Consider the following 57671-nt stretch of genomic DNA (forward strand, 5'->3'; position numbering starts at 1 on the left):
CAGTACATGGAACAGGATCGCATGACCAGACTCGTGGTATGCGGTAATCTTCTTCTCTTTCTCGGAAATGACACGGCTCTTCTTCTCCGCGCCGATGCCAACCTTGACAAATGCGCGGTCGATATCGCTCTGGCGGATAAAGCTGCGGTTTTCCTTTGCTGCAAGAATGGCTGCCTCGTTCATAAGGTTTTCCAGATCAGCTCCGGTAAAGCCGGAGGTTGTCTTTGCTACACGGGCCAGGTCTACGTCTTCTCCAAGCGGTTTTTCCTTGGAATGCACCTGAAGGATCTCCACGCGGCCCTTCACATCCGGACGGCCTACTGCAACCTTACGGTCAAAACGACCCGGACGTAAGATAGCCGGATCCAGGATATCTACACGGTTGGTCGCTGCCATGACGATGATGCCCTCATTGACACCGAAACCGTCCATCTCAACCAGAAGCTGGTTTAAGGTCTGCTCGCGCTCGTCGTGGCCTCCGCCCATGCCGGTACCACGTCTGCGGGCTACGGCATCGATCTCATCGATAAATACAATACACGGAGCCGCCTTCTTGGCATCCTCAAATAAGTCGCGGACACGGGAAGCACCGACGCCGACAAACATCTCTACGAAATCGGAACCGGAGATGGAGAAGAACGGTACCCCCGCCTCACCGGCTACAGCCTTGGCAAGCAGGGTCTTACCGGTTCCAGGAGGGCCCACCAGGATCACACCTTTCGGGATTCTCGCGCCTACACTGGTATACTTCTGGGGATTTCTCAGAAAATCCACCATCTCTTCCAGATCTTCTTTCTCTTCCTGGAGACCTGCCACATTTTTAAATGTCACATTGCTGGTGTTGGTCATGCGTGCACGGCTCTTGCCAAAGTTCATCATCTTGGCATTGGTACCGCCGCCTGCACCGGCTCTCATGTTCATGATGATCAGCATCAGGATCACTGCGCCTACAGAAATCACAACCGGAAGAATGATGCTCATCCAGTAACTGGTCTGCGGAACATCGTTCATGCTGTAATCAATGTCCGCATTCTGAAGCATCTGCTGGACCTGGTTTACATCAGAAACATAGGTCACATAAACCTCGCCTGCGCGGTTGGAAAGACGTACCTCACCGGTCGGTGTCTGCTCATTCTGGTAAATGATCAGGGAACTTACATTCCCACTTTCCAAAACCTGTTTGAACTGCTGGTAACTCAGTTCATTTTGTTTGCGCCCCGGCATAAAAGCCAGCGCCAGTACGATCAGAAGCAGCGGAAAAAGAAGCCAACTGCCCCGAAAACTACTTTGCTGTTTCACTCACCGGCCTCCTTACTGATCTACCTCAACCACACCGATAAACGGCAGGTTGCGGTATTTCTGGGCGTAATCAAGTCCGTAGCCTACTACGAACTCATCCGGAATGGTAAAGCAGGTATAATCAACCTTGACCTGCTTTTTCACACGGCGCTCCGGCTTGTCAAGCAGGGTGCACAGGTGAATGCTCTTCGGTCCGCGCTGCTTTAATACCTCGATCAGGTAAGACAGGGTGCGGCCAGAGTCGATGATATCCTCCACGATCAGGACTTCTTTTCCTGCCAGGGACTCATCCAGGTCTTTTACAATGCGGACAACGCCGCTGGATTTGGTATCATCTCCATAGCTGGAAACGGACATGAAATCCATGGTAACCGGAACGGTAAGGCGTTTTGCCAGCTCACAGGTGAAAAATACGCCACCCTTTAAAATACAAATCAGGTGGATTTCTTTTCCCTCATAATCTTTGCTGATCTGTTCTGCTACTTCGCTGATTCGCTTGTTTACATCTTCTTCCGGCAACAATACTCTGATCTTATCTGCCATAATCTTTTCCTCCGTCGCAGGTTACCTGCAATATGTTTTGTGTTTTGTTATCTATCTTATAGTATTCGCTGATCCGGTAACCAACCACCCACAATACATGATCGTCCTCTGCAAGAAGCAGAATATGATCCCGCTCTTCTTTCGGGATTTTTTCATCGATCATAAAACGGGCAATGGTTTTCTTTCCTCCGGACGGCAGGATCAGATAATCTCCTGTCCGCCTGGTCCGCACCGACAGCGTACCTTTGATTTTATCATAGTCAAACCATTTCGTATACTGGTTTTTGGGAATTTCCTGGTCTTTTTGGCGAGAAAATACCGTCATGTGGAGCGCTTGGTCCATTTCCAGACTGTATTCTTCACCGTATCCGGGACCAGCTGCTTCTGTTTTCCGGAAAGCCATGTCCGGTCCGGTATTTCGGGTCAGCACAAGCGTCTCATATCCAAGCATTGCGATCAGACCTCCCGGGAGATCGATCCGGCTTCCCACCTGCTTTTCTGCCAGCTCCGTGATCTGATAAAAATGTCGGCTGGTTATATTTTTCCAGCCCGGATGAATCAGGTTTAACATATGCCGGATCAGGTAGGTTTTCAGAATGTCTGGCTGCGTTCGGATTGTGGCAAGGGGGATTTCCGCCCGGATACAGTCTTTTGCAGCCTGTTTTTCCGAATCCCAGCACGTTGCCAAATCCCTGTTTCCAGAATCGCAGGACGCATCCCTTTTCTCCTTGCCGTACAGCTTCCCGGATGTCCTCCAGATTTCTGCTGCCTGATCTGCCAGATACGTATCTGCCTGCCCGATGATCTGCCCCGCCTGTAAAATGTGTTCCTCTGCCTGCGCATTCACCGCATCTTTCAGCAGCGGCAGCACCTCATTCCGGATCCGGTTTCTGGTATAATCCCCAGACTGATTCGTGCTGTCCTCACACCAGCCAATCCCTTCTGCATTCAGATACTCACGGATTTCCCCGCGTCCCACGCCAAGAAGCGGCCGGATGCGCCGTTCCTGCACTGGTCGTATCCCGGCAAGTCCGGTAAGCCCGCTGCCCCGGAGCAGATGATGCAGGATTGTCTCCGCATTGTCATTCCGATGATGGGCCAGCGCAATCTTCACCCGGTGTTCCGCCAAAAATTCCCGCTCCCACGCCTCAGCCTGCGCTTCCAGGATCTGATACCGCAGGATCCGTCCCGCTTCTTCCTCCGAAAGCCCATGCTCCGCTGCATACTCCGGAACCTGACAATGCAGCGCGATAAACGGAACCTGAAGCGTTCTGCAAAGCTCCCGCGCAAAAGCCTCATCCCGGTCTGCTTCCGCGCCGCGGATCCCATGGTTCACGTGGACTGCGCGCAGGGCAAAACAGGGATGTTCCTTTTCTGTCTCCGGCTCAGTCACCTGTCTCTCCACTCCGGCACTTTGACACTGCAGTCCCAATTGTGCAAGTTTCTTTAATACCACCAAAAGGCATACGGAGTCTGCACCGCCGGAAAGTGCCACGATCACACCGTCTCCCGGCAGGATCATATGCTGGTCCTGTATATAGTTTCTTACTTTTTGTAACATCTTATCCTTCCTGTATTCCCATTTTGTCTTGACACGTCTGTTACGGTCACGCAGGCGTGTCCGGCAACGGAATTTTATGATACTGCGTCTCTTACACTATACCTGTATTTTCTTCCTGCCGCAAGCGGTGTTTCCTGTTTCTGCGTCATTGTTCTCTTTTCCCAGTTCCAAGGTTCCTGATTTCTCCTGGGTTTCCTGGACTCTGGAGTTTTCATTTCCAGTTTTTTTCAGACTCCAGCCCTTTTCCTACCGTTTCCAGATCCCTCCCACCAAAACCGTCATATCATCATTCATACCACCATTCTGGCAGGCGAACCGGAGAATCCGCTCCGCCATATCCTGGGGTGTTTTTACCGGCATGGCTTCCAGGTACGCTTTCAGGGCCGCTTCCTTTTCCAGTCCCGGACAGGCTTCCAGCACCCCGTCGCTCATCATGATCACGCGGTCATCGTCCCAGAGTTTCCGGGAAAGAAGCACCGGCTCTGCCTGGGACAAAACCCCTGCAGGAAGATTCCCCGCCTCCAGTACATCCGCTGTACCATCGCTGAGAATAAACGTAGCTACCGCCCCCATTTTCATGGCTTCCAACACACCGCTGCAAAGATCGATACAGCAGAGATCCAGCGTAGCCGGGTGCTGTTCTATGCCCGTCAGCATAAGAATGGTGTTCACCATTTTCAACGCAGACCGGGCAGAAAATCCGGTTTCCAGCAGCTGCTGCACAAGCTCGATCACCTTCCGGCTCTCCCTTGCAGCAGTCTCCCCGCTTCCCATTCCATCCGAAATACTCATGATCACCTGCCCAGGCAGACTCCCGGAATACGTATAATTGTCTCCGGAAACGCCGGTTCCATTCTTCGACATGCGCGCCACTCCATACATCATCCGATATTCGCCCGGTTCCAGGAAACGCACAATACCCGGCTGTTTCGTAATGAGTGCACGGGTATCCGGCGGCGCATACCAGCCTTTCCCTCCCACAGCCTGTCCAAAGAGACCTGCTGCATCCTTTGCTGTCATGCAACGGTTCCCAAGCGCATGAAGGGTCACATAGGCCTCCCGGTAACGGTTTTCATGCTGCAGAAGGAGCATATTATCTACGGAAATCTGGTGCAGATGAAATAGGCGGCGCACTGCATCCTGCTTCTGATCGGTAATATCAACAGCCTGTCCCATCTGACTGGCAAATTCTTCCAGCATCATGGCCAGCTCCCGAAACTGTACCATGACCGTATCCCGGCTCTCCAGAAAACGGTTCTTCCATTCCAGGTTCATAGTTGCCCGCCCCAGATTGCGGTTTAGCTGCGCCAGATATTCCTCTTTATTCCGGCAGGTTTCCAGAAACAGCCTGGGCATATCTTCATATTCCACCCTCCCCTTCTGCTCGAAAGAACGAAGCAGATAATACAGATAGTAACTATCTTCCTTCTTTGCATCACTGTACAGATTACACCTGCTGCACTGACCGCAAACCACCGCCGCTGCCGTCTGCATGGCCGCCTGGGCATCTTCCCGGGTCAGTCCCTTTTCCTCCTGCATCCGGTCATTGCAGGCCCTGGACAGACCTTCCAGCGACTGGGCCATCTCATGCAGTCTTTCTGCTGTATAGATATGAACATCCGCCATATCGCGGCGCTGTTTTCGCTTCCACACAAAAAATCCCCTCCTGAACCACAATATATGCGGCAGGAAAGGATCCTATGTCTGTTATTTTTCTGTTACTGTTCACGCGTTGCGCAAACAGTAACGGCCGTTTCTTTCGGATGCATGGCTGCTTAATTGTTTTTCGGTGCCGGCTTTAAAAGGATTTCATCTGGTTTCACCAGTCCCAGCTTTTGTTTTGCCACTTCTTCAATGTACTGCTTTGTCTGCACATAAACCCGGCGCTCTTCCAACTCTGCAGACCGCTTCTTTTCACTTTCTACCTGGCGCATCAGAGATTCCTCTTTTGCCTGGTATTCCATGACTTTCTTTTCCATGGAGGTATTCTTGACGTTCACGATCACTGCCATGCTCAGTACCACCACCGTAATGCCAATCATGGTCAGACGGTTTCCCAACCGCTCTTTGCGCTTTCTGCGCCCTGTTCCCCGCGCTTTCATGTTTCTCACCAACTTCTTTGTTTCCTTACTCTGTTTCTTTTTCGTAACAGTTTCATGCATTTGTGTACACGTTCTTTGGAATTGGAATCTGCCTGCTTGTTCGGATCTTCCAATTTATGTTACCTTCGTAATTTCATTCTAATGCATCGAACCGCCCATTTCAAGACCTTTCGCAAATTTCTGCTGATTATCCGGTCATAAAAGAGCATCGAGCAAAAAATACTCCCGATCATGTAAAAACGCAGTGCCCCGTCATTCTCCCGATACAAAAACAGAAACGTAAAAAAACCGGACCAGATCCAGTAGCACAGATCTTCCAGTCCTACCAACAGATTCTTATGTGGAAACAGAAACCGTAACAGACGAAGTCCGTCGTACACCATCATCAGGATGATACCAACACCAAGCCCAAGAAGCAAAAGCCGCGCTTCCCGGTACACCTGCGCCATCAGCCAAACAACCGGGTCAGAATGGACTGTCCCGCCTTCCGGTAAGCTTCATTTGAAGAATAGGTCAGGCTGTCCACCTGCCCATCCACCTCCAGTTCTCCCTTTTCTACCGTAAGGCGGCTGACATGAAGCTCCTTCCCCTTAATCGTCAGAAGTCCCATGTCCGTGTCCACCACCACCTGGTTTTCATCAAACGATACCACTTCCCGCACCCCGGTCAGGCTTGCCGCGCTCCGGTTTTCCAGCCGACAGGCATGGGCACGGATTCCGGATTTTTCTTCCACGAAAAAACCTCCCCACCTGAACTCATGGTTTAGTATATGGGGAGGGGGTGATGTTTATGTTTCCTAGAATATCAATTAGGAAAACACTGGTGCTTTGTATAAAACCTACACATACAAAAAAGCCTGAAAGCTCACTTCTGTGATCAGCTTCCAGGCTTTTTATATAACATACTAAAGATACTCGAACATTTCCTTTGCATCTTCCTTGCGGATTGTCTCCTGCACGCTCGTGATGCGCACCTTGACAGATTTGTTGCCGAATGCAATCTCGATCACATCTCCGACCTTTACGTCCGCACTGGCTCTTGCCACTTTATCGTTCAGCATGACACGCCCGCTGTCGCAGGCCTCATTTGCTACTGTTCTTCTTTTAATGATACGGGATACTTTCAGGTATTTGTCCAGACGCATATCCGGTTCTCCTTCTAATGGGTGAATTCCCTGCAATGTCAATCGCGCTCCAACAAATAAATCCCTGTGCGCCAATTCCTTGCTAATGGGTAAAAATCCCCCTATCACGCGAAACGCATTCTAGGGGGAATCTTTATTTTACATTTTAAACCAATTTTTTTAGTTATTTTTAGCGTTTTCGGAAAAATCAGCAAATTAAGCGTTTACAAGATCCTTTAATGCCTTACCAGCTTTGAACTTCGGAGTCTTGGAAGCCTCGATGGTCATGGTCTCGCCGGTTCTCGGGTTGCGGCCTTCTCTTGCTGCTCTCTCAGATACCTCGAAAGTACCGAAACCTACTAACTGGATTTTATCGCCTGCCTTCAGAGCCTCTGCAACTACATCGGTAAATGCCTTTACTGCAGCCTCTGCATCCTTCTTGGAAAGACCTGCCTGCTCAGCTACTGCTGCTACTAATTCTGTCTTGTTCATTATTAATTCCTCCTAAATGCGATAACAGCCACAAAGGCCGTTTTTTCGTAATTCATTTTGCCCTTTCATTTATATCTGTTTTGCTATGCTTTGTCAAGGTTTTTCGCCTTTTTCTTTCCCTTAAACACCAGAACAGAACGGGGCGACACCATGCAGTTCTTCTGGTTGGAAACTTTGCGTTCCTGACCTTCTGCATAAAAACCTCCGGCCGCGCTGTCACTGGTATCAAATGACAGGGTCCACTCCAGATCTTTCGGAAGGTTTGGCAGGGCAAAGCCGTGCGGTTCCCAATGCATGTTGAAGATCACAAAGAAAAAGTCGTCGTTTTGACCATCTGGCTTTTTCGCATAATTCCCACAATAGAGAATCCCGATCTGACGGCGGAAATTTTCAAATTCCGGCTGCCAGGCATTGACTCCATGGTAAGAGATATCCGGGTGTCCGCAGGCCAGATAATCCATGACCCGCGGTTCCTGTTCCATATGAAAGACCGGGTGTGCCTTCCGAAACGCGATCACGTGTTTGACAAAGTCCAGAAGTGCCTGGTCCCATTTATTCAAATTCCAGTTGAGCCAGGAGGTTTCGTTATCCTGACAGTAAGCGTTATTGTTGCCGTTCTGGGAATTGCCGAATTCGTCGCCTGCAAGAAGCACCGGGGTACCCTGACTCAAAAAGAGCATCAGCATGGCATTGCGCAGCTGTCTCGCCCGCAGCTCCTGAATCTTTTTCTTACGTACAGGTCCTTCCACGCCGCAGTTCCAGGAATAGTTGTAATCACTTCCGTCCCGATTGTTTTCCCCGTTGGCTTCGTTGTGCTTCTGGTCGTAGGAAACCATATCCATCATGGTAAAGCCATTGGTGCCAGCCATAAAGTTTAACACGCCGTACTCCGCAGGGTTTCTGCGGTTCCGGAAGATCAGGCTGCTCATCTGATCCTCATCGCCTTTTAAAGCCCGGCGCATATCGATCAGGAAGCCTTCGTTGTATTCCCCTAAATGCTTTTTTTCTCCGGCTGCCGGCTTTTCTGCATCCCAGGAGATTGCCCAGAGCTTGGTGTCTGCCAAATACGGGTCTTTTGCCAGAAGCGCAGTCGGCGCGTAACCCGTGAGATGGATCCCGTCCACATGGTATTCCCGCACCCAGAAGCGTACCGTCTCCAGTACAAACTCCGGCACTTCTTTCCCGGAAAAATAAAGTTCCAGCACGACTTCCAGACCGGCTTTATGCAGTTCCCGTACCATGTACTGAAACTCGGTTACCGGATTGCTTCCCGGATCCGCATAAGATGCCTTGGGCGCAAACATACAGGCTTTTGTGTAGCCCCAGTAGTTCAGACGTCCGGTCGGCTCACTGCTTCCATAAGGATTTCCTTCCTCATGCTCCGACATCATTACTTCCTGAAACTCCACCGCAGGGAGCAGTTCCAGTGTCGTAATGCCCAATTCTTTCAAGTACGGGATCTTGTCTACCACACCACGGAAGGTTCCACGGTGCTCTGTCCCGGAAGAAGCATGTTTTGTCAGACCACGGACATGGGCACGATACACGATACAGTCTTCATAGGGAATATGCAGCGGCCGGTCATTCTGCCAGTCAAATTTCGCCTGTGCTACCGGCGTCAAAAGAAGGGTTTTTGCCTGATTTAACCTTCCCCAGCGTTCCCGCCCGGCAAAGGAACGTCCATATGGATCTGAAAAGCAGGTTCCAGCTGCCTCAAACGCATAATAGAACGTATCAAACGCCCCATTGACTGTCATAGACCAGACATGTCCGGTCTTTCCTGTTTCCGGAAATGGAATCCGGCATATTTCCTGAAATCCGGCTTCTTTTCCGCCTTTTCCCCGTTTCCCACCGGTTTCCTTTTTCGCAAACAAAAGCAGGCTGCAAGCCTTCGCTGCAGCCACTGTTGAGACATGAATTCCCCTGTCTGTCCTTGTGAGTCCCATTGGATACACTTTGCTGTCATTTAGATCGATCTGATACGGTTCCAATTTTGCCCACCTTTCCCGCCACAAAGCATTTTTGCTGCTCACGCATGCGATGCAGCATCTTTACTCCATAGCGCATTGTTTTTTATTGCATGGCATACCGGGGAGAACCGGCGGTGCATCCGCCGGTTTCCGCACATGTATTGCACCAGCGTTCCCGTTTACTTCAGGCACAACTCTACCGGACAGTGGTCTGAACCAAACACCTCTGTGTGGATCTTTGCCGACTCCAGGCGGTCTCTTAAACGGTCTGAAACGCAGAAATAGTCAATACGCCACCCTGCATTCTTCTCTCTCGCCTTAAAGCGGTAAGACCACCAGGAATAGATTCCTTCCTGATCCGGATAAAAATAGCGCCAGGTATCCGTAAATCCCGCTGCCAGAAGCTCGGTAAATTTTCCCCGCTCCTGATCCGTAAAACCGGCATTGTTCCGGTTGGTCTTCGGATTCTTTAAGTCAATCTCCTGATGTGCCACATTCAGATCGCCGCAGAAAATAACCGGTTTCTTTTCATTCAGTCCCTTTAAATACGCACGCCACGCGTCTTCCCATTCCATGCGGTAGTCCAGTCTCGCTAACTCGTTCTGGGAATTCGGCGTATAGCACGTAATTACATAATATTCCGGAAATTCCGCGGTTATGACTCTTCCTTCGTGATCGTGTTCTTCCACGCCGATTCCGTAGGTTACAGAAAGCGGCTCTTCTTTGGTAAATAACGCAGTTCCGGAATACCCTTTCTTTTCCGCATAATTCCAGTACTGATGATAACCTGGAAGGTCTAAGTCAATCTGACCAGCCTGCAGCTTGGTTTCCTGCAGACAGAATACGTCCGCATCCGCCTCATGGAAAAAATCCAGAAAGTTTTTTCCGACACAGGCGCGCAATCCGTTTACATTCCAAGAAATCAGCTTAGTCATACAGATTCTCCTTATAAACACCATCCGCGATCAGCTTCCGGATAGAAGCTACGACTGCTTCCTTATCTTCCTTATAGGTGACACCAAACCACTTGTCTCTGGTTTCCAGTACCTGAACACGCGCTTTGCCTGCCTTGATCTGCTGATCGATGATGCTCGGAAGCAGATATTCTGCCTTGATATCGCCCTCTTTGATGTGATCTAAAAATTCCGGGAATCCAACCTCAAGTGCATCTAAAAATTTCGGCGGAAGTCCCCACATATTCATGGAAACGTACTGTTTTGCATCGACTAAAACCGGATTTCCCTGTTCGTCATTTGCAAAAATGCCATTGCCTTTGCGCTCAATGTCATAGGTTTCGGTCACTTCTTTTAACGTACCATCCGGATTTACCTGGCAGACACCACGTGTCACGGTACCGTTCTCACTCAGTGTATTTTCCAGAATGAAACCGCCCATGCACATATCGTACACGTCTCCCTCCGTATCCATCTCATTGACCATATAATCATGGATCTTAAAGAATCCTTCCCTGCCGTAATAGTCATCGGCATTGATGACCAGAAACGGCTCATGTACCATATCTTTTACTGTTAAAACGGCCTGTCCGGTTCCCCATGGTTTCTTTCTGCCTTCCGGAACCTGATATCCATCTGGAAGTGCATCCAGTTCCTGGAATGCATATTCCACATGGGCGATCTTCTCAATGCGGTTTCCAATGATTTCGCGGAAATCCGCTTCCAGATCCTTGCGGATGATAAAAATGATCTTGTTAAATCCAGCTTCCAGCGCATCATGGATAGAATAATCCATAATGATCTCGCCGCCCGGTCCTACCGGTGCCAGCTGCTTAATACCGCCGCCAAACCGGCTTCCAATACCAGCTGCCATAATTACTAATGTTGTATCTTTCATGTTTGTTCCCTCTCCAAATACTTCGACGTATTCTTCTGTCAAATGCCGACAGCATGCCATAATGTACCTAAAATCATAACACAAACCACACCAAATAACAATATTGATTCTACGACAAGAGCCGTGCGGGCTGCCTGCCGGCAGCTCACACGGCTCTGTGAAATGCATGATATTGTTTATTTCAGCACTCCCGGTTTTGGGAAGTAGCGGAATAATACTTTCGCGATGATCTTCTCGCGTTTTACATACGTGTTTTCCCAACGGCGTGCATCCATGGAATAGTTCCGGTTGTCACCCATCATAAAGTAACAGCCCTCCGGTACCTCAAAATGCATCGGTGCCTCCGGAATCATGGGTTCACGGATATACGGCTCGTCGAGCGGAGTATCGGAACCATCGATATAGACCTTTCCGTCGATGATGTCGACCGTCTCTCCCGGAAGACCAATGATACGTTTTACGTAGTAAATCGATTCATCATCCGGAAAACGGAAGATCGCGATATCGCCTCGTTTCGGATCTGAAAAATGATACGAAAGTCTGGAACCGATGACACGGTCGCCTGTCATGATCGTGTTCTCCATGGAACCACTCGGTACTTCACTGTTTGCGATAATAAAGGTATTCAGGACAAAGGCAATGAGTGCTGCAGATACAATGATCTTGACCCATTCCAAGAGTTCTTTTTTCCAGCCGCCCGGCTGCTCCTCCTGTTTGCGGGAATTTTTCTTCTGGCTCTTTACCGGCTCCATATGCGGTACTTCTGTTTCTTTCTCTGTGTTACCGGTCTTGATTGCTTCTCTCCGGAGTTCCTGTGCGATTTTCTGCGCTTCCAGCTCAGCAGTCTGTATTTCTTTCTCAGAAAATGCTTCTGTATCTGTTCCTGCTGCACCTGAAGCTGCCGTATTTTCTTTGGCAGAAAAACTTTCTGCATTTTTTTCTGCCGCCTCTGCCGGATCCGCAGCTGTCGTATCATTTTCCGCCAAAGCCTGTCCGTTTTCTGCCTGTTTCAGACGGTCTGGTTCCCCAGCCCAGTGCTGTCCGGCCCGCATGCCGTCGAGTCCGCCCAGAAGCGGATCCTTGTTTGTTCTGTCTTCACTCATGAAATAACCACCTTATTTATTGCGGTACTTGTCCAGGAGCTTGTTGATACGCTTGGTCGGGCTCAACAGCTCGCTTAAGGAATCATCGTGATTTAAGTTATCGATGATCAGGGCAATGTACTTACTCATATCTACATCAATGTAGTACGGTCTGGATAACAGCTCCGGAGTCTGGTAAACCACGTTGGTGGTCAGGATCCGGTCGATCAGACCGTTCTCATAATATTCATCAAATTTTGCCAGTCCGTTTGTGAACAGACCAAACGTTGCGCAGATAAATACTTTTCTTGCTTTTCTGCGCTTTAATTCTTTTGCGACATCCAGCATACTCTCGCCGGAAGAGATCATGTCGTCAACGATGATCACGTCCTTACCTTCTACGCTGGAACCTAAGAACTCGTGTGCCACGATCGGGTTGCGTCCGTCTATGATCTTGGTGTAGTCACGGCGCTTGTAGAACATACCCATGTCCAGGCCAAGCACGTTTGCAAAATACACAGCACGGCCCATACCGCCTTCATCCGGGCTGATGACCATCATGTGGTCACTGTCGATCTGAAGCTCGGTCTCGTTCTTTAACAGATGCTTGATGAACTGGTAGATCGGCTGAACGGTCTCAAAGCCCTTTAACGGGATCGCGTTCTGCACACGCGGGTCATGCGCATCAAAGGTGATGATGTTCTCAACGCCCATGTTCATCAGTTCCTGTAACGCCAGGGCGCAGTCTAAGGACTCACGGCCGGAACGCTTATGCTGACGGCTCTCATAGAGGAACGGCATGATGACATTGATCCGGCGTGCCTTACCTGCTGCTGCCGCAATGACACGCTTTAAATCCTGATAATGGTCATCCGGGGACATATGGTTGGTCATGCCGCACAGGGAGTACGTCAGACTATAGTTGCACACATCTACCATGATGTAAAGATCATCGCCTCGAATAGAAGACTCAATGGTTCCCTTGCCTTCGCCGGAACCAAAACGCGGGGTTTTTGCATCAATAATATAAGAATCTCTCTGATATCCTGCAAACGCGATCGTAGATTTATGCTCACTCTCGCGTTCTTTTCTCCACTCAACCAGCCAGTCGTTTACCTTTGCGCCTAACGTGGAACAGCTCTTCAACGGGATCAATCCTAATGGTCCTACCGGAATGGTCTCAATGGTCTTCTCTTCGTAAATCATCTTATCCTCCATGCTCTGTGTTTATATTTATTTGTTTTTGTGCAGCAATAAAAATTGCCGCAATATCGCTTCTTTTATATCATTATGCCTCAGTTAAGTCAAGACAATCCCCGCAAACTTTCGCTTTAAAAATGGGACTGATTTCTTTTTCACAATCTTAATACTTTTTTTCATTTGCTTCCAGCAGCAAGCGCACGCTTCTTCATGCGGATATCTGCCCCATAGAGCGGAATGATCCGGTAACTGCTCATGATCCGGGAAGTCACACGGTCGGAATAAGTGTCCTTTAACATGCCCATGGACAGATTCGTGGAAATGATCGTCCCCTTCTTTCTGCCAATGCGCTCATTGATGCAGTAAAAAAGCTGGGAAGAAACAAAGGAATTGTTTAACTCCGTTCCCAGGTCATCAATGATCAGCATGTCGCACTCCACAATGTAACGATAGCTTTCCTCGATATCCTCCTCACTGTCGCGCCCGAACTTATATTTGGAAAAAATCTCAAACAACTCGTTGGAGGACAGATAAATGACGGAGATACACCGGTCGATCAGCGCCTTTGCAATGCAGTTGGTAAGAAATGTTTTGCCGACGCCGGTACCGCCGGTAAACAGAATGCTGTTCCCTTTCTGCGGATACTGGTCTGCAAACTCCCGGCACTGCCGTACCACGATCTCCATGTAAGCGCGTTCCGTCATGCCAAGCTGCGGCACCTTTTCCGTATCGTCGTAAAAATCGAAACGGAGACGGTCGAAATTTTCCTCTTTCAGAATGGATTCGATGTTGGACTGCGCATACAGGATATTCAGCCGCTGACGTTCAAAGCAATGACAGCGTTTTCCATTCACATAGCCGGTGTCCTGGCAATCCGGACAGTCATAGCGCAGCTCCATATAATCTGCCGGGAAACCGGCCGCCTTTAACAGTGCCAGTTTCTGCTCTCTTAAGTCTGCCAGCTCCTCCTTTAAGTGCGTGCGGGCACCCGGATCTCCATTCAGGACCTTTCTGGCACAGTCTGCCGCCCGGCTGCTGATCTGCCGGTCCAGCTCCTGAATTGCCGGTACTTTCTTATATACTTCCTCGACCCGCGCTTCCATGGCGCGGCGCTGCAAGCGCTGCCGTTCTTCATACCCGCGCATGACTGCGTTGTACTGGGAATTGCTCAGTGCCATTGTTGATTCTCCTTCTTAACTGCTAATCGCTGTTTCCTGCTGTTCACCGCTGCTTCTTACTGCTGTCTGTCTCTTTCTTTTGCCCACAAACCCTGCTGTCAGCGGCTTTCTTCTTACTGTTCCCCGATCCAGTCCTTCACCTGGTTTAATACCATGGAATCATAATCGGTGTTTCTCTGTTCAAAATTCAGGAACTGGTTGTTTGCCTGCCGGTTGTTTTTCTGGGATTTCTGATTTTTCTGGCCTTTATACTTTTCATCCAGCACGGAAATATCCGTCAGGCTGTGAACCCCGGCTTTTCTCCACTCGGAAAGGATCCGGTCTGCGTAGCGGAAGCTCGGATTGTGTGTTGCCTCGATGGTACGGTTGCACGCTTCCAGCACCACTTCTTTGGTAAACCCGTATTCGCCGAACCACCGCTCGATCATTTCCCGTTCCATTTCCCCCGGATTTCTTCCGGTCAGACCAAATGCCCGCATAACAGAAAACGAATTCTTCGTAAAACCGCTCGCATAGGCCTTTGCCTGGTCAACCGTCGCAAACCCCTTCTCGTGCCAGCTGATGGCAACGGTCTCTATGTAGCGGATACTGGTATGGCCGCCCTGCACACAATACTCCACCACGTACTCCAGAAGTTCTGCCGACATATGAAGTCCGTCATAGAGGTACGCAAACACCTCCAGCTCCCTTGGAGTAAAGATTTTATTTAAATAGCGCTGCGCAATGTAGAGCAGTTCTGCAAATTCGCTGTTTCCCTGCAGGCTGTTCACCTGGTCCTGGCTGTAAAGCGGTCGTGCCGCTTTTGTTTCTTTTTCCTGATCCGCTGCCGCAAGCTCCGACTGGGCCATGGAAGCATTCGCAGCTGCCACTGCACGCTTTTCTCCCACACTTGGGGATGCCGCCTGTTTTGGTGTACCGATCACCCCAAGTTTTTCCCAGTAGGCAATCGCCCGCCGGATATCCGCTTCCGTATGGTTCAGTCCGTCCGCAATCTTTTCGAGGCTGACCGGTTCGTCCTTATGCCGGAGCAGATACAAATATACTTTCACATATTCCCCATTGGCCTCTGCCAGATAGCGGTCAATAAATTCATTGGAAACCAGGGTTGCATCCACCTGGAAACGATATGTAAAACTCATAAAAATCTCACCTTTCCTGTCTGGTAACATCTTACCACATCCAAATTCAAAAAGAAATAGCCGAGTTTATCCACAGAATTCATTGTGGATAATGTGGATAATGTGGATATAACTCTTTTTCCGTAAGGGAAATGTGCTCGAAAAACGTCGAAATGTCAATAAAACCGCGGTTTTTGAAATTTTTAGACAGCTTATTATGTAAATTAAAAAATCCACATAGTCCCTTTACATAAAAAGTGGAAAACTATGTGGATAATGTGGATAACTATTTGTTAAGAAGCTTCTCCCCAACTTTTACAATGTCTCCGGCGCCCATAGTTATCAACAAATCACCGGTGGAACAATTTTTTAAAAGAAATGCTTCAATTTCTTCAAATGCTGGGAAATAATGCACTTCCGTGCCCAGTTTTTCGATGCGGGAAGCAATATCTGCAGAGCTGATCCCCAGTGTATCGGTCTCTCTTGCCGCATAGATATCTGCAAGAACAACTGCATCTGCCGCAGAAAGCGCCTCTGCGAACTCATCCAGAAATGCTTTGGTGCGGGTATAAGTATGCGGCTGGAATACACACCAGAGTTTTTTGTGTGGATAATTCTTTGCCGCCTTTAAGGTTGCCGCGATCTCCTGTGGATGATGTGCGTAATCGTCGATGATGGTAATGCCATTCAGCTCGCCCTTCTTTTCAAAACGGCGGTCCGTTCCGGTAAAATGAAGAAGACCTTCCACAATTGCCTCATCCGGGATAGCCAGTGCCTTTGCTGCAGCGATAGCAGCCAGTGCATTGTATACATTATGCTCGCCAGGAACACCCAGCGTAATTGTTCCGGCTTTCTTTCCCTGCTCCATGACCGTAAAGGTCGGACGTGCGAACGCATCGTATGTAATCTCTGCCGCGCTGTAGTCACTCTCTGCGCTATGGCCGAAGGTCACCACCTTGCAAGGCAGCCCGCCGCAGATCTCCTCATAGTTTTTGATATCACGGTTGATGATCAGAAGTCCCTTCTCATCCAGCTTCTGCGCAAACAGGCGGAAAGAATGGCGGATATCGTCCAGATCCTTAAAGAAATCCAGATGATCTGCTTCTATATTTAAGATGATCTCCATGGTCGGGAAGAACGAGAGGAAGCTATTGGTATACTCACAGGCCTCGGTCACAAACAGCTCCGGTCCGCCTACACGGATATTGCCGCCGATGGAATGCAGGATTCCGCCGACAGAAATGGTCGGGTTCTTCTCGGCTGTCAGTAAAATCTCAGTCAGCATGGAGGTCGTGGTGGTCTTTCCGTGGGTTCCGGATACCGCGATCGCCTCTCCGTAGTTTTTCATGATCTGCCCTAAAAGTTCTGCACGGCTCATCATAGGGATACCACGGCGCACAACCTCGGCATACTCCGGGTTATCCGCATGAACTGCTGCGGTATAAACCACCAGATCAATCTCATCGGTGATGTTCGCTGCTGCCTGACCGTACATGACCTTAGCACCTGCTAAAGCCAGATGGTCCGTCAGCTCACTCTCATGTGCATCGGAACCGCTGATGCGAAAGCCCTCCTGCATTAAAATCTCTGCAAGTCCGCTCATGCTGATGCCGCCGATGCCGATGAAGTGAATGGCAATGGGTTTCTTAAAATCTATCTGATACATAATGGGTTCCATCCTTTTCCTTAATTAATTTTATCATGCATTCCATGATTAAAATTCTTCGTAACTGTTCCGTGCTTTCACAGTCACAATTCTTCTTATATATTATGCTGCTTCATATTCTTTTCTTTTTTACTTCCTTTTGCGGGAAAAGTCAATGTTTTTCTAGTCTTTCCATGGAAATTGTAATATAATCGTATAGAAAATACGGAACGAAAGGAGTCTGTTTACAGAGGTATCTTACTATGAAATCTAACCATACACCGAAATCGCTTGCTGGTGCCGTTCCCGACTTCTTTGTCAGTCTGTTCGGCATCCTTGGATGGCTTTTGCAGTCCATTCTGCATTTGCTTACCTGCGGACTGATCCTTTGCGGAATCATTGGCCTGCTCATCTATGCCAAAGTACGCCCACAGCTTGATCACTGCCGGGAAGTTGCCTACGATAAGCTCGCGCAGATGCAGCGCCAGGACTTCAGTATGCTGTCCGACACAGAAATATACGATAAAAACGACCAGCTCATCGGACTGATCAATGCCGGACATTATGAATATGTCCCGATCAGCCAGATCAGCATGAATCTGCAGAATGCTTATATTGCCCAGGAGGACCGGCGTTTTAAATCACACACCGGTGTCGACTGGATCGCGACCTTCCGCGCAGGTCTTGCCCTCATCAAAAACCGCGGCGAGATCACACAGGGCGGAAGCACGATTACCCAGCAGGTGGTAAAGAACACGTACCTGACCCAGGAACAGAGCTTTACCCGGAAGATCGTAGAAATTCTGCTGGCGCCGGAGATTGAGAAAAAGTTTTCCAAGGCAGATATCATGGAATTTTACTGCAATACCAATTTCTACGGCAACCACTGCTATGGCGTGGAAGCTGCCAGCCGCTATTACTTCGGCAAGGATGCCAGCGACTTAGACCCTTACGAGGCCGCTGTTTTAGTCGGCATCAGCAACAGCCCCACTGCCTACAATCCCGTCCGCAACCCGGAAGCTTCTTTAGAAAAGCGCAACGATGTCCTGCACAGCATGCTGGAGGTGGGCTATCTCACGGAAGATGCCTACAACAGTGCCATCAGCCAGCCTTTAAACATCGTTCAGGAGGAAGGTGAGGGAAGTAACGAGAACTACATGAGCAGCTATGCCATCCATTGCGCAGCTTTGGCGCTCATGAAGCTGGAGGATTTCCCGTTCCAGTATACCTTCAAAGACAAATCCGATTACGATTCCTACATAGAAAATTATCAGGCCACCTATACCGAAAAAGCGGATGATATCCGTGCGGGCGGCTACCGCATTTACACAACCCTCGACCAGAATCTGCAGCAGACCCTGCAGACCCAGCTGGACGATGTTCTTTCCCCGTACACAGAACTTCAGGACAACGGAAAATATGCCCTGCAGGGCGCCGGCGTCATCGTAGACAACCAGACTGACTGCGTGGCTGCCATCGTCGGCGGACGCGGCACCACAGACGCTTATAACCGCGCCTACCTAAGCGCAAGACAGCCGGGAAGTACCATCAAACCACTCATCGACTATGGGCCGGCGTTTGATACCGGAGAATACTATCCGGCCCGCCTGGTTGACGATCACAAATTTGAAGGAGGTCCTTCCAACAGCGGCGGCTCCTACTATGGCAACGTTTCTGTCCGGGAAGCCTTAAACCGGAGCTTAAATACCGTGGCATGGCAGATTCTCACTGATATCGGTGTTGATTACGGTCTGAACTATCTGGGAGAAATGGAATTCCAGAAGCTTACTTACATCGATAACGGCGTTCCATCCTTAAGTATCGGCGGCTTCACCAACGGCGTCCGTGTTGTGGACATGGCGAAGGGCTACAGTACACTGGCAAACGGCGGGATCTATAACGACCAGACCTGCATCCGCAAGATCGACCACGAACATAACGGAGAATTAACCAAAAATTTAAAACCTCATACCCAGGTTGTCTACCAACAGGATTCCGCCTATATGCTGACTGATGTCCTGAAAGGAACCTTAAATGAGCCTTACGGAACCGGCTACGGACTGGCACTGGAAAGCGGCATGCCTGCTGCCGGTAAGACTGGTACCACCAACAGCAGCAAGGATACCTGGTTCTGCGGCTATACCCGCTACTACACCACTGCTGTCTGGGTCGGCTACGATACCCCGCGCGCAATGCCTGGCATCTACGGCAAAACCTATGCCGGAAAGATCTGGAAACAGGTCATGGACCAGATCCACGAAGGCAAAGAACTGTTAGACTGGGAACAGCCTGCTACCGTGGAAATGACCACCGATCCTAAAAGCGGCATCACGGACCTGTTCAGTTCTACCTTAAGCGAGCGGGCTCAGCAGAGTCTCCACGATAAAGAACAACGCAAGCTGGAGACCGATCTGGAAAATGCCGTAACCTCATTTGAAGACAAGACCATCGAGACCGTGGAAGACACTTACTGGGTCAAGGAACAGTATCAGAGCATCATCTCCAAGCTGAACCTGATGGACGGAAGTGAAAAACGGACCGAACTGTTGGAGCGCATGACCAGGCGCAACGAAGAATTCACGCCGATCATCAACGACATGAAGGACACCATTGCCCTTTACGAAGTACAGAAAGCAAAGGAAAAAGCAGAAGCCCAGAAAAAGGCAGAAGAAGAAGCCGTTACGACACGGAAAAACCTGGAGATCCAGACCAGGAAGAACACCTTCTTAAGCGCCCTGCGCGATGTTGAAAATCTGGAATACCAGTCTGAAGATGCCGAAGACATTGTCCAAAATGCCATCGACAAGCTTTCCCTGGTAGAAAGCTATGAGGAAGCTGCCTCCTACAAAGAACGGCTCCAGAAAGCAATCGACCGCATTGCCACCCTGCCTACCGAAAGTGAGTGGGAAGCCGAACAGGCAAAGAAAGAAGAAGCGGAAGCAGCGGTCCAGGCCGCGAATGAGCAGAAGATCGGTCTGGAGCAGCAGTCCCTGCGGAATTATTTAAGCCAGGCAAGCCGCAGCTGGACCACCTGGTCTTCCCAGATGACCGACAATGCAGGACCCGGAATCGATCATAATTCCGGTACGTCCAGCGTTCCGGGATCCGGCACGACCACTGCACCCGGCTCTGGCAGTTCCCAGGCTGCCGTCACTACAGCACCGACGGGAGGAGGAAATTAAACGATGAATCAATATAATCCTGCCAAACAGGCTGAGGCGATCGACAACGTAACATCCACCTCTGGCAAATCGGCTGAAGTAATTGATACCGCCAAAATCCAGGCAGCCCTGGAAAAACGCGTCGACCAGGAGACTGCGTCGCTCCCACGCCTGACCGTTCCAGATATCGACGAAGATCCTTCTTCCCCAGATCCAGAACCTGCCGCCGGTCATACAACCGATCTCTCCGGTGAGATCCAGACTGCCAGACAGATTTCCGAATCCGGAGCAGGCAAAAAAACATTCTTCAAAAAACGCAGCACCGACCACTCCGCAAGAGAACGCTGGTGGGACCCTTCGGTCCGCTCCTGGTTTTATACCTTTATGTGCATGAACATGCCGGTTGTCGGCTGGTTCTACCTCTTCCATGAAGCGAAACACGAAGAAGACCCGCATCGAAAGGAATTCGCGCGGGCCTACCTGTTTTACAAACTCGTATTTCTCATTGCGGGGCTAGTTGTCCTGCTGATCCTCCTGTTGATCGGGCTGGGGCTCTTAGACCAGCTGCTTGCCTATATGGAGATGCTATAACAATATTGCACGATAACGAATGAAGGCGAAAGTTCCCGCAGCCGCCATGCATGGCGGCTGTTGGAACTTTCGCCCCTTTGATACTTACTGTGTTAAATTGTTTACTGTGCAAATACAGCTCTGTGATGCCGCTCCAGCGCGAGCAGCAAAATATTTCCGAGTACTCCGACTGCCAGGATCTCTCCGATTCCAACGGTTACCATAGCGAATGGGATCAAGTCTGTGGAGCCATAGGCATAGCGCAGGACCCACGGAATGATGATGGTGTTGGAAAGGATCGGCGGAACACATACCAGCCATTTGCTTTTCTTTCCAAGATAGTAGGAACCCAGTGCCCCGATGAGGGTTGCGATGCTGCCGAACACCACATCGAGCGGTGCTGCTCCGCAAAGCAGGTTTGCGAGGAAACAGCCGATGGTAATGCCTGGTACCGCACCCGGAAGGAAATACGGAAGCACGCACAGTGCTTCGGAAATCCGAAACTGGATCGGTCCGAATGCGATCGGTGCCACGATCATGGTCAGTGCCACATAAATGGCTGCAATGGCTGCACTCTGGGTAAGACGACCGGTTACAGAGTTGTAGTTGTACCTCTTGTTCATGATATTGTTCTCCTTTAGTTTTGTTTTACGAGTGGAAGGTCACGAACACTCGATTCATTTTCGCGCAGCAATGAGTCAGGCATTCATGCTTGCATGAATATCTGACGAATGCCGCGGAAGGCATATACCGCAGGTATATGACCTTACGCCGGAAATCGGCGATAGCCCTGTAAGACCTTGTTTTTATGGGCTTTACAACGTGGAAGAGTATAGCATAGGCTCTATGCAAAATCAAGAATGAAGTTCTGCGATTCTCTGTATACAATTTATTATTCATTCATCTTACAAGTTCCGGTAATCCCCAAGGAATCCTTCCCCATAGGTTTCCTTGGTCGGTGAGACAATGATAAACGCCTTCGGGTCATGCCGGTCGATGATCTCTTTTACCAGGTGAAACTGTTTGCGGTCCACGGCGCAGGTCAGGGTCAGGCCTTCTTTCCCGCTGTAGCCGCCGATGCTCTTATAAAATGTAGTACCGCGGTCCAGTGTTTGCATGATTTCCTGTGCGATCTCTTCGTTCTTTTCGGAGTGGACCGTGATCATGCTTCCCCGGTTCATACCGTAGAGAATGGTATCCATGGCCTGGGTTGTGCAGACAATGGAGATGATACCGTACATGGCTGCCTCAATCTCACCAAACACCAGAATGGAAGCACCGACAACCACAAAATCCACCAGCATGATTGCATAGCCGGTCTGCATATAAGGACGGAGCTTCTGCAAAAGCTTGGCCAGGATATCGCCGCCGCCCGTTGTGGAATTACGCATGAAGATCAGTGCCATGCCGACTCCGGCAAAAATTCCGCCGAACGCGCAGGCGATCAAACGGTCTCCTTCATACTGCCATATTCCGGACGCAGAGACAAAATCCTGGACCACACTCATCCAGATAACCGTGCGGATCGTTTTGAGAGTCATTTCCCGGTCCAGTAAAAACCAGGAAGCCAGAAGAAGCGGGATATTAAATACCAGACTCATGGTACCAATCGGCAGGGAAAACAAATGGTTTAACATCAGCGCAATACCAGACACGCCGCCCGGCGCAACGTGGCTTGGCTCGATAAAACACCAGATTCCGATTGCCTGCAAAAAGGCCCCGGCAAAATCAAACAATGCATCCAGTCCCAGTTCTTTCCATTTTTTCTTTCTACTCATCACATGTCTCCTTCCTGCGTCTGGCGCTCAGCCGTCCAACGCTAAGTTATTCCTTCATGATTCTCCCTGGTTGCTTCAGCAATCAGCCGCCTTAGCGCAAGTATACTGCTTCACGGTTTTCTTTGACCGGTGCACAACAAGAACCACGGTCCCTCGATACGCACCGTAATAAAAAAGAGGACCAACTTTCCCGTCAGCCCTCTTTTCATTCCTATAGCCGCTGCACGAAAATAGTCTCTTCGCGGCTGCAAGAGGTTTTGTACCCTCGCAGCTGCGTCTCTTCTATAATCCATGCAAGCAGCATTTCTTTTCTTTCTCGTGACTCTGTCACTTGCTTGTCTCGCCGTTTGCCAAGATCGCGCACGCACGCTCCTAGCTCACTTACGCTCATTATACCATATTTTGTCGTTTGTTACTGGTTTTTCTTTTTATTTTCGACAAATTCTGCCTTGATCTGATCCATCAGTCCGTCTGTGGTGATCAGGTCGTAGCAGGCACCGGCAATGGCTTTTGCCCCGTAGATGACGCAGTTGTGAGCGTTCTCGCTCTTGCCCGCATCTACGAACTCCTGGGAATGGGAGGCGGTTCCCTCCGGCACGAATGCCACACGGATACAGGAACCCGGGATCTCATACATGACATTGCCAAAATCCGTGGAACCGGTCTTTTCTCTCGGCGGTGCCAGCTGCGGTGCACCCGCAAGCTCAGCATTCTCCATCAGAAGTTTGTTTAAACCAAGTACCGGAATCTTATTGTAGAAGAAAGTTCCTTCCTTGATCTCATAAGTAACGCCTGCAATCAGCGCAGCGCCCTTGATGATGTCCTGGAAGCGCAGGCTGACTTCTTCCAGTTCCTTTCTGGAGAAGGAACGCAGGGAGAATTCGCCTTTTGCGGTAGCCGGAACTACATTGGACGGACCCGGAAGTTCGGTCATGCAGTAATGCATGCGCACATCATCCGGCACATGCTCCCGTAAGAATTCTACGCCCTGGAATGCCACCAGCATTGCATCGAATGCACTTCTGCCCTTTTCCGGCGCGAGCGCTGCATGGGCGCGGTGTCCGTGGAACGTCACGTTGTAACTTTTCTGTGCCAGACACTTGATATCGGTACAGGTATTCGGGCCGCCGTGCATCATCAGTGCAACATCCAGCTCTTTGAAGCAGCCATTCTGGATCATCTGGACCTTGCTTCCGAAGGTTTCCTCTGCCGGAGTTCCATATACCACTAACTGGAACGGCTTATCAGTATCCAGGTTCTTTAAGGCAACTGCCGCGCCAAGGCAGCCCGGACCCTGCATGTGATGTCCGCAGCCATGTCCGAGATTGCGGAGAGCATCGTACTCACACAGGATGCCAAGCACCGGACCGCCCTCGCCGTGGCTGTAGGTGGCACGGAAAGCGGTTTTAAAACCGCCAACGCCCATCTGCACATCAAAGCCATTCGCAATCAGATAATCGGTCAGAAGACCGCTCGCAAAAACTTCTTCGCCCTCGTACTCCGGGTTATCAAAAATCTGGTCTGCCATGGAGCACAGCGTATCCCGCTGCGCATCGATGGCCTGAAACAGGGATTTCTTATCGCTCATGATTCCCACAATTCCTCCTTTTATACATTACGGCCCACACGCTGCACAAACAGCAGCGCGCCAACCGTACCTTTTATGCAACTTCCGGATATCCTCGCATGTTGCAATTGTTGTAACTTTACATTGGTCCGTAATTGATCAGCTGTGCAATCACAAGCATAACCGTACCGACAACCAGCCAGATTGCAAACATCTTCCACATGAAACGCATCCAGCGGTCATACGGGATGTTGCAGGCGCTGATGATACCCATCAGTGCGGTAGAGGTCGGCAGGATGTAGTTACAGAAGCCGTCGCCGAAGTTGAATGCCAGGACTGCGGTCTGTCTGGTAACACCGATCAGGTCGGAAAGCGGTACCAGGATCGGCATAACAGCTGCTGCCTGTCCGGAACCAGAAGTTAAGAATACGTTGATGATGGTGTTCGCGATCAGCATAGCCGGTGCCTGTAACAGGGTCGGCACGCTGCCAAGGCCGCCAGCCAGGGCATGGACAACGGTATCGATGATCTTACCGTCAGACATGATCGTGCTGATGGACTGTGCCAGACCAATGATGATCATGGCAGACATCATCTTCTTGCAGCCTTCCAGGAAGTTCTTGGAAATGGTCTCAGTATCGAAACCGGAAATAAATCCTACGATGATCGCCAGCCAGATAAACATGGCTGCCATCTCCGGCATATCCCAGCCAAGCTTGATGCTGCCGTAAATAACAACACCCAGGGAAACAACCAGAGCAATGATGCTTAAGATCTTGCGGGTATCGATGGTTCCGAAATCATCCAGACCGCCTCCGGCACGAAGCTCACTGGTCTGGTCCAGATCGTACATCGGGCTCTTGGTCGGATCCTTTTTGATCTTTAATGCATAGCGTACCAGGAAAATATTGGTAATTACATAGTAAACAGCAAAACATACCCAGCGGTATCCGATACCGGAGTAGAGCGGAAGCTCAGCAATCTTCTGCGCAACAACTGTGGTATTCGGGTTTAAGGTACCGGTGGAAAATCCGATCGCGCCGCCCAGCAAAATGATGGCTGCGCCGGTGATGGAATCCAGTCCGATCGCCAGAGCCAGCATGACCATGACCGGAGCAAATGCGATGAACATGTTCACAGCCTGAGTGGTACAGATCAGACCAAACATCAGGGTCAGGATCGGAATGAACACATACAGGTTGTTGGAGAATTTTTTTGCCAGCTTGGCGATCACTGCCTGCAGTGCACCAGACTGAGTCAGCATGTGGAATGCACCGCCGGAAAATAAGATAACCAGCATGATATCCACACGTTTTACAAATGCTTTTACAATGTACATCGGGATCAGCAGCGGGTTAACCGGTGTTCTCTGGATGTAACTGAACTGGGTCGGATCAATGACCTTGATGCCATCCGCATTCTCCACACGGACATACTCGCCGGCCGGAATGATCCAGGTTAAGAGCACAGCTGCAATAATAATAGAAAATACGATTACAAAGCTGTGCGGTACGCGAAACTTTTTCTTGGTACTCATACAAAAAGCCACCTCCTGTTAAACTTTATTGTTTTAAAGTATAACAGTGCCGGTGGCTTTTTTCCATTTTGTTTTTTTTAAAGCAACTTTAAATTTTTTGAATTGTTTGTCATATTCGTGTAATTTTTGTCATGTTTTGCTCCTGCACCGATGAATGTTCGGAAACATGGTTGGATACAAATGAAACTTTCTTGCTCACATTGATCTTCCGTTTGGTACCGCTGCCGGATCGTATCTATTGCGCATCCGTCTGGTATCGCTGCCGGATCGTATCCTCTAAAATATCCATCAGATCCTGTTCACATTCCGATATCACATGCCCTTTGCGGTAAACCAGTACCAGTCTGGACTCGTATGCCTCTTTCCCGATCAGAAAATAGCGCACGTGGTCAAATTTCTGCATATCCTTGATGTATCCAAGCCGGTTAAAACCAACTCCAAGTCCCTGGTTTACCATACTCATGATAATATCGAAATGTCCGATCTCGATCAGACGTCCCGGACGGATCCTGGCCTCTTCAAAAATATGGTTGGCCGTTCTGCGCATGCTCTGATCCGGCAGTGGAACAATAAAGGTTTCCCGGTTTAAATGCTGCATGTCCAGATGTAAAAATTTATCTCCCTCAACCGCATATGCATACTGGATTGCCGGGTGGGTGTCCGACAGAGCCAGAAGTACCTGTTCCCTGGCAATCTCCTTGTAGACGGCATCCGGCAGTTCATCCCGGAAAATAGAGATCATAAAATCCACCGCTCCCTCCCGGTACATACGCGTCAGATCACCAATCGTTCCATCCCGGAAGATCACGTCCACATCCGGATAACGTTCCATAAAACGCTGAAACACTTCCGGTACAATAGAAATGGCGCGCCGCTGCTGGATCCCCACCCGGATCGTTGCATGGCTTTTATGCAGTTCATTTTCCAAAAGGCCGTCAAACTCTGCCTTTAATTCCAGCATTTTTTCTGCGCGCGCCACATACTCTTCCCCAATGGACGTCAGCACAAATGCTTTGCCTTTACCAGTCCGCTCAAATAACCGGACACCCAGATACTTTTCCAGATTGCTGATATACACGCTCAGCGCTGACGGTGAAATAAAAAGCTCCTCCGCCGCCCTGGAAATACTCTGGCAGCGCGCCAGTGTGCATACATATTGCTGTTCTTTTAAATTCATGCTGTCTCACCTTCTGTATTTTCTTCCAGCTGCATACAAATCTGCCCGTCACAGGTTCTTTCCCTGTCCGGATTTGTCTCAATCAGTCCAAACCTGGAAAACAGCGGATAAATATAAGAAACTCCGCGGATATCTCCCAGCGCCTTTGGCCGTTTCACATAAGGCTTCCCGCCATCTGGAAGAGCTTCTTTCATCTTCAATATATTTTGAAATGCCATCCGGACGGAACTCCAGGTGATGGACTTGCTGTTTTCTCTGCGGTCTACCCATAATTCTCTGGTAAAGCCACCGCGTTTTCCCTGTTTCAGCGTATAAGTATAAGGAAGTCCAGACATCGTCAAAAACGATTCTCCCTGAAACGCCACAATACACGCCCAGAGATGTTCCTCCGAAAAGTCTTCCAGGAGTCCTGACACTGCGTTTTGTTTCTCATCCCGCTCCATGATCTCACCCTTTCTTTTTCCTGCTGTAGTTTCTCCCTAATCAAGAGTAACCGCACTTCTCGCGTTATATAAGATATAGTATAGCACAGGTTACAAGGAAAAAATTGACTTTCCGACAGAAAAAGCATACAGTTAATGACAACCAGACAAACACAATTCACAAGCAGGAAGAGCCAAATATCAGCGACTCCCGCAGAAAGAAGGTTTTTATGAATTCCGACACCCTGTCCCTGCCGCCAGGTTATACCCACGTTCAGCACACCTTTGAACCTGTTTTTGACACACACTCCCGTATCCTGATTCTGGGAAGTTTCCCTTCCGTAAAGTCCCGGGAAAACCAGTTCTATTACGGACATCCGCAGAACCGTTTCTGGAAGCTCATGGCGCTGCTTTTACAGGTACCGGTCCCGCAGACCATAGACGAAAAAAAGACCATGCTTCTTACACATGGTCTTGCACTCTGGGATGTCATCGAATCCTGCGATATCAGGGGTTCCAGCGACAGCAGCATCAAAAACGCGGTCCCGGCAGATATCAGCCGCATCTTAAAAACAGCGGATATCCACACAATCATCGCAAACGGCGGTACTGCATTTAAGCTTTACAGTCGTTACTGTGAACCGCTCACCGGACGGCCTGCCATTCTCTGCCCGTCCACCAGTCCGGCCAATGCTGCTTTCTCCCTGGAGCGGCTGGCTGAAATCTGGGAGCCGGTCATAAAACCAGTCATTTCCGGTTTCTGACTGTACAGGTCTCTTTACGCGAAACAGGGCATGCTGTTTCTACATCATGAATAGCATACCTGTTCCATGCCAAAATTATGGGCGTGCCTGCTCTCCGTCTTCCATCCGCTTTTCCATGATCTTTCGCAACTCGTCGACACAGGCACCCAGACTCTTTCCAGTCTCATCGATGGTCACATCTGCGTACTTCTCGTAGAGCGGCACGCGCTCCTTGTAAAGGTCCAGAAGTGTCATACCGTCTTTTAAGGCAACGCCGCGGTCTTTTAAATCGCCCAGGCGCTGTTTTACATCTTCATAGCTCAGCTTCAGGTACACAACCGTGCTGATCTCATGCAGGTGTTCCATCGCCTTGGGACCGTAGATGACACTGCCGCCCGGAGCGATCACGGAACGCTCCAGTTCCAGCCCTGCGTTCACGTCTTCCTCGACTTTTAAAAAGCCTTCTGTTCCGCGCTCTGCAATGATCTCTTTTAATAACTGACCGGTCTTTTCCTGGATCACAATATCCACATCAACAAAAGAATAGCCCAGGCGTTTTGCCAGCAAAACGCCGATGGTGCTCTTGCCGGAAGCCGGCATGCCTACCAGGGTAATGTTTGATTTCATTTTGCTTTCCTCCTGCGTGTGTGCTTCACTGCTTCTGAAAGTTTTCCGCTTCTATTTCCAGTTCGTCCTGACGTTTTTGCGGATTCTTTTTTCTTTTTCGCAGAAGCTGTCTTTCCGGACGCTTCCGTCTTTTGCTTCTTCGCAGTCGCTTTTGCCGAATCTTTCCGCACCGAATATCCAAACGTTCCGATCTTTTCTCCCAGCTCAAAATAGGTTCCGTGGGAATAGCTCACCAGCTTCGCGTCATTCAAATGGAAGGTACCCTTCTCGTCCATGTAGCGATCGTCCACCGTCACACCCACGATCTCCGCAATGAACATGTCATGACTTCCAAGCTCCACCACCTGTTTCACACGACATTCCAGGTTCAGCGGACTCTCGGCAATGCCAGGCGCACTGATGTGCTGTGACGGCAGAGGTGTCAGTTTCATCTCTTTGAACTTATCGGTATCGCGGCCGGATTTCACACCGCAGTAATCGGTTGCAAAGACCAGGTCTTTTGTCACCAGATTTACAACGAATTCTCCGGTCTCCTTTAAAATGTCGTAGGAATAACGCTCCTTGCGCACGGAGATGGAGAGCATAGCCGGGGCAGAGCAGACGGTCCCGGCCCAGGCTACCGTTATGATATTGGGTTTTTCACCAGGTCGTGCACAGCTTACCATCACGGCCGGTACCGGGTACAGCATATTGCCGCCCCGCCAACTCTGTTTTCCCATAATAATCTTCTCCTTTTATGCTTCGCTGGCAATCATGATCGACGGGATCAGCTGTTTCTTTCTGGATACCACGCCCGGAAGCTCTACGACATTCGCTTCTGCATCATCACCCGCATTTTCCATATGGAATGCCAGACGGATCAGGTCCTCTGCGCCCTCACCCTCGCAAAGAAGGGAGGTAGACTCGGTCAGGATGTTGGTCAGCATGAAGAAGATCATGTCTACACCATGCTCCTCGTGCGGCTTCTTTAAGAACGGAAGCAGACGGTCTTTTAACTCCGTCAGCTCGTCTGCGTTTAAGGAGCTGATCTGGCCTACGCCGTAGCTGATCTTGCCGGAATTGAACAGCTTGAAATCCTGATAAAAGATTTCCTCATTGCTCTTACCGCGCAGATTGCTGCCCGCGGAGAACATATCTGCCGCATAACGGTCCATATCAATCTCAGCGATCTTTGCAAGCTCAGTTGCTGCCATCTTGTCGATCGGAGTGCAGGTCGGAGAGCGGAATAACAGGGTATCGGAAATGATCGCGCTGCACAGCATGCCCGCGGTTGCTTTGTCGATCTCTACATTATTCTCATGATACATCTGATATACGATGGTTGCGGTGCAGCCGACCGGCTGGTTGCGGAAAAATACCGGGGAGATGGTCTCGACAGTTCCCAGTTTATGATGGTCGATGATCTCCTGGATATCTGCGTTTTCCAGACCGTCTACCGCCTGGTTTTTCTCGTTGTGGTCTACCAGGATGATCTGCTTGCCCTTTGCACCCAGCAAATTTCTGCGGGAGATCATACCGAGGTACTTGCCATCTTTATTTAAGATCGGGAAATCACGATGACGCTTGCTTGCCATAACTTCTTTGATGTCATCGATAAAATCGCTGTCCTCAAAGGTGATCAGGTCTTCCGTCTTCATGAAATGTCCGATCGGCATACTCTGGTTGATGAGACGTGCTGCAGTGTACGCGTCATACGGTGTGGTCATAACAGTGCAGCCATGCTCCTGTGCCAGCTTACGGATCGTCATGGAAACAGCAGCGCCCTCACAGACGATGATGCAGTCTGCTTCCATCTCGATCGCACACAGCTGGGACTCATAGCGGTTTCCAAGGATCACCAGATCATGCTCGGAAATGTAGTATTCCATCATATCCGGGTTTGCCGCTGCAATGAGAACTTTACCCTGATCGAAATAGTCGTTCTCATCGCCAACTACCATGGCACCCTCCAGTGTCTCCAGAATATTCTTATACTGGGTGTGTGCTTTAGACAAAATGCTACTGTCTAAAACATTCATGTAAGACTTGGTGATATCGCCAACGGTGATGAGTCCTTCCAGGACTCCGCTTTCACTGACTGCAGGTAAGGTTGTAACGTGGGCATCCTGCATCAGGTTCCATGCCTTCTTTAAGGAAATGTTGCGGTTGACGCCCTTGGTCGCACGAATCTCAATATCCTTTACCTGGGTCTTTACGCTCTCGATCAGCTTCGGTGCTTCCACGTTAAAATAATTCAGCACATACTGGGCCTCCTCATTCACATGACCTGCACGGCCCGGAACATACTCTTTTCCGGTAATTTTGGATTTCAGTGCTGCATAGCAGATTGCGGAACAGATGGAATCGGTATCCGGGTTTTTATGACCGATTACGATCGTCCGTCTTCTTCTCTCTTCTGACATAATGTCCTCCTCTTATTGGTAATTTCCAGGTTTTCTTTCTTGCTATTTTCACAAAGAAATCGTGCTTTGCGAAAGATAATTATTGATTTTGCACTATTTTTTACAGTTTGTTCATGTGTCGTTCATAATTTATTCACAACTTTTTCCTATACTAAAAACAACTTAAGAAAAGGTTGTAACTTGATGAAACAGTCAAATTGCACATAGATTTTTCATAATTGCCCCGGTTGGACGAAAGTCCACCGGGGTCTCCTCATTTTATACGATTTTATACAGATTTGCAATAGTTAACCCGGAGCAACCATGCTCCGGGCATTTCTTTTTTTGATACATATAAAATTCTAATCCAGGACCAGACGGGCTGCTCCGTAGATTCCTGCATCATTTCCCAGCTTTGCCAGACCGATGATCCCCTTGTTCTCCGAAATCGGGGTATAATGCTGATAATATTTGTCGATGATATCGATCAAAAACTGACCTGCCTTAGAGACACCGCCGCCAATGACAAACATCTGCGGATCCACCGTCATGGCAATGGTTGCCAGGGTCAATCCCAGATAACGGCCTACCGTCTCAACAACGGAAAGCGCCAGTTTATCTCCTGCCTTTGCCGCATCCAGAACATCCTTTGCGGTTACGTCATCGCCATACTGGCGAAGCATGGAAGGCGTCTCTTCTGCCGCCATACGGCGTCTTGCTTCCCTGGCAATACCGGTTGCGCTGGCAATCTGTTCTACACAGCCTACGCCGCCGCAGTTGCAGTGTTCCCACTCTTCATCGCGGACATGGATATGGCCGATCTCGCCGCCCAGTCCATGTTTGCCTGCAAGGATCTTTTCGTCAATGATGATGCCGCCGCCCACGCCGGTTCCAAGCGTTACCATGACAATATCGGTAAAGCCCATGCCGCCGCCGCGCCACATCTCACCAAGCGCTGCCACGTTGGCATCGTTTCCGCTCTTTACCGGGATGCCGTCTAACAGGGCGCTCAGTTTCTTCTGTGGATTTACATCCCGCCATCCAAGATTTACGCAAACCTCCACGTAACCATCCGGCAGGACCGGTCCCGGAATGCCGAGTCCGGCTCCCAGGATATCTGCTAAATGAATCTCCCTTTCCGCCAGCACTTCCCGGATGGAAGCAGCCACATCCTCTAAAATATACCGACCGCCCTCTTCTTTTCTGGTGGGAACTTCCCACTTAAACCGTAAGGTACCGTCTGTCTCAAATAAACCAATCTTGACGGAGGTTCCCCCCACATCAATACCAATGCATTTCTTTGTATTTTCACCCATAGTATGTCCTCATTCTCACGTCAAAACTACAGGCTGCGTGCTACCTCAGCAACATGCTCTGCAGTGAAGCCGAAATGCTCAAAGAGCTGGGAAGCCGGGCCGCTTGCGCCAAAGCCGGTCATGGTGACACATGCACCGTCAAGACCGACGTATTTGCCCCAGCCAAAGTCGCTCAGTGCCTCTACTGCGACACGTTTGCGTACCTCTTTCGGAAGTACAGACTCTTTATACTCAGCAGACTGCTCCTCGAAGAGATCCATACACGGCATGGATACGACGCGGACTTTCTTGCCCTCTGCTGCCAGGATTGCCTTTGCCTTTACGGAAAGCTCTACCTCAGAACCGGAAGCGATTAGAATCAGGTCCGGGGTGCCCTCGCAGTCGTCGATGACATAGCCGCCCTTTAAGGCATCCTTACTGCTTCCCGGCATCGGAGCCAGGTTCTGTCTGGACAGTACCAGTGCGGTCGGTGTGGTCTTGGAGGTTACTGCGCTGTACCAGGCTGCTGCAGTCTCGGTTGCGTCACACGGACGGAATACATGGAAGTTCGGCATTGCACGGAACATCGCCAGCTGCTCGATCGGCTCATGGGTCGGACCGTCTTCGCCGACACCAATGCTGTCGTGGGTGAAGACAAAGGTTAACGGCAGCTTCATCAGAGCAGACAGACGTGCCATCGGCTTGGTGTAGTCACTGAATACGAAGAAGGTGGATACGTAGGTACGCAGTCCGCCGTGCAGCATCATACCGTTTCCGATTGCGGTCATAGCCAGCTCACGCACACCGAAGTGCATATTTCTGCCAGCGTAATCTGCCTTGGAGAAATCGCCTGCATCACTCATGTTCGTCTTGTTGGACGGTGCCAGGTCAGCAGAACCACCGATCAGGTTCGGCATACGGTCTTTTAACTTGTTGATGACTTTACCGGAAAGGTTACGGGTTGCCTCAGCTTTCTCGCTGTTTGCCCAGAAGGATTCATCCTCCATAAGAGCCTTTGCCAGCTCGTCGGTGCCGCCATAGTACTGGTTCCAGAGTGCTTCCATCTCCGGGTACTCCTGGCAGTATGCAGCAAACATCACATTCCATGCTGCTTCAACCTCAGCCTTCTCCTTAGCTGCCTCTCTGTAGTGATCATACACTTCCTGCGGTACATAGAACGGCTCTTTGGACGGCCAGCCCAGGAAATCTTTCATAGCTGCAACATTTTCTTCTCCCAGCGGCTCGCCATGTGCACTTGCCTTGCCCTGTTTTGCCGGGCAGCCATAACCGATCTGGGTGTGAATGGTGATGAAGGACGGGCGGGTGGTATCTGCCTTTGCTTCCTCGATTGCCTTGCCGATCTCCTCTAAATTGTTGCCGTCTGCAACATCCAGGGTCTGGAAGCCGAATGCAGCCATGCGCTCCTGCACATTCTCGGTAAAGGCGATATCAGTGCTTCCCTCGATGGAAATGCGGTTGGAATCGTATAATACGATCAGTTTGGAAAGACCAAGGGTTCCTGCCAGGGAGAATGCCTCGGAGGAAATGCCTTCCATCATGCAGCCGTCGCCGCCCAGTACATAGGTGTAATGGTCCACAACCGGATAATTTTCCTTGTTGAAGATTGCTGCCAGATGTGCTTCTGCTGCTGCCATACCGACTGCCATGCCCATACCTGCACCTAACGGGCCGGTCGTTGCCTCAACACCAACGGTGTGACCGTACTCCGGATGACCGGCGGTCTTGGAACCTAACTGACGGAAATTCATCAGATCTTCTTTGGACAGATCGCCATATCCAAATAAATGGAGCAGGGAATATAACAGCATGGAGCCATGACCGCCGGATAAGATGAAACGGTCGCGGTTTGCCCACTGCGGATCTGCCGGATTGTGATTCATGTGGTTCATCCAAAGCTCATATGCAGCCGGAGCACTGCCCAGCGGAAGACCCGGATGACCGGATTTTGCTTTCTGGATCGCATCTGCAGATAATACGCGGATTGCGTTCACAGACATGGTATCAATAGTGTTCATTGGTGAGACCTCCTGGTATATATAATTTTTGTTGCATAACTCTTTTGCAGCCAGAATCTGTATGTATGTAACCGAAAAACAGTTATAAGAGCATCGTACTCCTACAGTCCGGCTAGCGCAGCTTCAGCTCACGCATCTGCTGCGGACCGGTTACCACAAGTGTTCCCGGGAACCGTCCTTTTCTGATCTTTGAAACTGGGAAGTCAAACGTCATATCGAGTTTTTCTGTCCCATTCATATTATAAATCCTGCAGGAATCTTCATTGTACAGGATGATCAGATCGTCATCGATATCTGCATGGGTGTATTCAAAATTGAACTCTTTGCTCAGTACATGGGTGCCGTCTTTTTTATAGACCTCCAGCCGGCTTCCATATTCCCCGTTGGTATTGCGGACGATCGCTGCCGCATACTCATCAGAATAAAGCACACTGTCGATCCGCTCATCGATCGTTCTCTGCACGACCAGTTCCGGTGATGCCAGGTTTCTGGAGGAAAAGAACGTCAGCGCTTTTCCCGAAAAAGCACAGGAATACGGATCCCCCATATAAGTTACCCGGGGAACCATATCGCTCTGGAATTCGTCATCAAAGCCGCCCACAAGACGGTTGGGAACATTCTTTCCTATTTCTGAAAAATCGTAAAATACCACGCGGTTTTTCAGTTCGCTGCCCTGCAGATGAACAAACGAACACATCAGCTGTGTTCCATCGTCCGAAAGGGCAATGTCTAACGGATAACCATCTCCAGACATATTGGTTTTCACGGTAATATCCAGGGAAGTGCCGTCTTTCTGGAAAAAAGTAATGTAACTGGATGTAGAATCTTCCAGTACCGCTGCCGTTACGCCGGTACCGGACACAGCTACCTTACTGATCGGAAGCACGGTCGTTGCCTGCCCTAAGGTTCCGTCTGTATTGCAGATATAAATGCTGTTTCCCTGCATGTCTGCAATCGCCGCATAATCACCTTTTACAGAAATGATCGGCGAATTCATTTCATAACTTTCTGTCCAGACAGTGCGCCCTCTGTTGTCCATGTAAGACGCCCCATCTTTGGTATATTTCAAAACATTCGTGCCAAAACGTTCATAGCCGACAAGGCTTCCTTCATTTAAGTCTACCTGCCACGCCGTATCATATCCGGAATAATGGTAATTGCGCTGGTACATGATCCATGCTGCCGCGCCTCCCACGATGAAAATCAGCACCAGAAGGACAATCAGCCCTTTTCTTCTCAGCACCCGGTTATGTGCTTTGCGCACCGCGGTTTCGCTGTCTTCTTCCGGCTCAGTATTCCACGCGGTCTGCTGCGGTTTCACGATCTGTCTGCGCAGTTTATCTTTCTTGCTCTCTCTGCTCATGGAGCTGAAGTCACTCATTTTCTTTCTCTCCTGATGCGTAACTGTTCCGTGCCCTCACCCATTTTAACAGGGAATGGGCTACCGGTCCCTGCCCGTTACGTTTTTTTCATACGCGTCAGGAGGCCGATACCTCATTCAAGTATACCTCATTTCGCCGGAAGATACAACTCCTGCCCCACTGAAATGTGATTCTCATCCGCTAGGCCATTCCATGCGCAGATCTGTGGGATCTGTGCCATACTGTGATACTGTTCCATGCAGATTCCGTATAAAGTTTCCCCTTCCTGCACCACATGTTTGACTGCATCTGACGGAATCTGCACCGCATCTGCCAAAGCCCCTGCGTTGCCGCCGTGAAGCACCTCTGCGTTTGCCGGGTTTCCGGTCCCAGATTCCCCTGATGCTGCACCAGCTTCTGTCCGGGTGTTTCCAGTCTTACTGTCTTCTGTTCCCGCCGGTCCAGAATTTTCTGTCCCGTTGCGGCCTGTTCCTTCCGATCCGGAATTTTCTGCCCCGGCACGACCTGTTTCCATCTCATTTTCTGCGCCATTTTGCTGCTCCGGCGTGATCACAATATCTGCAAGCGTCGGATAAACTTCCCCCGGAACCGATTCCACTTCGATCTCATCGGCGCTCTTTGCTCCTGCAAAAGAGCGGAATGCCCCCGCTTTCCCATCCGAAGGCATGACCGAAGCAATCACTGCTTCCATGTCTTTCATTTTCCGGTAATTTCCAAACATCACCAGACCTCCGGCTAAAACCAGGACCGCCATGACACTGCATGCCCCGCCCAAAAGTCCGATCGCCGAACGGGTCCGCACTGCACTCTGATGCCTGTCCTCCATCCGCTCACGGAAATCCTGGATCACCATATCCCGCGTTCCGCTTTCCACCCGCCTTGCATCCTTTCTGGAAACCATATAATCCTGCATCATCTGGTTCCGCTCATAGTAAATGCTGTAACCGCGCAGCTTATAAAATCCATCCTCCGATGCGGTGTAGATCGCTTCTTCCCCCTCCAGTCCGGAATTCAGATACATCAGCTGGTTCTTTCCTGCAAAATACTGTCCGTGCTGCTTCCAGTAATCAAGCGGACTCAGCGCACAGCCCGGTGCCCCGCACAAAAACCAACCCTGTACACTGCGGTGTGGAAACATCTGCTCCATAACCTGATATGCCTTTTTCCAGGCTTCCTCTGTAAATTCTACTTTTTCCCCTTCCCGGGTCACCTGCTCCATTTCCATGGCTCCGTCAATAAAAAGAAACGGGACTCCGTCTTCTGTACGGATCTCTCCCAGCAAAAGACCAACCCGCAGATCCTGCCCGCCGGTCGGATAGAGGCGTTTTAAATATGTATTGACATAATCCTCAATATAAAGCTTTACCACCTGATCCCGTTCTCCGACCTGCCGGATGTTTTTCGGCAGTTTCGGATACGGATTATAAAGTTCTCCCATGACCTCACCCCGCTGCATGATATTTTACAGCAGCTCTGTTCCTTGCCAGAAACTGCCGCAAGCTTCGCACGGCTGTATACAGTTTGCCTGTCCATCCACAGCCTGTTTGATGCATCATACCATACCGCCTGCGTATAATTTGTCAGTTTCAGTCCGTTCATTCAAAAAACTCTTCGACAAAAACTGCGTACATCCTGGTGCAGCGCCTGACGGACACTGGCGCAGATATAGTCCGCCATCCGCATCACCACGGAAAGCCGGACACTCTGCAGCATCAGCGGATCATAATTTCCGTATCCGCCCACGATCCCGGTGATAAAAATATCTCCCACCGCCTGCAGCTGTTTGCTCACCCCAAGTCCCGGGCGGAGCGCTCCTTTTCCCAAAGTAATACAGCCCACATGCTCACTCTGTCCCACCGATGCATCCACAGCCACGATCACATGGTCTGGATAACAGCGGCGCACCATAAAAACAGCCTGTTCCAGATTCATGGCATGGACCGGGCAATCCAGGGTTCCAACGATCTGGACAGAGCCATCCTCTACTCCGGAAGATTTCAGTTTATGGCCGATCAGCGGACCAAGACTGTCACCAGTCGAGCGGTCTGTTCCAATACAAAAGAGCAGGACCCCTTTTCGATTCTCCTGCAGCATGATCTCGCCGATCATCTGCCGCAGCATACTGGCACAAAGCACAGTATCCTCCTGCTCCCTCGAATCGAAATAGTATATGTCCTGCTCTCTGGTTTTCTTTTTCATGTTTTATCCCGCCTGCACCATTTTGTTACTCCTATTATAGGCACATGGGACAACTTTTATGCGTCAGCGCTTCTTTTCCTCTTCCTGGTAAACACGGATTGCTTCACTGATATTGGATGCCCGGCCCTGCTGAAGGATATTGCTCAAATCCTGCAGCTTGAACGGATCCAAAAAGTCTTTGCCAAGATGACTTCCGTACTGGTCTGTCAAAGTCAGACGGCGGGCTTTTACCTCTGCCGTGGTAAGCTGAAGCTGCTTTCTCACATCCTCATACTGATACTCCAGTTCCCCGATCTTTTCCCGGTGACCATGCTCAATCTCATCCTGAAGAATGTTTTTTGTCACGGTTTCAAATGTATTTAACGCCTCTTTCTTCTTCGCTGCCACTTCGTTTAATTCCTGGGTCAGCTGCGCGATCTCATCGTCATACTTTTCCAGGTTATAAAGAGACTCATTGCGGTCCTTCCGGATCGTACCGGTGATGACTTTGATCTTTTTATCGTTGGCATGCATCTGGTCGAGGATCTGGCGGCCTTCTCTTAAACACTCTGCATACTGAAGCTTGGTGTGATTTCCGATCCACATATAAATGCCGCCCACGACCAGAATATCTGCCACATAAATAAGCGCCAGATACCAGGTCTTATGATCCGGCAATACGGCATAAATACCAAATGGCAGTGCCAGGAAAAACAAGGCGATAAAGATCAGAAGGCTGAAGAACTCTTTTGCCCATCTGGGCATGTAAAGGCTGTAATAAAGACGGCTCCGGCACCAGGTCGGTGCATGATATTCCCGGAATTTTGCCCTCATGCGGCTGATCAGTTCCTTATTATATTCGTGAAGTTCAGATGTTTCCTCCGCAATCCGCTCTTTCATTCCCTGATTTTTCGCTTTTTCGCGTTTTGCCCGGGCTTTTTTGAGCAGATCCTGTGCTTTATTGATTTCTACGTCATAGCTGGAACTTAAATCTTCTCTCCGTTTTTTTACTGTGGTTCCAACGGCATCTGCCATCTGCTTCTTTTCTGCATCCAGAGATTTTTTCAGACGGGTTTCATCCTGTTTTAACTGTTCTTCCCGATCTGCAGCAAGTGACAATTCCTCAACAGATTCTCTTGCTGCTGCCAGATAGTCCAGGCATTCCTCAATTGTCTGCGCCATAACGGTTTCCTCCTTCGAAAGCTTGTCTTTTGTGAAAGCTTTTCCCCCATATATTATATACAGTTTACTACAATCGAAGGGATTGGTCCAACTATTTCTGGCGGACAATCATAAAAAGTTTGTAATTGCAGCATAACAATTTCTGGGATCGCACGGTCTGTATCCACAGTCTGTATCCAGACAAAAGTTTCTTTACAGAAAGGAAAAAATCTTCTATACTCTTAAAATAAACGCAACTGTAAGGAACGAAGCAGTTATAAACAAAAAGGAGCAAACATTTATGTTTCGTATGTGGGGAAAAATCTGGAAAGACAGTCACCTCATAACCGACACCGTGATCTGCCTGACCGATTACAGCATGTCCCGCACCAGTATGGTATTTCAGGCACTGGATGATATCTGTTATGAATTTGATCTTGGGAAACCGATCTGGCTTTCTTCCAATATCAATGACTTTAAGCGTCATGCAAAAACACGTTTCACCAAAGACAGCTTCATTGAGCAGATCGATTTTGATTATCTGGAGATTGAAGTCATAGAAGAGTAAATGTTACCAGACGTGCCACTGTACCGGTAAAACCGCTGGAATGCACCACAAAAAAGGACGCATTTTCCTTGTGATATGGAAAATGCGTCCTTCTTATTTATGCCAGATACTGCTTTAAAATATCTCCGATCAGTTCAATCTCCTCTGGCTTTAGATCCCGGATCCAGTTTTCATCACCGTTTCTGTTTTTCTCCCGGCTTGCAGCCATCTGTTCCAATCCCCGCTTAATAAAATCTGCATCTCGGATACTCTTCTCCCGGACAGGCACCTCCTGCGCAGATGCCGCCTGCCCCGATTCTGTCGCACCGGACGAAACCGATGCCACTCCCGGTGTTTTTTCAGATACCGTCATGCGGCCGCTGTTTCTGCGTTTTTCTCTCCGCCCGGAAGAAGCCGTGGCGGCTGACTGCACAGAGGGTACAGATTGTACTGCCGGCTCCTCTTCCGGCTCCACACGTCCCATTCTGCCGGCCCGGTCCACCAGACGGCTCACCTTGCGCAGTGCGCCCCTGTCCCCCAGACCTTCCGTGCGGCCATTTTCCATGGAAAAGTTCCGTGCCATCTTCGGACCGACTACATTGTCAATCTGATCCTGGAGGCTGATCAGAAGCTGTTCCTTTAAATCTCCGGCAATACCTCCGTCAAAGAGCATCGTAAGCATTGCCATCAGCACAGCTCCGCCTCCATACATCACAACATAATACGTATCGAGCCGGTACCAGTAAGAAAAAAATGCGCTGACGCCGCCAAGCAGCAGGCAAAGCCAGGTCAGCCGTGTTCCCATATTACTCCAGCTTAAAAGACGGAATCCCATGGTCTTAAAATCATACAGCTGATGCTCCAGCCAGGCTCCGCTGTCTACCAGTCCCTGGTTTACCCGGTATGTATTCTCCGCTCTCTGCCGGAGTTCTTTTAAACTTTTGTTTTTCGTCAGTGAAAGGTCTTTGCTCTCCTTCAGCAATCTTTTGTAAGCACGTCTGGTGATCATCCGTGTCAGGATTCCCAATACGCAGGCTGCCATCAGCACATACAGTGCACGGCCACTTTCCAGTAATTGCAGCATAAAAACAGCTCCCCTTTCTTTTCCTTTTGCAGCTGCAAAAATTTCCAGGTGTGGATCCTCTCCACCTGAAAGTGCAGCCGCCCTGGTGTCTCAGACAGCTATCATTATAACTGCCCGGGCACCATTTGAAAAGTTCAGGGAGCTCAGAATCGTTCGTCAAATTCTGCTAAAAAACGCGTCGTAACTGTTCAGTAGGTCAGCGCGTCTTAATATGCCAGGATCAGGGCGCGGGTCAGGTTCGTGCTGTGGATGATAGCCTGACGCTCAAATTCCGGATAATCCATGGAAGCACTGTCATCTGCCTTATCGGAGATGGCGCGCACGATCAGAAACGGGATCTTGTTTAAGTATGCTGCCTGGGCGATAGCTGCACCCTCCATCTCCGTACAAAAGCCATGGAACGTCTCGCCCAGCCATTCTTTTTTATCCTTATTACAGATAAACTGATCCCCGGTCAACACTCTTCCCTCATAAACGCTGATATCCGGATTTACTTCCTCACAGCACTTCTTTGCCAGACTGCGCAGACGCTCATCTGCAACAAAATTCAGAGTTCCAAGCTGTGGAATCTCACCCAGCGGGTAACCAAAATTGGTAGCATCTACATCATGCTGGATCGCATCCGTAGAAAGCACCAGATCACCAATGTTGATCTCAGCCTTTAAGGAACCGGCAATCCCTGTATTGACTACGCCGTCCACACCAAACCGGTCTGCCAGGATCTGCACGCATAACGCGGCGCTGACTTTACCGATTCCAGACTGGACTACCACAACTTCTTTTTCACCGATGGTTCCCTTATAAAATTCCATTCCTGCTACCGTCACAACCTCCGGCTGCTTCATTTCCTGCTTTAACTGCTCTACTTCCGCCTTCATGGCGCCAATGATTCCTAACATCTGTGAATTCCTCTGCTTTCTTTTAACGTTTTCTGTCTCCAGTCTAACAAACCTTTTTCGGAAAGGCAATGGATTTTTTCGTTCAGAAAATCCCTGCCTGTAAAGCAATGAGATATCCAGCCACGGTGAACTTCCGGCGCGGCCGGAAACAAAAGCAATGCAAAAATTTCTCATGGCGATTCAGGGTTGACATTTTAGGCACGACAGTTACTATAGTAGTACAGATATGTACTCGTACGTAACCGTGAGAATGCCAAACGGTTACGCTTACACAGACTTTTATCCAACCGGAGGTAATTTTTATATGAAGAAGATTGTTCTGACCGGCGGCGGTACTGCCGGACACGTTACACCAAACCTGGCTCTGCTGCCATCTTTGCAGGAGCGGGGCTACGAGGTCCACTACATCGGTTCCTACAACGGCATCGAGAAAAAACTCATCGAGGGAGCCGGGATTCCGTATGATGGCATTTCATCCGGCAAGCTGCGCCGTTACTTTGACTTAAAAAACTTTTCTGATCCCTTTCGCGTCATCAAAGGCTATGCGGAGGCACGGGCACTCTTAAAGAAATACCGCCCGGATGTGGTCTTCTCCAAAGGCGGTTTTGTGGCAGTTCCGGTTGTTCTGGCTGCCAAACACTTCAAGATCCCGACCATCATCCACGAATCCGATATGACCCCGGGACTGGCCAACAAGATCTGCATCCCGTCTGCTGCCAAAGTCTGCTGTAACTTTCCGGAAACCCTGCAGTACCTTCCGGCTGACAAAGCAGTCCTCACCGGTTCTCCGATCCGTCGGGAATTACTTCAGGGCGACCGCCTGACCGGCTTAAACTTCACAGGACTTTCCGCCGCCAAACCGATCATCATGGTCATCGGCGGAAGTCTTGGCGCTGTTGCCATCAACAATGCCGTACGCGAACTGCTCCCAAAACTTCTGCAGAAATACCAGGTAATACATATCTGCGGAAAAGGTCATCTGGATGAAAGCCTCATCGGACGTCCGGGCTATGTTCAGTATGAATATGTAGATGCTCCGCTGCGCCACCTCTTCGCTGCCGCAGATATCGTCCTGTCCCGCGCCGGTGCCAACTCCATCTGCGAGATCCTGGCACTTAGAAAGCCGAACGTGTTAATTCCGCTTTCCGCTGCCGCCAGCCGCGGTGACCAGATTTTAAATGCCCGTTCCTTTGAAAAGCAGGGATTCTCCACGGTTCTGGAGGAAGAAAATGTCACCGGAAGTTCCCTGTATGATGCCATCGAGACCACCTACGAAAACCGCAGAAAATTTGTAGATGCGATGGAAAAGAGTGAGTTGTCTGACGCTGTCAGCATTGTTATGGGGCTGATTGCTTCTTACGCAGAGACTGAATAACCATTTATTTCACTTTAATAGGGCCGTGTGAGTTGCCGAAAGGCAACTCACACGGCCCTTGTCATATACTTAAATTGTTACTTACAGTCCTGCCTTTAACGTCTCTGCAGTCTGTACCAGCTCCTCCTGCTCTGGCTTTCCTGGTACCCAGTTTACCATATCCGGACCGCCTTCATAACGCGGGATCACATGGACATGCAGATGAAATACGGTCTGACCTGCGCTGGTTCCGTTGTTCTGGACAACATTGAATCCGCTGGCGCCAAGCTGGCTCTTCATGGATTTTCCGAGCTTTGCAGCAAGCGGCAGGATTTTTGCCATAACTTCCTCATCTGCCTCGCAGATGTCTTTATAATGATTCTTCGGCAGAATCAGGGTGTGACCTTTGGATGCCGGACCTAAATCCAGGATTGCACGGAAGTCATCATCCTCATATACGGTAGCAGACGGAATTTCGCCGTTTGCGATCTTGCAGAAAATACAATTATCATCTCTCATGTTCATTTCCTCCATAATTATTAGTAGTAGTGCATGCCTCCCGCACCGGCCCGTGCGAGCACGACCGGCGCGCTCTGCCTGTTTTCGGCACTTTTTCAGTGCCCGTTCAAAAACACTTCGTGTTTTTTCACTGTCGGGCGTTCGCCCTATCGAAAACATGCCTCCCGCACCGGCCCGTGCGAGCACGACCGGCGCGCTCTGCCTGTTTTCGGCACTGCTCATTGCTATCACAAATTATACACTCCAAATATCGGCTCGGCAAGTACGTTTAGGTTTACGGTAAAAAAGCGCTGCCAGAATAATGCCGATGACCAGACCGCCTACATGCGCTGCGTTGTCAACTCCGGTGCTGGTAAAACCCAGGTACAGGGAAAAAGCAGCCATAACCACCAGCTGGCGGCTGTTTAGATCTTCCAGGCATCCTTTATTCACAGCCACCACATAGATCAGACCGCCCACGACTCCAAAGATCGCACCGGAAGCTCCGGCTCCTACTGCCCAGTCTCCCACCGGCAGTTCAAAAAGCATGGAAACCACATTTGCCCCAACTCCGCAGAGTAAATAAAACAGCAGATACTTCACTTTTCCAAGTGCCCGCTCCAAATTGTCCCCCAGTACAAATAAAACCAGCATATTATTCACAATATGGTTGATGCCGAAATGCATAAACATGGAAGTCAGCAGCCGGTAATACTCATGGTCTTCCAACACACAAGGACCATACATGGCACCGTGCTGCAGCATAAAATAGGCATCCTCACTGGAACCTGCGAGCTCCAGATACAAAAAATAAGTAATATTAAGTATAATCAGCATACCATTGACCCATGCACGCGGACGGTGGAGTGGTGTTATCTCATAAGGATTCTGATATTGGTTCATATAAATTCCATTCTCGCTTTCGCAGCCATTTTTCTGATCTTTTCCTTATCTTAACGTATCCACCCACAAAAATCCACATCTATTTTCCTACTCAAACCGATATCTTACCCCGGCAATGTTTACCTCCACGCCTTCCCAGATTTCCATAATCTCATTATTTTCCAACATGCGGCCGCCCACACTGGTCCCATTTGTGGAATTTAAATCCTGCACATAATACCGCTCATCCTTTCGGTCGATCCGCAAATGAAGACGGCTGACCGTCTCCCTGGGCAGAATATAATCCACCAGATTTTCCTGCTTTCCAATAATGAATGGATAATAGGCAATCACGATATCCTCTGTTCCCGCGTCCAATGCTGCAAGTTTTCGGATCGTTGTACGATTTTCGGATGAGTCGCCATTTAAAAGGACGGTATCATTCCCCTGGGCAGGCTTCTCTGATCCCGGTTCCCTTCCTGCTGTTTCTCTTCCCTGACGTTTCTCGGCATCATTTCCATATGCATCAAAATATCCTGGTGACTCCAAAGAGTCATTTTCCGCGAATATCGTCTCCCAGGGCATCTGGATCTCCCGCTCATACTCCCGCTGTTTTTCTTCCTGCCGTTTTCTTCTGTGCTGTTTCCACCTTCCCCAAAAGCTGCTCTCGCCGGGTTCGGAATCCGTCTGAATCTTGTTGGTGCGCACGGTACCCAGCTGCCACGCTGGCGGTTGCTTTTCGGCTTCCGGAAGTTTCCGGGCTGCTTCGCGAAACGGGTACTGCTCATAATGCTTCTCATCAAAAGCTTCCTTTCCAGACGCAGCCGTCCTGCCATTTTCTTCAGCACCTGCACTTCCATCAGATCCCATCCTGAATATCGTTTTTCCGTCTTTATCCCCGTTTTTTTCCACACTGCATTTCTGCTGCGCAAGCCGCAGGATATCCCCCATTCCATAATTTTCTTTTCTGGTTTCCTGGTAAAGTCCGTAGGCCAGCACCACCGATTCCTTGTCGCGATGGTCGACTTTTCCGAGAAGATACTCCAAAAGCTTACTGTAATCCTCTGGGAAATCACACTCTCTTCCGGGTACCAGACACAACCATACCTTTAAACTTTCCGGGTCCACATACAGATATTCCGGATCCAGCAGTACATTTTTCTCGCTGAGCAGATACTGCTCCATATGATCCAGGGCGCGGGCAATTCCAAATACCAATGCGCGGATCTGTGGTGCCTGAACAGACTGCCCTTCCAGCATACGGGTCAAAGGCTGCCTGGATGTAATTTCATAAAAGAAACGGATTTTTTCATCTTTCTGTCTTACCTGAAAATGCAGGATTCCCTCAATCTGATTCTGCTCCAGCATTTTCTGTTCAAATGGAATCATCTCCGGAAATTCCGACAATTCCGGATCTACGATCAGGTAATTTCGTTTCATTTCTCTCTGATAACTGGTCTTCATGTCATATCCTCCGCCAGACTCCACATCCTAAGCGATTTTTCCGGACGGAATACCGGCGCTGAAATTTCCAAGTTCCAATTGCTTCCATCCGCCCGCCTCTGAATACGTTCTTCCTGATCATGTTCGATCTGATGACGTTCCCGCTCCACGGTCTCATGCAGCCTGAAATTTCCTGCTGCCCTGGCGCTCCAGCTCATTGCCTGCCCCATCAGTACCATAAGTGTAGTCAGCACGACTACCATAACACCTGCCGCCTCTACCGTCATACTGGCCCGCAATCCTTTTTTCTTCTGCATTTCGCTCCTGTATCTCATCTACTCTCTCCTATCCCATTCCTGGCAGCCATCCTCCTTTGCGTCACGCAAGGCGCTTCCTGTTTCCAGAAAGCAATGTTCGTTGCTGGACACACATACATGTCCAGTAAACAATCTTCTGTTATGAACCCAAAAGGTCCATCTGCACGATCCGGTTTACCACGATCCAAATTCCAGGTAACACCGCAAAAGGCAAAAAAGGAAACTCTGTCTTTCCGATTTTCAATCTTCTTTCCTGGCAGCTGCTCCGGTTCCTGCATCGATTCACACAGTGAAACACATAATATCCCAATCCGAATAAGCCACTGCTCAATACTGCCCCGCACAAAAGAAGCAGATTGTCTGCCAGGCCCAGGAACAGACCGCTGATCAGAAAGAAACAGCCATCTCCTGCTCCGATCCCCCCACTCAGCCAGGAAAATACCAGCAATGCTGCACCGGGCAGAAGCCCTGCTAGATAAGGGAACCATGCTTTCCACAACCATAAAATTCCCAAGTCCGCGCCAGTTCCGTCCCCTTTCAGGCTCAGGGACCACACGACCAGTGCCTGAACCGCCAATGCTGCCGCCCCGGACAAACATAATCCCCCTATCCTGATCTGTTTTGTTTTCAAATCCTGCCAGGCCGCTGTCATCAGGAAAATCACAAAGATGCCCATACGGACTAAAACCAGAATCATTTCTATCGTTAGTTCCATAGTGATCGTTATTTTCCTCTTCATTTTCCTGCTATCACCATTTGCCCCATATCGTGACTGCGCATTCTCCAGATCACTCATCCTCCACCGCAATAAGAGCAAGCCCCCAGATGCTTTACCTCTTTTAATTTTACCGCCCGCACATAAGCCATGATCGCTTTGCAATCCTGCATTGCGTGGTAACGTCCCCCGCTTGGCATAATGTAAACGGTACTTCCCTTTCCAGCGTTTTGGGCACAGGAAGCGCATGGATAATACTTGCTGCCATCTGTGTTCCGTTTACCGGAGACACTTTCCCAGGCCACCGCCGTCAGCTTGTTTGACAGGTAATGGCAGCTCCGGTCCGGATGATAGCGCGTGCTGTTCTTCCCGACATATACGATCTGCTCATCCTCATCCCCGACATTCGCATCTGCCCCGTAACGCCCGTCCCTTCCGATCCAGCACCGTCTCCGGCTTCGTACCGTGCGATGAAGGGAGGAAAGTCCGAGTACCGGAAACGGAAAGGAAATATCATATTCCATAACCAGATCCAGCGTCTCCCCATCCTCACGGATAGAAGATCCCAGCATACTGACGTGGGATACCTGTGCCGTGTCACAATAATCCATGGTTTTTCCACGGGCATACATGGGAGCTGCTACGGCCGCTGCATTCTGGCAAAATGCCAGGGTTGCTTCCCCTGCCCCTGGAATGCTGCCTAAATTTCCCCGCTCAACACGGTCCAGAAGATAGGCATACTGACTCAGTTCTTCTCCTGCTGCTTCCAGACCTGCCTGCAGTTTCCGTTCTGTCATCATGATTCTGGCCGGAAGCATCAGACAGACTGAGGCAAAGATCAGAAGCGGCAGCACCAGGGCTGCTTCCAGTGTCAAGGAAGCATTCAACGACCTGAACCCGTTTTTTGCCGTGGATTTTTCCCTTTTTGCAAAGCGTACTCTCATCAGGGAGGTGAAAGGGAATGCCCTGCTGTCCGAATGTTTCCTGCCGCATTTCTGAGCTGAGAACCATTTGTCTTTTTGAAAGGGGCTTCGTACTTGGAGAGGTACATTTGTTTTATTTTTCTGATTCGCCCGTTGTTGTCCGCGGCTGATTGGATCGTTCATCCAGCAGAGCATTCCTTTTCACCTCCTTTTTAATAGCGTCGTTCTACTTTCACGGTCAGATTCATTCCCGTTTCCCGGTTTCCAGTCAGGTTTTCCACAAATGCCGGAGAAAAGAACAGGTATTTTCCACAGACATTTCCGGACATATGCACCTGATACACGCCGTTGCGCATGCGAAATCCGCTTTTCCCCTGCCCGAGATTCAGCTGGATCACATCCATGATCCGGTATTCCTGGCGGACTGTCGGTTCCACAAACAGCAGGATCTTCAGCCAGGAAAGATACGAAAGCCCGCGTTCCCCGCCTCCGGCCTTCAGTGTTCCATCCCGTCCCAAAGCAAGCAGGTTTTCCACATCCAGCGTCCAGTCCTCCGCTGTTTTCAACAAAACCACGTTTTTTCCGGCAAGAAGTCCTTTTACATCCATGAGTGCTTCCCCTAAAGCCCAGACCGACATGACAAAAAAAGTTGTCACCAAAATCAGCGGTGTGATCGAACCGGCTCCCGTGATCACGGCTGCCAGCGCCCTGGCCTGTTCCCGCTTACCGCTGTCGGAAAGAATATGGATCAAATTCAGACCGGATCGGACTGCTAAAAGCCGGTGCACTGCATCACTCAAGTTTTCCCGGTCACTTGCATTTCCAAACAGGAGGTATTCCATCTCGTAATCCAAAACATGTGCCTGTGTTTCCAGCTTTGTGCCGTCCCCTGCTATATCTCCCTGCGTTGTGTTCACAGACTCTGCACCTGGGCTTGTTTCGCCTGAATTTTCATTGGTCTTTTTCAGATTCTTTTGTCCCTCTCTTTTTTCCGGAACATGCTTCTGCTCCACCCCAGAACAAAACTGGGAGAAAAACATTCCGCAGTATTCATTCACCAGAACATGATCCACCATGCTACCGCTCCCGGCGCCTTCCTCATAGCTTTCTGTATGGGAAGGAAGTTCCGCCGTACTGGCAAGCTTTTCCGATACCAGGTGTCCTTCCGGCACCAGAAGCCCCAGCATTCCTTCCTGGTAAAGCTGTTCCACCTGTTTTAACCAGCCTTCCTTTTGCTTATCCTGAATGCCATGCGCAAAGGATAATACCGGAATTACAATCCCTTCCAGGCCATTGCGCACAGGTCTCCACAAGCTCTCATAATCCGGCTCACCGCCATCTCCATCTTCATCCTCCTCATCCTCCCATTCTTCAATCTCCCGTTCTACTTCATAGGAAAGTTCGATCAATGCTTCCAGACGCTGAATCTGCCCGGCACTGTCTGACTCCAGATTCCGGATTTCCTGCCTGCGCTTCCCATCTTCCGCTATGTATGCCTCGTATTCCTGGATTTCCTCATCCAGAGCCGCTGCTGTCCCGGCACTCAACCGGTCCGCACGCGCATTTTGCTCTTGCCGGTCCGCTGCCAGGACAGCAGACAGCTTATCCGCTTCTTTTTCATACTGCCGTACCAGCCCCGGAATCTTTTTTAATTCCCCGATCATCCGCTCCGCCGCTCTGCGAAATCCCGCTCCATCATAAGAAGAGAGACTGCTTAATCCCTGCTCACGGAATGTCCGCTGTCGGTCCAGATTTCCACTGATATCTTCCAGTACCCGCTCCAGCTTCCACACATCCCGGGTTCTGAGGCGGTAGGTCTGTGCCATCTCAGTCACAGCCTCCGCCTCCCGCTCATAGTCCCAGAGTTCCGGCACGCCATCACCCTCAAAATCCAGCTTCCATATCCCATATTTCATATAGTCCAGGATTTCTTTCTCCAGGTATGCTCCATGTCCGTCCGTTGCCCGCACAACCTCTTCTGCAGTGGCCTGCTCCAGCGCCATGGGATACCAGTTTTTTGTTTCCAGATAAGGCAGCAGAAATCCTGCAAAATCCTGTTCGATCTCTTCCGGGGTTTCATATTCCGCAAACAACAGGCGATACCGGTCCCACAGTTCCCGGTGATACTGACTGAACACGGAATCCATGGAAGAGGAGACCGCCATCTGCAGATACCACCTCGCCCCGGCCGTACGCGCGGATTCCATCAATACACATAAAAATGCAAAGAGGATCATCAGGATCATGCTGATAAACACGGTAATCTGTCCACGCAATCCCTGTTTTTTCCCATACTGCCTCATCCCACATCCCATCCTAACAATTCCTAATAAACTTCTTTTGACTGACTTTCAATCTCCTTGAAAATGTTCTCCAACAGCTTGGTGATCTGGGTCTTGAAAATGATCACCAAACCGATCAGCACCACGAGCAAGAGTACAATTTCTATCGTACCCACACCTTCTTCCTGTTTCCAGAACGCGTTCCACTCCTGCACCAGCTTATTTTCCTTCCAGTTTTTCTTTCTGTTCATACTCTTCCCCATTTCCTTTCTTGATTTTTGTTGAGCCACAACATTCCCTGCTCAGAATGCTCCGCATTATCAGAATGAAAATCCATCATCCCATACTCATCATGGCAGGCACCAGGATAAAGATCATTACTACAAACAACAGAAGCAAAAGCGGCGCCAGAAGCCTGGTTGTGGCCTCTTCTCCCAGCCTTTTTGCCAGATTTTTCCGAAGTTCAAACGCATCCTCCACCTCTCTGTACAAAAGTTCCCTCAGATTTTTTGTTCCGGTCTTCCGGTTCTGTTCCAGAATGCTGCTCAGTTTCAGATAAGGCTGCAGGCGGCATCGCCTTCCGAAATCCCGGTACGCGGCTCCCTCCGCTGTTCCATTCTCCATCTGGTAATATGTCTGGCGCATCTCTTCATAGGCAGGCCGTACCTTTTTTTCCGGCGCGCTTTCGTAATCGTGAATCATACGCCCCCAGGCATTGCGCACCGTCATGCCTGCACCTACCAGCACCTGCAGTTTTGACACCACCTCCGGATAATCCAGTAAAAGCTGCTGCTCCCGTTTCTTCTCCAACTGCTGCTGTTTCGACTTTTCCTGCAGCAACAACAGCATTGCCATCAGCACACCCAATAATGGGATCACGGCATAGCTTGTCTTTTCTGCACTCCGGTACGATAACGCTTTTCCCTGATATTCCATTGGAAGCTGCAGCGACGAGTACTGCTTTTGCTGCTCATCCAGGCGGCTCACCTCTTCTGAAAAATGCTTTTTCAGCAATTCCTCTTCCGTTCGTTTTTTCGGCACCAGCGTTACCGGTAACTCAAAATCCGCACGGTACTCTCCCGCCAAAAGCTCTGCCTGAAGCACCACCTCCTGTTTCTTTTCAATCCCAGCTTCAATCGTTCCGGCTGAAGACAAAAGCTCCGGCTCTGAAGAATGCCAGCGCACCCGCACACCATACTCATCCAGATAAGAGGGAAGCTTCAGATTTTCCGACACTTCCTGAAGGCTCTCATTCTTTCCGCGGATCCGTTCTTCCATACGGTCCATGATCTCAAAAAACACCGCATCCGCTTCCTGCTTTGTATAGACCCTTGGACTGACTTTTACCGTCACAGTCTGCTCTCTGCTTCCAAGACCGTTTACCACCAGCTGTTCTTCTTTTGGAGAGCCACCATAGCTTTCCCTTTCCAGCTGCCCCTGTGACAAGCCATTTTCCTGATCCGGTGCCAGATACGTCAGATATCCCCAGAGGAGCAGGCTGACTGCAACGCAGACTGCCGAGCGCAGAAAGCTGCTTTTTGCAATCCTGCTTCGCCACATTCTGATCTGTTCTATCCACCTTCGATTGTTTTTGCCCGCTTCTGTTTTGCTTTGTCCAGTTCTTTGCGGCTCTGTTTTGCCATAACGTATTCCGTTTTGCAGCGGTCTTCTCTGGACACTCCTGCCCTGCATTGATTTATATTTGTTTCTTTCGTTTTGTCCTCCACCGCCTGCTCTCATACTACACCTCAATATCGAGAATCCGCTCTGACAGCCAGAATGCAGTCAGGTATAATCCCATACACAGCGTCATAAGGCATCGTCCCATTCCGGTCCGGTACATCTGATCAAAAAATCCCGGCGAAGTTCCTTCCACATAGAATACAATGAAAAAAGGAATCAGGTTCATGATCTTCTGTTCAAACTGCCTCGATGCGGTCAGCGTCAGGATCTCTTCTTTTACCTGCATCTTATCTCGGATCACCTCAGCTGTGTGGCGCATAATACTTCCCAGGTCACCTCCTGTCCGTTTGCCGATCCCCAGTACCTCTGCCAGATTCTGTACATCCTCCAGACCGCTCCTGGCGGCAAATTCCAAAAGCACCTGTTCCACATTCCGGTTAGTCCGGATCTGCTGCACCATCCCGGAAAATTCCTCGACGATCAGTCCGTTTTCCCCATACAAAAGCAGCAGTTCCTCCAGACTCACAGCCATGGCATTTTCCATGGCGTAACCGGCGCTGAGCGATGCGGCAAGGATCACCATTGCTTCCTTAAACTGCTGTGCTAAAAGCAGCTTCCGTTTCTTTAAACGCTGCTTTCGCTCCCTCCAGAAAAGAAGGAACATGCTGATTGGCAGCATCACCAGAAATATCTGTATACTGCGGTAAAACACATAAGCAAATAAGCCGCTCACTGCTGCGCTTTTTCCAAGCACCCATGTAAATTCTTTTGCAGACAGGTGATACTGGTTATAATCCGGTCCCTGCTGCTTCCCAGCCTGCTGCCTGCAGTTTTTCCCGGTTTTTAAGGGTACCAACCCGGACCAGCGTGCCCGAAACCCTTCCTTTTTCCGCCCGCCCCAAACCTCTGGTTTTGCTGCACTTCTCTGGCTCTCCCCGCTCCTTTTCTTCATCTGTATCCCTTCTTTCCTCAAAACGGTAAAGCGGATTGAGCTGGATCTCCCCGTCCGAAAAACCAGTCACTTCCGTAATCTCCAGCACTCTCCGGCTCCGGTCCCGCAGTCTTCCTAGGTGAACCAGAATATCAATCGCAGAGGCAATCTGCCCTCTTACCGCAGGCAAAGGCAGATCCGCAGCCATCAGCGTCATGGTTTCGAGACGGGATAACATATCCCGCGCACTGTTTCCGTGTCCTGTGGAAAGTCCGAAATGTCCGGTATTGAGTGCCTGCAGCATATCCAGACATTCTTTTCCACGGACCTCCCCGACGATCAGGTAATTGGGACGCATACGCAAGGATGCCCGGATCAGATCACTGATCCCGATCGCGCCTTCCCCCTCTGCATTTGGTCCCCGGGTTTCCAGGCGCACCAGATTCGGCACCTGAGTGATCTGCAGCTCTGCAGAATCCTCAATCGTAATAACCCGCTCCGTCTCAGGGATATAAGAGGACAATGCATTGAGAAATGTAGTTTTTCCAGATCCGGTTCCGCCGCTGATAAAAATGTTATATCCGGACCGCACCAGCATACCCAGAAATTCCGCCGCCTCTTCCGTTAAAGAGCCATAGCGGATCAGACGCTCAATGGTAATCGGTTCCGGGAACTTCCGGATCGTCACCACCGGTCCCTCCAGGGCAATGGGAGGCAGCACAATATGAACGCGGGAACCATCTTCCACCAGTCTGGCATCCGCGATCGGTCTGCTCACGTTCACCACCCGGTTGATCTTGCTAACGATCTGCTGGATCATATCCTCCAGCTGTTCCACACTTTCAAAACTATGCTCCCAGCGCTCCAGCCTTCCACCCCGCTCAACAAAAATGTGGTCTTTCCCATTTACCATAATTTCTGTCACCTGCGGGTCATCCACCAGCTCCTGTAAAATGTCCAGCCGCCGGAAACTGTCAAATAACCTGTTTTGCAGTTCAATCCGCTGCCTAAGCGGCAGATAGCAGTGTTCTGCCTGATCTGCAATTGCCTGATCGATGCAGTCGTACAATTCCTCATCACCAATCTGATCCAGACCCGCCAGTCCCTCACGAACCTCGCTGCGAAGAAGATCCAGAAGATTTTTCTCCGGTTCTCCCTCCCTGTTCCGTACTGACGCATCGCTCTCTGATAGATGCTTTCCTTTCGCAGATTTCACGCCCACATTTGTCACCTCCTCGCAAAATCATACCGGCTTTCACCGTTTTTCTCAGTTTCCACCTCCTGCCTCAGCTTTCACCATTTCTCTCAGCTTCCACCTTCTTATCTCAGTTCCCGCACAAAATCTCCCAGTTCTCCCCACAAAAGCTGCTCCAGGTAATTTTCCCGCACAAGAGCTTGGCCTGGTCTCGGGAGTTTTAAAAACCTCAGTTTTTCCCAGATCACGCTGCGTCCGGACCTCTTCAAATACTCCTTCCACGCTTCCAGCTTTGCAGTTGACACGACATCTTCCATTACCGGAACATAAATCAGATCGCAGACCGACAGCACTTCCTCCGCCCCGCCGCAAAACATCCCCACATCCAGAACCAGAGTCTCATAAACACCATCCGAAGCAATCCGCCGGACCAAACCGGCAAATACCGCCTGACTGATCCCATTTTTATCTTCTGCATTGGTAAGCGGCGGAATGTAGTCCAGTCCACCCCAGTTGTACGTCACACCGCCTAAACGCACCGGATTATATTCCCGTTGGGTGTAATAATACAGTAGGTCCGAAAGTCCACTGGTATATACCGTTGCCGTCAGGGCAGACAGTGCAGAAAATTCTTCCAGTGTGAGATAAAGAACCTTTTCGTCCCGCGCCAGCACCTGTCCAAGGGTCAGTGCAAAGCTTGTTTTCCCGCAGCGACCAATTGGGGAGTAAACACCGATGATCTGGCTTCTTCTGCCGGTTATCGTCATAAGCGGTACCATTTCCTGCGGCTGGTACCAGGACATCACTTCCCGCAAAAGACTGTCTGAAGCCTGGTATTTATACACCACGGCTTCCCCTTCCTTTGCCAGCCCTGTCTCACTGAGGCGCACCGTCTGCAGCGCCCGGATCCCGGTCAGCTGTTCCTCTGTGACAGAGTCTCCCACCAGAAGGATCGCAATCTCCTCCCGTTCCGAAAATTCCCGCATCTTCTCCAGGCTGGTAAAGGCTACCACCCGAAACGGCACCTGTTCCCTCTGATTTGCAAATTCCGCAAACCGGTCCGCGTACCTGGAATCCACGTCATAAACTGCCATAATCTTTTTTATCGTTCTCATCCCCCTTATCCTGTAACCTGTTACCCGGATCCCTGCCACCTATCCACACAAATGTATCGTTTCCACAGCAGCCTTGTTCTCTGCACGCGCATATATTCTGACAAAACGCTTCTTTCACAGGCTTCCATTTCCCATGAAGTGCGTAGCAATCTCATACCCCCACACACCTGCCGCCAGACAAACTGCAAAGGGAATATGGTGCGGTAAGTCAATCTGCTCTAACGCATCGTAAGGCCGGATTTCGCCGCTCACCCATGTGCTTACTGCATAATTGCGCAGATAATAAAACCGTTCTGCCGCCAGACCATAGCGTTTCAGTTTCCATAAACTCCAGACCGCGCCGATGAAAAATCCCAGCGCCACTGCATAAAAGCCATTCCTTATCCCCAGGTATCCGCCGATCACTGCCATCAGCTTCCCATCCCCCGCTCCCATAAAGCGGAACCGGAACAATGCCATGCCAAATACCAGAAACCATACAGCACCGGAAAAGAAGCCGGTTCCCTGCTGCAATACCCCTGCAAACGCAAGTAGCAAAAGCCAGATATTTTTCACCTTTCCATATTTCCAGTCTGTCCATGCACACAGTGTTACGCCTGCATAGAAAACCAGATTGCCTGTCCCATATGCAATAAAAGACCACCCCCTTCTCTGGAATCCCAAACCTTACACATCATGAATATTCTGCCGAAACGGCCGATGTCTGAAAACAATCTGCTTTCAGAACTCTATGAATCCCGGTAACTGCTTTGTACCTGCATGTTTCGTATCCGTACAGTTACCAATGAATGCTGCATCAGAACGATGCAGCGATCGTGCCCTTATCATACCCGATCGTACGACAAACCGTCAACAAAGACCCCCTGCATAATTCGACAAAATTTGCAAAAATTTGCACAACCAAACAACAAATAGACAGTTCCCGTTCCAGATGTTATACTGTCTGTAACTGTTGCTACAGATCAACCCAAAGGAGTGTTATCATGAACGAATTATACGAAGCAATCGAAGCAAAGATCAAAGAATCCGGCTACCCAAGAGAAATTTCCGGCGAAGCTGTTTACAACGATATCTGCGACCAAATTGAGGGCAAAGAAAATGGAGATTATATACTGCTCTCCAAATTTGAGGAAGATGTCGTATTTGAATACCATATTACCATCTCGGATGAGGAGTTTAATCTGGGTGTTCTCACCATGCGCACCCCGGAAGGTGTATTCGAGACAGATTTCGACAAATAAATCTTCCTCTGTTCGCTGCACTTCCACACGATCACACCGCCGCCGGTCCCAAAGGTCTGGCGGCTTTTTTGTTTTCATAACAATTCCGTACTTTCACAGTCACAGGCCGTTTTTCCAGGCCAAACGCCTCGCATCATGTAACATTTTGACGAAAAATATCCTTTTTCTCCCATCTGCTTTGGTTGACATGAACAATCAAGCGTGATAGAATGAACTTAGTTCAATTTTTTAAACCAAAGGAGGTTTTTATGGCGGACTCCAAAGAACTACAGGAACTGTTTCACAGCTGTATGCCGCTGTTTATCGCCCTCGGAGATGAGGTCCGCTTAAACATCATCGAAGCATTGTGCATTGCCTCCCAGAACGGTCATGCGGAAGGGCTGAACGTAAACGAGATCACCCGGCAGACAAATCTGTCCAGACCGGCTATCTCCCATCATTTGAAGATCATGAAAAGCTGCGGGCTGGTGGAGGTCACCCAGTCCGGTACTTCCAATTACTACCGTCTCACCTTTATGGACTGCACAAGGCAGCTTATGAAACTGGGTTATCTGGTTGAAGAGATCTTCAGCCAGGAATAAGTGTTATTTTTTACGCATATTTTTTCCATACATTCCAGATACTACACTCCAAAAGGAGTGCATGAACCCATGAAAAAGAATGGAATGTCCTTCACGCGCAGGGAGTTTCAACAGGCTGCGGCGCGTGAAAATGTAAGACTGAAAGCCGAGATCCACCAGACACAGCACAAAATGGAATCCTTATTAAACCAGTTCGACCAGGTGACGGACCCACCGCTGATCGACTGCTGTATCTACGAGCTGAACGCGGTCTGGCTCCGCTATCAGTTTCTGCTCCGGCGCTTCAAGCTGCTGGAGAATTTAGAGTTTTAGTAACTGTGAAGGTACTGGACAGTTACGATTTTCACACGAAAAATTACAACAGGAGGACTTGTTATCTATGGCATCATGGTATGAAAAAGCAGTGTTTTATCATATTTATCCGCTTGGTATGCTGGGGGCACCCTTTGCCAACACCGAAGACGCCGTAGCCGACCGCTTCCCCGAACTGGAGCAATGGGTTGCCCATATGGAAGCGTTAGGCTGCACCGCACTTTACATCGGACCACTCTTTGAGTCCTCCTCCCATGGATACGACACCCGTGACTACCGTCTCGTAGACCGCCGTCTTGGCACCAATGAAGGCTTCCGTCATTTCACAGAGCTCTGCCACAAAGCAGGCATTAAGGTTGTGGTGGACGGAGTGTTCAACCATACCGGCCGGGAATTTTTCGCCTTTCAGGATATTCAGAAGAACCGGGAACAGTCCCGCTACTGCGGCTGGTATAAGGGTGTCAACTTTGGCTGGAACAGCCCTTACAAC

The 57671-nt window shown here is 49.8% G+C and carries 57 protein-coding genes (2 of these 57 cut by a window edge); 9 read left to right on the forward strand and 48 right to left on the reverse strand.

The features are described 5' to 3' along the window. From ftsH to murC, 17 genes are all read right to left on the reverse strand, one after another. On the reverse strand, positions 1 to 1299 hold the 5' portion of the coding sequence (gene ftsH, locus DXB18_RS09185; RefSeq protein ID WP_118707363.1) for an ATP-dependent zinc metalloprotease FtsH. 504 nt of this gene lie to the left of the window's left edge; only the first 1299 of its 1803 coding nucleotides appear in the window; its start codon is at positions 1297 to 1299; the stop codon falls past the left edge of the window. Positions 1300 to 1311: 12 nt separating this feature from the next. Beyond that, on the reverse strand, positions 1312 to 1842 hold the full coding sequence (hpt, locus tag DXB18_RS09190) for a hypoxanthine phosphoribosyltransferase (RefSeq protein WP_118543183.1): 531 nt from the start codon (positions 1840 to 1842) through the stop codon (positions 1312 to 1314). Continuing rightward, entirely contained in the window at positions 1832 to 3403 is a 1572-nt protein-coding gene (tilS, locus tag DXB18_RS09195; RefSeq protein WP_118707365.1) for a tRNA lysidine(34) synthetase TilS, read from the reverse strand. The genes hpt and tilS overlap by 11 nt, the downstream gene beginning before the upstream one ends. Before the next feature lie 246 nt (positions 3404 to 3649). Further along, positions 3650 to 5056 carry a SpoIIE family protein phosphatase gene (locus DXB18_RS09200; protein WP_279220843.1) on the reverse strand — a complete coding sequence of 469 codons (1407 nt, stop codon included), beginning with the start codon at positions 5054 to 5056 and terminating at the stop codon, positions 3650 to 3652. A 122-nt stretch (positions 5057 to 5178) separates the two neighbouring features. After that, on the reverse strand, positions 5179 to 5505 hold the full coding sequence (locus tag DXB18_RS09205) for a septum formation initiator family protein (RefSeq protein WP_118543211.1): 327 nt from the start codon (positions 5503 to 5505) through the stop codon (positions 5179 to 5181). Between the two features lie 119 nt (positions 5506 to 5624). Continuing rightward, on the reverse strand, positions 5625 to 5954 hold the full coding sequence (gene yabQ, locus DXB18_RS09210) for a spore cortex biosynthesis protein YabQ (protein WP_118707367.1): 330 nt from the start codon (positions 5952 to 5954) through the stop codon (positions 5625 to 5627). Further along, the gene (gene yabP, locus DXB18_RS09215; protein ID WP_118543180.1) at positions 5954 to 6238 is read right to left on the reverse strand and encodes a sporulation protein YabP; all 285 of its coding nucleotides are present in this window, start codon (positions 6236 to 6238) and stop codon (positions 5954 to 5956) included. The genes yabQ and yabP overlap by 1 nt, the downstream gene beginning before the upstream one ends. Before the next feature lie 171 nt (positions 6239 to 6409). Continuing rightward, positions 6410 to 6649, reverse strand: a complete 240-nt coding sequence (locus DXB18_RS09220) for an RNA-binding S4 domain-containing protein (protein WP_118543179.1) — start codon at positions 6647 to 6649, stop codon at positions 6410 to 6412. 195 nt (positions 6650 to 6844) lie between these two features. Further along, on the reverse strand, positions 6845 to 7120 hold the full coding sequence (locus DXB18_RS09225) for an HU family DNA-binding protein (RefSeq protein WP_118534074.1): 276 nt from the start codon (positions 7118 to 7120) through the stop codon (positions 6845 to 6847). A gap of 83 nt (positions 7121 to 7203) precedes the next feature. After that, entirely contained in the window at positions 7204 to 9111 is a 1908-nt protein-coding gene (locus DXB18_RS09230) for an alpha-amylase (protein WP_118707369.1), read from the reverse strand. A gap of 158 nt (positions 9112 to 9269) precedes the next feature. Continuing rightward, positions 9270 to 10025, reverse strand: a complete 756-nt coding sequence (locus tag DXB18_RS09235; RefSeq protein WP_118707371.1) for an exodeoxyribonuclease III — start codon at positions 10023 to 10025, stop codon at positions 9270 to 9272. Beyond that, a complete protein-coding gene (locus tag DXB18_RS09240) occupies positions 10018 to 10941 on the reverse strand; it encodes a sugar phosphate nucleotidyltransferase (RefSeq protein ID WP_118707373.1) in 924 nt (307 codons plus the stop codon). The genes DXB18_RS09235 and DXB18_RS09240 overlap by 8 nt, the downstream gene beginning before the upstream one ends. 176 nt (positions 10942 to 11117) lie before the next feature. Continuing rightward, positions 11118 to 11693, reverse strand: a complete 576-nt coding sequence (gene lepB, locus DXB18_RS09245; protein WP_118707441.1) for a signal peptidase I — start codon at positions 11691 to 11693, stop codon at positions 11118 to 11120. 363 nt (positions 11694 to 12056) lie between these two features. Continuing rightward, positions 12057 to 13229, reverse strand: coding sequence for a ribose-phosphate pyrophosphokinase (locus DXB18_RS09250; protein WP_118707375.1), 1173 nt, complete (start codon positions 13227 to 13229; stop codon positions 12057 to 12059). 170 nt (positions 13230 to 13399) lie between these two features. Beyond that, positions 13400 to 14401: an ATP-binding protein gene (locus DXB18_RS09255; RefSeq protein WP_118543175.1), complete on the reverse strand. Its 1002-nt coding sequence runs from the start codon at positions 14399 to 14401 to the stop codon at positions 13400 to 13402. Positions 14402 to 14514: 113 nt separating this feature from the next. Beyond that, positions 14515 to 15540 carry a DnaD domain protein gene (locus DXB18_RS09260; RefSeq protein WP_118707377.1) on the reverse strand — a complete coding sequence of 342 codons (1026 nt, stop codon included), beginning with the start codon at positions 15538 to 15540 and terminating at the stop codon, positions 14515 to 14517. Between the two features lie 265 nt (positions 15541 to 15805). Next, positions 15806 to 17185, reverse strand: coding sequence for a UDP-N-acetylmuramate--L-alanine ligase (murC, locus tag DXB18_RS09265; protein ID WP_118707379.1), 1380 nt, complete (start codon positions 17183 to 17185; stop codon positions 15806 to 15808). A 242-nt stretch (positions 17186 to 17427) separates the two neighbouring features. Here murC and DXB18_RS09270 point away from each other — a divergent pair, with 242 nt between their 5' ends. Together DXB18_RS09270 and DXB18_RS09275 are read left to right on the forward strand one after the other, a co-directional pair. Continuing rightward, positions 17428 to 20346, forward strand: a complete 2919-nt coding sequence (locus DXB18_RS09270; protein WP_118707381.1) for a transglycosylase domain-containing protein — start codon at positions 17428 to 17430, stop codon at positions 20344 to 20346. A gap of 3 nt (positions 20347 to 20349) precedes the next feature. After that, positions 20350 to 20916: a hypothetical protein gene (locus DXB18_RS09275; RefSeq protein WP_118707383.1), complete on the forward strand. Its 567-nt coding sequence runs from the start codon at positions 20350 to 20352 to the stop codon at positions 20914 to 20916. 101 nt (positions 20917 to 21017) lie between these two features. Here DXB18_RS09275 and DXB18_RS09280 read toward each other — a convergent pair whose 3' ends face one another. The 6 genes from DXB18_RS09280 to DXB18_RS09310 form a co-directional block, all read right to left on the reverse strand. Further along, on the reverse strand, positions 21018 to 21518 hold the full coding sequence (locus DXB18_RS09280) for a QueT transporter family protein (protein WP_118543170.1): 501 nt from the start codon (positions 21516 to 21518) through the stop codon (positions 21018 to 21020). Between the two features lie 282 nt (positions 21519 to 21800). Then, positions 21801 to 22673, reverse strand: a complete 873-nt coding sequence (locus tag DXB18_RS09285) for a YitT family protein (protein WP_118543169.1) — start codon at positions 22671 to 22673, stop codon at positions 21801 to 21803. Positions 22674 to 23085: 412 nt separating this feature from the next. Further along, positions 23086 to 24261 carry a M20 family metallopeptidase gene (locus tag DXB18_RS09295; protein ID WP_118543167.1) on the reverse strand — a complete coding sequence of 392 codons (1176 nt, stop codon included), beginning with the start codon at positions 24259 to 24261 and terminating at the stop codon, positions 23086 to 23088. Between the two features lie 118 nt (positions 24262 to 24379). Next, on the reverse strand, positions 24380 to 25777 hold the full coding sequence (locus tag DXB18_RS09300; protein ID WP_118707385.1) for a Na+/H+ antiporter NhaC family protein: 1398 nt from the start codon (positions 25775 to 25777) through the stop codon (positions 24380 to 24382). A gap of 235 nt (positions 25778 to 26012) precedes the next feature. Further along, a complete protein-coding gene (locus DXB18_RS09305) occupies positions 26013 to 26954 on the reverse strand; it encodes a LysR family transcriptional regulator (protein ID WP_118707387.1) in 942 nt (313 codons plus the stop codon). Next, positions 26951 to 27397, reverse strand: a complete 447-nt coding sequence (locus DXB18_RS09310) for a hypothetical protein (RefSeq protein WP_182430528.1) — start codon at positions 27395 to 27397, stop codon at positions 26951 to 26953. The genes DXB18_RS09305 and DXB18_RS09310 overlap by 4 nt, the downstream gene beginning before the upstream one ends. Positions 27398 to 27606: 209 nt before the next feature. Between DXB18_RS09310 and DXB18_RS09315 the strand changes: the two genes are divergently transcribed. Continuing rightward, entirely contained in the window at positions 27607 to 28140 is a 534-nt protein-coding gene (locus DXB18_RS09315) for a DNA-deoxyinosine glycosylase (RefSeq protein WP_118543208.1), read from the forward strand. Between the two features lie 75 nt (positions 28141 to 28215). Here the strand turns inward: DXB18_RS09315 and DXB18_RS09320 are convergent, their stop codons facing one another. The 9 genes from DXB18_RS09320 to DXB18_RS09360 form a co-directional block, all read right to left on the reverse strand. Further along, positions 28216 to 28746: a shikimate kinase gene (locus tag DXB18_RS09320; protein ID WP_118707389.1), complete on the reverse strand. Its 531-nt coding sequence runs from the start codon at positions 28744 to 28746 to the stop codon at positions 28216 to 28218. Then, the gene (locus DXB18_RS09325; RefSeq protein WP_118707391.1) at positions 28743 to 29465 is read right to left on the reverse strand and encodes a flavin reductase family protein; all 723 of its coding nucleotides are present in this window, start codon (positions 29463 to 29465) and stop codon (positions 28743 to 28745) included. Before DXB18_RS09325 ends, DXB18_RS09320 begins: the two co-directional genes overlap by 4 nt. Positions 29466 to 29480: 15 nt before the next feature. After that, a complete protein-coding gene (locus tag DXB18_RS09330) occupies positions 29481 to 31148 on the reverse strand; it encodes a putative manganese-dependent inorganic diphosphatase (protein WP_118543162.1) in 1668 nt (555 codons plus the stop codon). Between the two features lie 341 nt (positions 31149 to 31489). Continuing rightward, a complete protein-coding gene (locus DXB18_RS09335; protein WP_118543161.1) occupies positions 31490 to 32443 on the reverse strand; it encodes an ROK family glucokinase in 954 nt (317 codons plus the stop codon). Positions 32444 to 32469: 26 nt separating this feature from the next. After that, positions 32470 to 34458, reverse strand: a complete 1989-nt coding sequence (tkt, locus tag DXB18_RS09340) for a transketolase (protein WP_118707393.1) — start codon at positions 34456 to 34458, stop codon at positions 32470 to 32472. 112 nt (positions 34459 to 34570) lie between these two features. After that, positions 34571 to 35839 carry a DUF5711 family protein gene (locus tag DXB18_RS09345; RefSeq protein ID WP_118707395.1) on the reverse strand — a complete coding sequence of 423 codons (1269 nt, stop codon included), beginning with the start codon at positions 35837 to 35839 and terminating at the stop codon, positions 34571 to 34573. Between the two features lie 128 nt (positions 35840 to 35967). Next, positions 35968 to 37296, reverse strand: a complete 1329-nt coding sequence (locus DXB18_RS09350) for a LysM domain-containing protein (RefSeq protein WP_347560078.1) — start codon at positions 37294 to 37296, stop codon at positions 35968 to 35970. A gap of 143 nt (positions 37297 to 37439) precedes the next feature. Further along, positions 37440 to 38039, reverse strand: coding sequence for a spore protease YyaC (yyaC, locus tag DXB18_RS09355; RefSeq protein ID WP_118543158.1), 600 nt, complete (start codon positions 38037 to 38039; stop codon positions 37440 to 37442). Positions 38040 to 38102: 63 nt separating this feature from the next. Then, positions 38103 to 39200, reverse strand: a complete 1098-nt coding sequence (locus tag DXB18_RS09360; protein ID WP_118707397.1) for a hypothetical protein — start codon at positions 39198 to 39200, stop codon at positions 38103 to 38105. 280 nt (positions 39201 to 39480) lie between these two features. Between DXB18_RS09360 and DXB18_RS09365 the strand changes: the two genes are divergently transcribed. Beyond that, positions 39481 to 39747, forward strand: a complete 267-nt coding sequence (locus tag DXB18_RS09365) for a hypothetical protein (RefSeq protein ID WP_118543156.1) — start codon at positions 39481 to 39483, stop codon at positions 39745 to 39747. A 97-nt stretch (positions 39748 to 39844) separates the two neighbouring features. On the opposite strand, the gene DXB18_RS09370 is transcribed toward DXB18_RS09365, so the two are convergent. After that, the gene (locus DXB18_RS09370) at positions 39845 to 40810 is read right to left on the reverse strand and encodes a hypothetical protein (protein ID WP_118707399.1); all 966 of its coding nucleotides are present in this window, start codon (positions 40808 to 40810) and stop codon (positions 39845 to 39847) included. A gap of 206 nt (positions 40811 to 41016) precedes the next feature. Then, entirely contained in the window at positions 41017 to 41709 is a 693-nt protein-coding gene (locus DXB18_RS09375; RefSeq protein WP_118707401.1) for a 5'-methylthioadenosine/adenosylhomocysteine nucleosidase, read from the reverse strand. Positions 41710 to 42013: 304 nt separating this feature from the next. Between DXB18_RS09375 and DXB18_RS09380 the strand changes: the two genes are divergently transcribed. Then, entirely contained in the window at positions 42014 to 43084 is a 1071-nt protein-coding gene (locus DXB18_RS09380) for an undecaprenyldiphospho-muramoylpentapeptide beta-N-acetylglucosaminyltransferase (protein WP_118707403.1), read from the forward strand. An 81-nt stretch (positions 43085 to 43165) separates the two neighbouring features. On the opposite strand, the gene DXB18_RS09385 is transcribed toward DXB18_RS09380, so the two are convergent. The 14 genes from DXB18_RS09385 to DXB18_RS09450 form a co-directional block, all read right to left on the reverse strand. Then, positions 43166 to 43582, reverse strand: coding sequence for an HIT family protein (locus DXB18_RS09385; protein ID WP_118707405.1), 417 nt, complete (start codon positions 43580 to 43582; stop codon positions 43166 to 43168). A 234-nt stretch (positions 43583 to 43816) separates the two neighbouring features. Next, complete coding sequence (locus DXB18_RS09390) at positions 43817 to 44464, reverse strand: rhomboid family intramembrane serine protease (protein WP_118707407.1); 648 nt, start codon at positions 44462 to 44464, stop codon at positions 43817 to 43819. Between the two features lie 87 nt (positions 44465 to 44551). Further along, positions 44552 to 45907, reverse strand: coding sequence for a DUF6382 domain-containing protein (locus DXB18_RS09395; RefSeq protein WP_118543150.1), 1356 nt, complete (start codon positions 45905 to 45907; stop codon positions 44552 to 44554). Next, complete coding sequence (locus DXB18_RS09400; protein WP_118543149.1) at positions 45904 to 46221, reverse strand: hypothetical protein; 318 nt, start codon at positions 46219 to 46221, stop codon at positions 45904 to 45906. The genes DXB18_RS09395 and DXB18_RS09400 overlap by 4 nt, the downstream gene beginning before the upstream one ends. Positions 46222 to 46342: 121 nt before the next feature. Further along, the gene (locus DXB18_RS09405; protein ID WP_147355233.1) at positions 46343 to 46918 is read right to left on the reverse strand and encodes a hypothetical protein; all 576 of its coding nucleotides are present in this window, start codon (positions 46916 to 46918) and stop codon (positions 46343 to 46345) included. A gap of 77 nt (positions 46919 to 46995) precedes the next feature. After that, on the reverse strand, positions 46996 to 47862 hold the full coding sequence (locus DXB18_RS09410; RefSeq protein ID WP_118543147.1) for a hypothetical protein: 867 nt from the start codon (positions 47860 to 47862) through the stop codon (positions 46996 to 46998). Positions 47863 to 48053: 191 nt separating this feature from the next. After that, the gene (locus tag DXB18_RS09420) at positions 48054 to 50144 is read right to left on the reverse strand and encodes a DUF5702 domain-containing protein (RefSeq protein ID WP_118543146.1); all 2091 of its coding nucleotides are present in this window, start codon (positions 50142 to 50144) and stop codon (positions 48054 to 48056) included. A gap of 23 nt (positions 50145 to 50167) precedes the next feature. Next, positions 50168 to 50374: a Flp1 family type IVb pilin gene (locus DXB18_RS09425; protein ID WP_118543145.1), complete on the reverse strand. Its 207-nt coding sequence runs from the start codon at positions 50372 to 50374 to the stop codon at positions 50168 to 50170. 85 nt (positions 50375 to 50459) lie between these two features. Beyond that, entirely contained in the window at positions 50460 to 51683 is a 1224-nt protein-coding gene (locus tag DXB18_RS09430; RefSeq protein WP_118707415.1) for an immunoglobulin-like domain-containing protein, read from the reverse strand. An 11-nt stretch (positions 51684 to 51694) separates the two neighbouring features. Then, positions 51695 to 51850, reverse strand: coding sequence for a hypothetical protein (locus DXB18_RS16175; protein ID WP_182430530.1), 156 nt, complete (start codon positions 51848 to 51850; stop codon positions 51695 to 51697). Positions 51851 to 51864: 14 nt separating this feature from the next. After that, on the reverse strand, positions 51865 to 52662 hold the full coding sequence (locus tag DXB18_RS09435) for a type II secretion system F family protein (protein ID WP_118707417.1): 798 nt from the start codon (positions 52660 to 52662) through the stop codon (positions 51865 to 51867). Further along, the gene (locus tag DXB18_RS09440; RefSeq protein ID WP_118543206.1) at positions 52595 to 53821 is read right to left on the reverse strand and encodes a CpaF family protein; all 1227 of its coding nucleotides are present in this window, start codon (positions 53819 to 53821) and stop codon (positions 52595 to 52597) included. Before DXB18_RS09440 ends, DXB18_RS09435 begins: the two co-directional genes overlap by 68 nt. 236 nt (positions 53822 to 54057) lie before the next feature. Next, positions 54058 to 55047, reverse strand: coding sequence for a hypothetical protein (locus tag DXB18_RS09445; protein ID WP_118707419.1), 990 nt, complete (start codon positions 55045 to 55047; stop codon positions 54058 to 54060). Positions 55048 to 55161: 114 nt separating this feature from the next. Then, entirely contained in the window at positions 55162 to 55710 is a 549-nt protein-coding gene (locus DXB18_RS09450; RefSeq protein ID WP_118543141.1) for an A24 family peptidase, read from the reverse strand. A gap of 320 nt (positions 55711 to 56030) precedes the next feature. Here DXB18_RS09450 and DXB18_RS09455 point away from each other — a divergent pair, with 320 nt between their 5' ends. The 4 genes from DXB18_RS09455 to DXB18_RS09470 form a co-directional block, all read left to right on the forward strand. Further along, the gene (locus DXB18_RS09455) at positions 56031 to 56288 is read left to right on the forward strand and encodes a hypothetical protein (protein ID WP_118543140.1); all 258 of its coding nucleotides are present in this window, start codon (positions 56031 to 56033) and stop codon (positions 56286 to 56288) included. 248 nt (positions 56289 to 56536) lie between these two features. Beyond that, the gene (locus DXB18_RS09460; RefSeq protein WP_118543139.1) at positions 56537 to 56869 is read left to right on the forward strand and encodes a metalloregulator ArsR/SmtB family transcription factor; all 333 of its coding nucleotides are present in this window, start codon (positions 56537 to 56539) and stop codon (positions 56867 to 56869) included. Positions 56870 to 56938: 69 nt separating this feature from the next. After that, positions 56939 to 57181 (forward strand): DUF2508 family protein, encoded by a 243-nt coding sequence (locus tag DXB18_RS09465; protein WP_243035318.1) that lies wholly within the window; start codon positions 56939 to 56941, stop codon positions 57179 to 57181. A 67-nt stretch (positions 57182 to 57248) separates the two neighbouring features. Then, a protein-coding gene (locus DXB18_RS09470; protein ID WP_118707421.1) for an alpha-amylase family glycosyl hydrolase crosses the window boundary here: on the forward strand, positions 57249 to 57671 show its start. It continues 912 nt past the right edge of the window; 423 of the gene's 1335 nt are visible here — the first part of the coding sequence; it begins with the start codon at positions 57249 to 57251; the stop codon falls past the right edge of the window.

This window comes from Clostridium sp. OM02-18AC (genome assembly GCF_003481825.1).
Classification (GTDB): domain Bacteria; phylum Bacillota; class Clostridia; order Lachnospirales; family Lachnospiraceae; genus Brotaphodocola.

Bases quoted from the DNA above. Each gene is read 5' to 3' on its own strand.
- hpt (WP_118543183.1), bottom strand. From the start codon at position 1,842: ATGGCAGATAAGATCAGAGTATTGTTGCCGGAAGAAGATGTAAACAAG.
- tilS (WP_118707365.1), bottom strand. From the start codon at position 3,403: ATGTTACAAAAAGTAAGAAACTATATACAGGACCAGCATATGATCCTG.
- DXB18_RS09205 (WP_118543211.1), bottom strand. From the start codon at position 5,505: ATGAAAGCGCGGGGAACAGGGCGCAGAAAGCGCAAAGAGCGGTTGGGA.
- yabQ (WP_118707367.1), bottom strand. From the start codon at position 5,954: ATGGCGCAGGTGTACCGGGAAGCGCGGCTTTTGCTTCTTGGGCTTGGT.
- DXB18_RS09220 (WP_118543179.1), bottom strand. From the start codon at position 6,649: ATGCGTCTGGACAAATACCTGAAAGTATCCCGTATCATTAAAAGAAGA.
- DXB18_RS09225 (WP_118534074.1), bottom strand. From the start codon at position 7,120: ATGAACAAGACAGAATTAGTAGCAGCAGTAGCTGAGCAGGCAGGTCTT.
- DXB18_RS09235 (WP_118707371.1), bottom strand. From the start codon at position 10,025: ATGACTAAGCTGATTTCTTGGAATGTAAACGGATTGCGCGCCTGTGTC.
- DXB18_RS09240 (WP_118707373.1), bottom strand. From the start codon at position 10,941: ATGAAAGATACAACATTAGTAATTATGGCAGCTGGTATTGGAAGCCGG.
- lepB (WP_118707441.1), bottom strand. From the start codon at position 11,693: ATGGAGCCGGTAAAGAGCCAGAAGAAAAATTCCCGCAAACAGGAGGAG.
- DXB18_RS09250 (WP_118707375.1), bottom strand. From the start codon at position 13,229: ATGATTTACGAAGAGAAGACCATTGAGACCATTCCGGTAGGACCATTA.
- DXB18_RS09255 (WP_118543175.1), bottom strand. From the start codon at position 14,401: ATGGCACTGAGCAATTCCCAGTACAACGCAGTCATGCGCGGGTATGAA.
- DXB18_RS09260 (WP_118707377.1), bottom strand. From the start codon at position 15,540: ATGAGTTTTACATATCGTTTCCAGGTGGATGCAACCCTGGTTTCCAAT.
- murC (WP_118707379.1), bottom strand. From the start codon at position 17,185: ATGTATCAGATAGATTTTAAGAAACCCATTGCCATTCACTTCATCGGC.
- DXB18_RS09270 (WP_118707381.1), top strand. From the start codon at position 17,428: ATGAAATCTAACCATACACCGAAATCGCTTGCTGGTGCCGTTCCCGAC.
- DXB18_RS09275 (WP_118707383.1), top strand. From the start codon at position 20,350: ATGAATCAATATAATCCTGCCAAACAGGCTGAGGCGATCGACAACGTA.
- DXB18_RS09280 (WP_118543170.1), bottom strand. From the start codon at position 21,518: ATGAACAAGAGGTACAACTACAACTCTGTAACCGGTCGTCTTACCCAG.
- DXB18_RS09285 (WP_118543169.1), bottom strand. From the start codon at position 22,673: ATGAGTAGAAAGAAAAAATGGAAAGAACTGGGACTGGATGCATTGTTT.
- DXB18_RS09295 (WP_118543167.1), bottom strand. From the start codon at position 24,261: ATGAGCGATAAGAAATCCCTGTTTCAGGCCATCGATGCGCAGCGGGAT.
- DXB18_RS09300 (WP_118707385.1), bottom strand. From the start codon at position 25,777: ATGAGTACCAAGAAAAAGTTTCGCGTACCGCACAGCTTTGTAATCGTA.
- DXB18_RS09305 (WP_118707387.1), bottom strand. From the start codon at position 26,954: ATGAATTTAAAAGAACAGCAATATGTATGCACACTGGCGCGCTGCCAG.
- DXB18_RS09310 (WP_182430528.1), bottom strand. From the start codon at position 27,397: ATGGAGCGGGATGAGAAACAAAACGCAGTGTCAGGACTCCTGGAAGAC.
- DXB18_RS09315 (WP_118543208.1), top strand. From the start codon at position 27,607: ATGAATTCCGACACCCTGTCCCTGCCGCCAGGTTATACCCACGTTCAG.
- DXB18_RS09320 (WP_118707389.1), bottom strand. From the start codon at position 28,746: ATGAAATCAAACATTACCCTGGTAGGCATGCCGGCTTCCGGCAAGAGC.
- DXB18_RS09325 (WP_118707391.1), bottom strand. From the start codon at position 29,465: ATGGGAAAACAGAGTTGGCGGGGCGGCAATATGCTGTACCCGGTACCG.
- DXB18_RS09330 (WP_118543162.1), bottom strand. From the start codon at position 31,148: ATGTCAGAAGAGAGAAGAAGACGGACGATCGTAATCGGTCATAAAAAC.
- DXB18_RS09335 (WP_118543161.1), bottom strand. From the start codon at position 32,443: ATGGGTGAAAATACAAAGAAATGCATTGGTATTGATGTGGGGGGAACC.
- tkt (WP_118707393.1), bottom strand. From the start codon at position 34,458: ATGAACACTATTGATACCATGTCTGTGAACGCAATCCGCGTATTATCT.
- DXB18_RS09345 (WP_118707395.1), bottom strand. From the start codon at position 35,839: ATGAGTGACTTCAGCTCCATGAGCAGAGAGAGCAAGAAAGATAAACTG.
- DXB18_RS09350 (WP_347560078.1), bottom strand. From the start codon at position 37,296: ATGCAGCGGGGTGAGGTCATGGGAGAACTTTATAATCCGTATCCGAAA.
- yyaC (WP_118543158.1), bottom strand. From the start codon at position 38,039: ATGAAAAAGAAAACCAGAGAGCAGGACATATACTATTTCGATTCGAGG.
- DXB18_RS09360 (WP_118707397.1), bottom strand. From the start codon at position 39,200: ATGGCGCAGACAATTGAGGAATGCCTGGACTATCTGGCAGCAGCAAGA.
- DXB18_RS09365 (WP_118543156.1), top strand. From the start codon at position 39,481: ATGTTTCGTATGTGGGGAAAAATCTGGAAAGACAGTCACCTCATAACC.
- DXB18_RS09370 (WP_118707399.1), bottom strand. From the start codon at position 40,810: ATGCTGCAATTACTGGAAAGTGGCCGTGCACTGTATGTGCTGATGGCA.
- DXB18_RS09375 (WP_118707401.1), bottom strand. From the start codon at position 41,709: ATGTTAGGAATCATTGGCGCCATGAAGGCGGAAGTAGAGCAGTTAAAG.
- DXB18_RS09380 (WP_118707403.1), top strand. From the start codon at position 42,014: ATGAAGAAGATTGTTCTGACCGGCGGCGGTACTGCCGGACACGTTACA.
- DXB18_RS09385 (WP_118707405.1), bottom strand. From the start codon at position 43,582: ATGAGAGATGATAATTGTATTTTCTGCAAGATCGCAAACGGCGAAATT.
- DXB18_RS09390 (WP_118707407.1), bottom strand. From the start codon at position 44,464: ATGAACCAATATCAGAATCCTTATGAGATAACACCACTCCACCGTCCG.
- DXB18_RS09395 (WP_118543150.1), bottom strand. From the start codon at position 45,907: ATGAAGACCAGTTATCAGAGAGAAATGAAACGAAATTACCTGATCGTA.
- DXB18_RS09400 (WP_118543149.1), bottom strand. From the start codon at position 46,221: ATGAGATACAGGAGCGAAATGCAGAAGAAAAAAGGATTGCGGGCCAGT.
- DXB18_RS09405 (WP_147355233.1), bottom strand. From the start codon at position 46,918: ATGGAACTAACGATAGAAATGATTCTGGTTTTAGTCCGTATGGGCATC.
- DXB18_RS09410 (WP_118543147.1), bottom strand. From the start codon at position 47,862: ATGAGAGTACGCTTTGCAAAAAGGGAAAAATCCACGGCAAAAAACGGG.
- DXB18_RS09420 (WP_118543146.1), bottom strand. From the start codon at position 50,144: ATGAGGCAGTATGGGAAAAAACAGGGATTGCGTGGACAGATTACCGTG.
- DXB18_RS09425 (WP_118543145.1), bottom strand. From the start codon at position 50,374: ATGAACAGAAAGAAAAACTGGAAGGAAAATAAGCTGGTGCAGGAGTGG.
- DXB18_RS09430 (WP_118707415.1), bottom strand. From the start codon at position 51,683: ATGTGGCGAAGCAGGATTGCAAAAAGCAGCTTTCTGCGCTCGGCAGTC.
- DXB18_RS09445 (WP_118707419.1), bottom strand. From the start codon at position 55,047: ATGAGAACGATAAAAAAGATTATGGCAGTTTATGACGTGGATTCCAGG.
- DXB18_RS09455 (WP_118543140.1), top strand. From the start codon at position 56,031: ATGAACGAATTATACGAAGCAATCGAAGCAAAGATCAAAGAATCCGGC.
- DXB18_RS09460 (WP_118543139.1), top strand. From the start codon at position 56,537: ATGGCGGACTCCAAAGAACTACAGGAACTGTTTCACAGCTGTATGCCG.
- DXB18_RS09465 (WP_243035318.1), top strand. From the start codon at position 56,939: ATGAAAAAGAATGGAATGTCCTTCACGCGCAGGGAGTTTCAACAGGCT.